This window comes from Sulfitobacter indolifex (genome assembly GCF_022788655.1).
In the GTDB taxonomy this organism is placed as follows: domain Bacteria; phylum Pseudomonadota; class Alphaproteobacteria; order Rhodobacterales; family Rhodobacteraceae; genus Sulfitobacter; species Sulfitobacter indolifex.
In genome coordinates this window covers 2,251,049-2,307,492 of the sequence record NZ_CP084951.1, presented here as the reverse complement: position 1 = coordinate 2,307,492, position 56,444 = coordinate 2,251,049, and the positions used below count along the sequence as shown (strand labels likewise).

At 59.3% G+C, this 56,444-nt stretch carries 51 protein-coding genes, 3 tRNA genes, 3 rRNA genes and 1 pseudogene (2 of these 58 running past the window's edge); 38 read left to right on the top strand and 20 right to left on the bottom strand.

Going from position 1 to position 56,444, the window contains the following annotated elements; genetic code table 11:
* The 12 genes and pseudogenes from DSM14862_RS11255 to DSM14862_RS11200 all read left to right on the top strand — a co-directional run.
* Positions 1-499, top strand: partial view of a Maf family protein gene (locus DSM14862_RS11255; RefSeq protein WP_007120530.1) — the 3' portion only. The gene continues 80 nt to the left of window position 1, outside the view; 499 of the gene's 579 nt are visible here — the last part of the coding sequence; its start codon lies off the left edge, out of view; it ends in the stop codon at positions 497-499.
* On the top strand, positions 496-1,530 hold the full coding sequence (locus tag DSM14862_RS11250; RefSeq protein WP_007120529.1) for a ribonuclease E/G: 1,035 nt from the start codon (positions 496-498) through the stop codon (positions 1,528-1,530). The genes DSM14862_RS11255 and DSM14862_RS11250 overlap by 4 nt, the downstream gene beginning before the upstream one ends.
* Positions 1,527-1,718 (top strand): DNA gyrase inhibitor YacG, encoded by a 192-nt coding sequence (locus DSM14862_RS11245; RefSeq protein ID WP_007120528.1) that lies wholly within the window; start codon positions 1,527-1,529, stop codon positions 1,716-1,718. The genes DSM14862_RS11250 and DSM14862_RS11245 overlap by 4 nt, the downstream gene beginning before the upstream one ends.
* A gap of 115 nt (positions 1,719-1,833) precedes the next feature.
* Positions 1,834-1,908: transfer RNA gene (locus tag DSM14862_RS11240), tRNA-Phe, on the top strand.
* Between the two features lie 254 nt (positions 1,909-2,162).
* A pseudogene (locus DSM14862_RS11235) lies at positions 2,163-2,642 on the top strand (transposase); the annotation flags it as partial.
* A gap of 179 nt (positions 2,643-2,821) precedes the next feature.
* Entirely contained in the window at positions 2,822-3,952 is a 1,131-nt protein-coding gene (locus tag DSM14862_RS11230) for a TRAP transporter substrate-binding protein (protein ID WP_007120526.1), read from the top strand.
* Positions 3,953-4,027: 75 nt separating this feature from the next.
* Entirely contained in the window at positions 4,028-4,612 is a 585-nt protein-coding gene (locus DSM14862_RS11225; RefSeq protein ID WP_007120525.1) for a TRAP transporter small permease subunit, read from the top strand.
* Entirely contained in the window at positions 4,609-6,027 is a 1,419-nt protein-coding gene (locus tag DSM14862_RS11220) for a TRAP transporter large permease (RefSeq protein ID WP_007120524.1), read from the top strand. The genes DSM14862_RS11225 and DSM14862_RS11220 overlap by 4 nt, the downstream gene beginning before the upstream one ends.
* Positions 6,017-7,378: an amidase gene (locus DSM14862_RS11215; RefSeq protein ID WP_007120523.1), complete on the top strand. Its 1,362-nt coding sequence runs from the start codon at positions 6,017-6,019 to the stop codon at positions 7,376-7,378. Before DSM14862_RS11220 ends, DSM14862_RS11215 begins: the two co-directional genes overlap by 11 nt.
* Positions 7,379-7,390: 12 nt before the next feature.
* The gene (locus DSM14862_RS11210) at positions 7,391-7,552 is read left to right on the top strand and encodes a hypothetical protein (RefSeq protein ID WP_007120522.1); all 162 of its coding nucleotides are present in this window, start codon (positions 7,391-7,393) and stop codon (positions 7,550-7,552) included.
* A 6-nt stretch (positions 7,553-7,558) separates the two neighbouring features.
* Positions 7,559-8,518: a 2-hydroxyacid dehydrogenase gene (locus tag DSM14862_RS11205; RefSeq protein WP_007120521.1), complete on the top strand. Its 960-nt coding sequence runs from the start codon at positions 7,559-7,561 to the stop codon at positions 8,516-8,518.
* 411 nt (positions 8,519-8,929) lie between these two features.
* Positions 8,930-9,103, top strand: a complete 174-nt coding sequence (locus tag DSM14862_RS11200) for a CsbD family protein (protein WP_007120520.1) — start codon at positions 8,930-8,932, stop codon at positions 9,101-9,103.
* A 68-nt stretch (positions 9,104-9,171) separates the two neighbouring features.
* Here DSM14862_RS11200 and DSM14862_RS11195 read toward each other — a convergent pair whose 3' ends face one another.
* Entirely contained in the window at positions 9,172-9,330 is a 159-nt protein-coding gene (locus DSM14862_RS11195) for a YqaE/Pmp3 family membrane protein (protein ID WP_007120519.1), read from the bottom strand.
* A gap of 169 nt (positions 9,331-9,499) precedes the next feature.
* Here DSM14862_RS11195 and DSM14862_RS11190 point away from each other — a divergent pair, with 169 nt between their 5' ends.
* The 11 genes from DSM14862_RS11190 to DSM14862_RS11140 all read left to right on the top strand — a co-directional run bounded on the left by DSM14862_RS11190 (position 9,500) and on the right by DSM14862_RS11140 (position 21,235).
* Positions 9,500-10,378, top strand: coding sequence for a mechanosensitive ion channel family protein (locus DSM14862_RS11190; protein WP_113075738.1), 879 nt, complete (start codon positions 9,500-9,502; stop codon positions 10,376-10,378).
* Positions 10,379-11,049: 671 nt separating this feature from the next.
* Positions 11,050-12,513 (top strand): 16S ribosomal RNA (locus DSM14862_RS11185).
* Between the two features lie 136 nt (positions 12,514-12,649).
* Positions 12,650-12,726, top strand: a tRNA-Ile gene (locus tag DSM14862_RS11180).
* Between the two features lie 26 nt (positions 12,727-12,752).
* Positions 12,753-12,828 (top strand) — tRNA-Ala (locus DSM14862_RS11175).
* A 44-nt stretch (positions 12,829-12,872) separates the two neighbouring features.
* Complete coding sequence (locus DSM14862_RS11170; RefSeq protein WP_007120517.1) at positions 12,873-13,742, top strand: glycosyltransferase family 2 protein; 870 nt, start codon at positions 12,873-12,875, stop codon at positions 13,740-13,742.
* A 389-nt stretch (positions 13,743-14,131) separates the two neighbouring features.
* Positions 14,132-16,965 (top strand): 23S ribosomal RNA (locus DSM14862_RS11165).
* A gap of 121 nt (positions 16,966-17,086) precedes the next feature.
* Positions 17,087-17,201 (top strand): 5S ribosomal RNA (gene rrf / locus DSM14862_RS11160).
* Together the 16S, 23S and 5S rRNA genes with 2 tRNA genes alongside form the textbook arrangement of a ribosomal RNA operon.
* A 197-nt stretch (positions 17,202-17,398) precedes the next feature.
* Positions 17,399-18,220, top strand: a complete 822-nt coding sequence (locus DSM14862_RS11155; RefSeq protein WP_007120516.1) for an SDR family oxidoreductase — start codon at positions 17,399-17,401, stop codon at positions 18,218-18,220.
* Between the two features lie 30 nt (positions 18,221-18,250).
* Entirely contained in the window at positions 18,251-19,243 is a 993-nt protein-coding gene (locus DSM14862_RS11150) for an NAD(P)H-dependent flavin oxidoreductase (protein WP_007120515.1), read from the top strand.
* A complete protein-coding gene (locus DSM14862_RS11145; RefSeq protein ID WP_007120514.1) occupies positions 19,240-20,274 on the top strand; it encodes a phosphotransferase family protein in 1,035 nt (344 codons plus the stop codon). The genes DSM14862_RS11150 and DSM14862_RS11145 overlap by 4 nt, the downstream gene beginning before the upstream one ends.
* Before the next feature lie 85 nt (positions 20,275-20,359).
* Positions 20,360-21,235, top strand: a complete 876-nt coding sequence (locus tag DSM14862_RS11140; RefSeq protein WP_007120513.1) for an acyl-CoA thioesterase — start codon at positions 20,360-20,362, stop codon at positions 21,233-21,235.
* A 9-nt stretch (positions 21,236-21,244) separates the two neighbouring features.
* Here the strand turns inward: DSM14862_RS11140 and DSM14862_RS11135 are convergent, their stop codons facing one another.
* Positions 21,245-22,021, bottom strand: a complete 777-nt coding sequence (locus DSM14862_RS11135; RefSeq protein WP_007120512.1) for an SDR family oxidoreductase — start codon at positions 22,019-22,021, stop codon at positions 21,245-21,247.
* A 1-nt stretch (position 22,022) separates the two neighbouring features.
* Positions 22,023-23,297, bottom strand: coding sequence for an acyl-CoA dehydrogenase family protein (locus DSM14862_RS11130; RefSeq protein ID WP_007120511.1), 1,275 nt, complete (start codon positions 23,295-23,297; stop codon positions 22,023-22,025).
* Between the two features lie 179 nt (positions 23,298-23,476).
* On the opposite strand from DSM14862_RS11130, the gene DSM14862_RS11125 reads away from it, so the two are divergent.
* Positions 23,477-23,890, top strand: a complete 414-nt coding sequence (locus DSM14862_RS11125; protein ID WP_007120510.1) for a CoA-binding protein — start codon at positions 23,477-23,479, stop codon at positions 23,888-23,890.
* On the opposite strand, the gene DSM14862_RS11120 is transcribed toward DSM14862_RS11125, so the two are convergent.
* Genes DSM14862_RS11120 through hisA form a run of 3 tightly spaced genes read right to left on the bottom strand, consistent with a single transcriptional unit; the run spans position 23,891 to position 25,680 of the window.
* Positions 23,891-24,199, bottom strand: a complete 309-nt coding sequence (locus DSM14862_RS11120) for a phosphoribosyl-ATP diphosphatase (RefSeq protein WP_007120509.1) — start codon at positions 24,197-24,199, stop codon at positions 23,891-23,893.
* Positions 24,196-24,957 (bottom strand): imidazole glycerol phosphate synthase subunit HisF, encoded by a 762-nt coding sequence (hisF, locus tag DSM14862_RS11115; protein WP_007120508.1) that lies wholly within the window; start codon positions 24,955-24,957, stop codon positions 24,196-24,198. Before hisF ends, DSM14862_RS11120 begins: the two co-directional genes overlap by 4 nt.
* A 3-nt stretch (positions 24,958-24,960) precedes the next feature.
* Positions 24,961-25,680: a 1-(5-phosphoribosyl)-5-[(5-phosphoribosylamino)methylideneamino]imidazole-4-carboxamide isomerase gene (gene hisA / locus DSM14862_RS11110; RefSeq protein ID WP_007120507.1), complete on the bottom strand. Its 720-nt coding sequence runs from the start codon at positions 25,678-25,680 to the stop codon at positions 24,961-24,963.
* Positions 25,681-25,809: 129 nt separating this feature from the next.
* Between hisA and DSM14862_RS11105 the strand changes: the two genes are divergently transcribed.
* Positions 25,810-26,199: a DUF2147 domain-containing protein gene (locus DSM14862_RS11105; RefSeq protein WP_040701575.1), complete on the top strand. Its 390-nt coding sequence runs from the start codon at positions 25,810-25,812 to the stop codon at positions 26,197-26,199.
* A 174-nt stretch (positions 26,200-26,373) separates the two neighbouring features.
* Here DSM14862_RS11105 and hisH read toward each other — a convergent pair whose 3' ends face one another.
* Positions 26,374-27,012, bottom strand: a complete 639-nt coding sequence (hisH, locus tag DSM14862_RS11100; RefSeq protein ID WP_007120505.1) for an imidazole glycerol phosphate synthase subunit HisH — start codon at positions 27,010-27,012, stop codon at positions 26,374-26,376.
* Between the two features lie 4 nt (positions 27,013-27,016).
* Positions 27,017-27,604, bottom strand: a complete 588-nt coding sequence (hisB, locus tag DSM14862_RS11095; RefSeq protein WP_007120504.1) for an imidazoleglycerol-phosphate dehydratase HisB — start codon at positions 27,602-27,604, stop codon at positions 27,017-27,019.
* Positions 27,605-27,764: 160 nt separating this feature from the next.
* On the opposite strand from hisB, the gene DSM14862_RS11090 reads away from it, so the two are divergent.
* On the top strand, positions 27,765-28,004 hold the full coding sequence (locus DSM14862_RS11090; RefSeq protein ID WP_007120503.1) for an Lrp/AsnC family transcriptional regulator: 240 nt from the start codon (positions 27,765-27,767) through the stop codon (positions 28,002-28,004).
* 1 nt (position 28,005) lies between these two features.
* Complete coding sequence (locus tag DSM14862_RS11085; RefSeq protein ID WP_007120502.1) at positions 28,006-28,374, top strand: hypothetical protein; 369 nt, start codon at positions 28,006-28,008, stop codon at positions 28,372-28,374.
* Between the two features lie 73 nt (positions 28,375-28,447).
* Here DSM14862_RS11085 and DSM14862_RS11080 read toward each other — a convergent pair whose 3' ends face one another.
* A complete protein-coding gene (locus DSM14862_RS11080) occupies positions 28,448-29,425 on the bottom strand; it encodes a response regulator (protein WP_007120501.1) in 978 nt (325 codons plus the stop codon).
* Positions 29,426-29,870: 445 nt separating this feature from the next.
* On the opposite strand from DSM14862_RS11080, the gene DSM14862_RS11075 reads away from it, so the two are divergent.
* On the top strand, positions 29,871-30,962 hold the full coding sequence (locus tag DSM14862_RS11075) for a cupin domain-containing protein (protein ID WP_040701569.1): 1,092 nt from the start codon (positions 29,871-29,873) through the stop codon (positions 30,960-30,962).
* On the opposite strand, the gene DSM14862_RS11070 is transcribed toward DSM14862_RS11075, so the two are convergent.
* A complete protein-coding gene (locus DSM14862_RS11070) occupies positions 30,954-34,355 on the bottom strand; it encodes an indolepyruvate ferredoxin oxidoreductase family protein (RefSeq protein ID WP_007120499.1) in 3,402 nt (1,133 codons plus the stop codon). The genes DSM14862_RS11075 and DSM14862_RS11070 overlap by 9 nt on opposite strands.
* Positions 34,356-34,480: 125 nt before the next feature.
* Between DSM14862_RS11070 and DSM14862_RS11065 the strand changes: the two genes are divergently transcribed.
* Together DSM14862_RS11065 and DSM14862_RS11060 are read left to right on the top strand one after the other, a co-directional pair.
* Positions 34,481-34,942 carry an Lrp/AsnC family transcriptional regulator gene (locus DSM14862_RS11065; RefSeq protein ID WP_007120498.1) on the top strand — a complete coding sequence of 154 codons (462 nt, stop codon included), beginning with the start codon at positions 34,481-34,483 and terminating at the stop codon, positions 34,940-34,942.
* Between the two features lie 139 nt (positions 34,943-35,081).
* Positions 35,082-36,194 carry an S-(hydroxymethyl)glutathione dehydrogenase/class III alcohol dehydrogenase gene (locus tag DSM14862_RS11060; RefSeq protein WP_007120497.1) on the top strand — a complete coding sequence of 371 codons (1,113 nt, stop codon included), beginning with the start codon at positions 35,082-35,084 and terminating at the stop codon, positions 36,192-36,194.
* 32 nt (positions 36,195-36,226) lie between these two features.
* Here DSM14862_RS11060 and DSM14862_RS11055 read toward each other — a convergent pair whose 3' ends face one another.
* The gene (locus DSM14862_RS11055; protein ID WP_007120496.1) at positions 36,227-37,684 is read right to left on the bottom strand and encodes a cobyric acid synthase; all 1,458 of its coding nucleotides are present in this window, start codon (positions 37,682-37,684) and stop codon (positions 36,227-36,229) included.
* Positions 37,685-37,744: 60 nt separating this feature from the next.
* Here DSM14862_RS11055 and DSM14862_RS11050 point away from each other — a divergent pair, with 60 nt between their 5' ends.
* Positions 37,745-38,323 (top strand): hypothetical protein, encoded by a 579-nt coding sequence (locus DSM14862_RS11050; RefSeq protein WP_007120495.1) that lies wholly within the window; start codon positions 37,745-37,747, stop codon positions 38,321-38,323.
* A gap of 72 nt (positions 38,324-38,395) precedes the next feature.
* Here DSM14862_RS11050 and DSM14862_RS11045 read toward each other — a convergent pair whose 3' ends face one another.
* The gene (locus tag DSM14862_RS11045; protein ID WP_007120494.1) at positions 38,396-38,716 is read right to left on the bottom strand and encodes a DUF6280 family protein; all 321 of its coding nucleotides are present in this window, start codon (positions 38,714-38,716) and stop codon (positions 38,396-38,398) included.
* A gap of 222 nt (positions 38,717-38,938) precedes the next feature.
* On the opposite strand from DSM14862_RS11045, the gene efp reads away from it, so the two are divergent.
* Positions 38,939-39,502, top strand: a complete 564-nt coding sequence (efp, locus tag DSM14862_RS11040; RefSeq protein WP_007120493.1) for an elongation factor P — start codon at positions 38,939-38,941, stop codon at positions 39,500-39,502.
* A 67-nt stretch (positions 39,503-39,569) separates the two neighbouring features.
* On the opposite strand, the gene ygfZ is transcribed toward efp, so the two are convergent.
* Positions 39,570-40,316 (bottom strand): CAF17-like 4Fe-4S cluster assembly/insertion protein YgfZ, encoded by a 747-nt coding sequence (ygfZ, locus tag DSM14862_RS11035; protein ID WP_007120492.1) that lies wholly within the window; start codon positions 40,314-40,316, stop codon positions 39,570-39,572.
* A 64-nt stretch (positions 40,317-40,380) separates the two neighbouring features.
* Between ygfZ and DSM14862_RS11030 the strand changes: the two genes are divergently transcribed.
* Complete coding sequence (locus DSM14862_RS11030) at positions 40,381-41,064, top strand: TIGR04283 family arsenosugar biosynthesis glycosyltransferase (RefSeq protein ID WP_007120491.1); 684 nt, start codon at positions 40,381-40,383, stop codon at positions 41,062-41,064.
* Positions 41,065-41,102: 38 nt separating this feature from the next.
* Here DSM14862_RS11030 and DSM14862_RS11025 read toward each other — a convergent pair whose 3' ends face one another.
* On the bottom strand, positions 41,103-42,959 hold the full coding sequence (locus DSM14862_RS11025) for an ABC transporter ATP-binding protein (protein WP_007120490.1): 1,857 nt from the start codon (positions 42,957-42,959) through the stop codon (positions 41,103-41,105).
* A 233-nt stretch (positions 42,960-43,192) separates the two neighbouring features.
* On the opposite strand from DSM14862_RS11025, the gene DSM14862_RS11020 reads away from it, so the two are divergent.
* Positions 43,193-44,401, top strand: a complete 1,209-nt coding sequence (locus tag DSM14862_RS11020; RefSeq protein WP_040701567.1) for a pyridoxal-phosphate-dependent aminotransferase family protein — start codon at positions 43,193-43,195, stop codon at positions 44,399-44,401.
* On the opposite strand, the gene DSM14862_RS11015 is transcribed toward DSM14862_RS11020, so the two are convergent.
* A complete protein-coding gene (locus tag DSM14862_RS11015; protein ID WP_007120488.1) occupies positions 44,398-45,501 on the bottom strand; it encodes a pyridoxal phosphate-dependent aminotransferase in 1,104 nt (367 codons plus the stop codon). The genes DSM14862_RS11020 and DSM14862_RS11015 overlap by 4 nt on opposite strands.
* A 118-nt stretch (positions 45,502-45,619) precedes the next feature.
* Here DSM14862_RS11015 and DSM14862_RS11010 point away from each other — a divergent pair, with 118 nt between their 5' ends.
* Complete coding sequence (locus DSM14862_RS11010; protein WP_007120487.1) at positions 45,620-46,411, top strand: crotonase/enoyl-CoA hydratase family protein; 792 nt, start codon at positions 45,620-45,622, stop codon at positions 46,409-46,411.
* Between the two features lie 440 nt (positions 46,412-46,851).
* Here DSM14862_RS11010 and DSM14862_RS11005 read toward each other — a convergent pair whose 3' ends face one another.
* Both DSM14862_RS11005 and DSM14862_RS11000 read right to left on the bottom strand, forming a co-directional pair.
* On the bottom strand, positions 46,852-49,785 hold the full coding sequence (locus DSM14862_RS11005) for a valine--tRNA ligase (protein ID WP_007120486.1): 2,934 nt from the start codon (positions 49,783-49,785) through the stop codon (positions 46,852-46,854).
* Between the two features lie 92 nt (positions 49,786-49,877).
* Positions 49,878-50,318: an Lrp/AsnC family transcriptional regulator gene (locus DSM14862_RS11000; RefSeq protein WP_040701566.1), complete on the bottom strand. Its 441-nt coding sequence runs from the start codon at positions 50,316-50,318 to the stop codon at positions 49,878-49,880.
* 100 nt (positions 50,319-50,418) lie between these two features.
* On the opposite strand from DSM14862_RS11000, the gene DSM14862_RS10995 reads away from it, so the two are divergent.
* The 3 genes from DSM14862_RS10995 to DSM14862_RS10985 all read left to right on the top strand — a co-directional run bounded on the left by DSM14862_RS10995 (position 50,419) and on the right by DSM14862_RS10985 (position 55,018).
* A complete protein-coding gene (locus DSM14862_RS10995; RefSeq protein WP_007120484.1) occupies positions 50,419-51,579 on the top strand; it encodes a type III PLP-dependent enzyme domain-containing protein in 1,161 nt (386 codons plus the stop codon).
* Positions 51,580-51,651: 72 nt separating this feature from the next.
* Complete coding sequence (locus tag DSM14862_RS10990) at positions 51,652-53,949, top strand: xanthine dehydrogenase family protein molybdopterin-binding subunit (RefSeq protein WP_007120483.1); 2,298 nt, start codon at positions 51,652-51,654, stop codon at positions 53,947-53,949.
* Positions 53,950-53,965: 16 nt separating this feature from the next.
* Complete coding sequence (locus tag DSM14862_RS10985) at positions 53,966-55,018, top strand: DUF2235 domain-containing protein (protein ID WP_007120482.1); 1,053 nt, start codon at positions 53,966-53,968, stop codon at positions 55,016-55,018.
* Here DSM14862_RS10985 and DSM14862_RS10980 read toward each other — a convergent pair.
* The 3 genes from DSM14862_RS10980 to DSM14862_RS10970 all read right to left on the bottom strand — a co-directional run.
* Positions 55,015-55,401, bottom strand: coding sequence for a GFA family protein (locus tag DSM14862_RS10980; RefSeq protein WP_007120481.1), 387 nt, complete (start codon positions 55,399-55,401; stop codon positions 55,015-55,017). The two genes, DSM14862_RS10985 and DSM14862_RS10980, sit on opposite strands and share 4 nt — an antisense overlap.
* Positions 55,398-56,141 (bottom strand): rhomboid family intramembrane serine protease, encoded by a 744-nt coding sequence (locus tag DSM14862_RS10975; protein ID WP_243254248.1) that lies wholly within the window; start codon positions 56,139-56,141, stop codon positions 55,398-55,400. Before DSM14862_RS10975 ends, DSM14862_RS10980 begins: the two co-directional genes overlap by 4 nt.
* Before the next feature lie 82 nt (positions 56,142-56,223).
* A protein-coding gene (locus tag DSM14862_RS10970; protein ID WP_007120478.1) for an amidohydrolase crosses the window boundary here: on the bottom strand, positions 56,224-56,444 show its final stretch. The gene runs 931 nt beyond the window's last position; the window shows 221 of its 1,152 coding nt (coding positions 932-1,152); its start codon lies off the right edge, out of view; its stop codon occupies positions 56,224-56,226.

Here is a 56,444-nt window from a genome sequence, read left to right as displayed (position 1 = left end):
CGCTCCCGATATTGATGAGACCCCCCACAAGGCCGAGCTGCCGCGCCCCTATTGCGCCCGGATGGCGCGCGAAAAAGTGGCGGCAGTGCCTGCTGAGGCAGATGATATCGTGCTTTGCGCGGACACTACCGTTGCGATTGGCCGGCGTATCTTGGGCAAACCAACGGATGAAGCGGAGGCCGAGGCCTTTTTGCGTCTGATGTCGGGCCGTCGGCACAAAGTAATCACCGCCGTGGCGGTGAAGCGCGGCGAAAAGCTATGGCAGCGCGATGTGCAAAGCATCGTAAAGATGAAATCCCTCTCCAAGCCTGAAATCCGTCGCTACCTCGCCACCGGCGATTGGCGCGGCAAAGCGGGTGGCTATGGGATCCAAGGCCCCGCTGGCGCGCTTATCCCATGGATCAGCGGCTCATTCACTGCAATCGTCGGCCTGCCATTGGCCGAGGCTGCGAACCTGCTGCAAGCGGCAGGCTACCCATTTGACGGAGGTGCCGCATGAAGGGCCGAACGATTATTCTCGACCATCTTGGCGATAATGAAGCTGCCGCGCTCATGGTGGACGGAAAGCTGGACGATTTTCTAATCGACAGCGATGCGCCGCGTGTCGGCACCGTTTACCGCGCGATTGCGGATCGCCCTGTAAAGGGGCAGGGGGGCATGTTCCTAAAAACCCCTGACGGCGCGGCGTTCTTGCGGCAGATCAAAGGTCTAGCGCCCGGTCAGACGATCCTCGTGCAGGTCTCGGGCCATGCTGAACCGGGCAAAGCGATTCCTGTCACCAACAAACTGCTGTTCAAATCGCGCTATGCCATCGTGACGCCCGATGCGCCGGGGTTGAATATCTCGCGCTCTATTAAGGACGAGCAAGAGCGCGACCGGCTGCTCGAAATCGCCCATGAAGCAGCGGGCGGAGCAGAATTGGGTCTGATCTTACGGTCTTCTTGCGCGGGTGCTGATGCCGATGACATCGCGGAAGACATCGCCAATATGATGGCTTTGGCCGACACCGTGGCCAATGACGACGCGCAGGAGATGGACGTGCTGAGCGAAGGTGATGGCCCACATCTGCTGGCATGGCGCGACTGGGTAGCACCTGCGGAGATCGTGACCGAGGCCGGAAGTTTTGCAGAACACGGAGTTCTGGAGGAGCTCGACCGGCTGACCTCGGCTCAGGTGCCGCTCGGCAACGGCGCGTCGATCTACGTAGAGCCGACCCGCGCGCTTGTTGCCGTGGATGTGAACACAGGCAGCGACGCATCTCTCGCCGCAGGGGTTAAAGCCAACATGGCCTGCGCCCGCGTGCTGCCACGTGCGCTACGTCTGCGCGGGTTGGGCGGGCAGATCACACTTGATCTTGCCCCCATGCCCAAAAAAGATCGCCGCATCTTCGAGAGTGCCCTGCGTGCCGCGTTTCGCGCCGATGAGGTGGATACGACGCTGGTCGGTTGGACGCCACTGGGCCATTACGAGCTGCAGCGCAAACGCGCCCGCCCGGTGCTGGCGGAGGTTCTTGCGGGGGCAGATCAATGAGCTGCCCTATCTGCAAAGCCGAGACCGTCAAAGCGCACCGCCCCTTCTGCTCGCGCCGCTGTGCTGACATTGATTTGGGACGTTGGTTCAACGGCAGCTATGCCGTTCCCTCGCGCGATCCTGAAGACGTTGAAGCGGCCATTGACGCCGTCGAAGCAGCACAAGACAGCCCCGCAAGGTCCCATTAACGCGAGATAAATTGCGTTTCGGGAAAAGAAGTGAGTTTCAGGGTAAAATGGGGCTGGACACCTCGCGCCACAGGTCCTAGAACCCGCTCACCCAACCTCGAAAGAGGTAACCCGTGCCCGGGTAGCTCAGGGGTAGAGCAGTGGATTGAAAATCCTCGTGTCGGTGGTTCGATTCCGCCCCCGGGCACCACTTAAATAATTGAAAACATTATTTTATTGTCTTGTTGGATTTTCCGAGCTCGCCCTTCAATTAGTTACACACTGCTATACCCTTCTATCACGGGCTCATCTTGGCCGAAGTTCCCAAAAATCGAATACTATAGACTAAGCAGTTGCGTAGAGGCTTGGCGATCTTGTTGACCGCGTGAAGTCCTTACTGGCTAATTCGATATAGAGACCCGTAAGCAAGTCTTTGAAAAGACGTTCTCTTACCCGTCTGTAAAACGCACTACACTGGCTGATATGTCAGGACAATGGATCGACCGTTTTCACGAACGCAAGCCGCCGAAGTATATCACACTCGAGGTGGACAGTTCTGTCAGACACACGGCGCACAGGAGGGCACGGCATGGAACAGTCATTTCGGCTATATGTGTTATCACCCGCTGTTCGTCTTCAACCAACATGGCCACCTCGAACGCTGCGCTCAGCGCCGCGGTAATGTACATAGCGCGGATGGATGGAAAGGGGTTCTGAAGTCTATCATAGCGCGATATGCGAACCGCCACCCTATGCGGTTCTTCCGGGGCGATGCTACCTTCGCCCGTTCGCCTCCGTACCAATCGTGTTCTCCAGGGCGGGACCGCCCAAATGGTCAAGCGCCCGGTGGGTCGTCCGCCAAAAGATGTGAGGCGTATCTAAGAGGACTTTGAGTATCAGGCGGTGTCTTGGGACAAGCCTCGCCGTGTTGTCGCCAAGGTCGAGTAGCATCCCGGTGAGTTGCTCCCGCGCATCGGAAGGACCACCCAGGGTTGCATGCGTGTGCTATCACAAACGGCTCTGAGATATTTCTTGCGATGAAGCTCCAACCATCTAACATATGGTCAATTGGTAATTTTAATAACCAAAAAGATCGACCAACGAAGACTCTGGGAGGAGAAAAAATGAAAGAATCTAGAACCATCAACCGGCGTTCGTTTCTGACGAAATCCGCCGTTGCCGGGGGTGCTGCTGCTGGCAGCATGCTCGCCGCACCAGCCGTGCTGGCGCAAGCTCCAATCGTCGTGAAGATGCAGACGTCTTGGAATGATGCGAACATTTGGCAGGATTTCGCACGCGACTACGCTACACGGGTCGAGGAAATGTCTGGCGGCCGCATGAAGGTCGACGTGCTGCCAGCCGGTGCTGTTGTCGCCGCGTTCCAGGTGCTGGATGCTGTGAACGACGGCCTGATTGACGCGGCCCACTCCGTGCCAGTCTACTGGTACGGCAAGAACAAGGCCGCATCCCTGTTCGGCACAGGCCCCGTTTTCGGCGGTTCCGCTACAACGATGCTGTCGTGGTTCTATCAGGGTGGCGGTCAGGAGCTTTATAACGAGCTAACACAGGACATCATGGGCCTCGACGTCGTGGGATACCTTGGCTTCCCCATGTTCGCTCAGCCCTTCGGCTGGTTCAAGCAGGAGGTCAACACAGTCGCTGACCTTCAGGGGTTCAAATACCGCACAGTAGGCCTTGCTGCCGACTTGTTGCAGAAGATGGGCATGTCTGTTGCTCAGCTTCCCGGCGGCGAAATCGTCCCCGCGATGGAACGTGGCGTGATCGACGCTTTTGAATTCAACAACCCATCGTCGGACAAGGACTTTGGCGCGCATGACGTTGCCAAGAACTACTACCTCTCTTCGTACCATCAGGCATCGGAAAGCTTTGAGTTCCTGTTCTCCAAGCAGTTCCTCGAAGACCTTGATCCCGATCTGCAGGCGATTCTGAAATATGGCGTTGAGGCTGTTTCCACGGCCAACACCGCCAAGGCGATGGACCGCTATTCTGCCGACCTGCAATTCCTGCAGAACGAAGCGGGTGTAACCGTACACCGGACGTCCAAGGAAATTCTGGACGCACAGTTAAAAGCATGGGACGAGCTGATCCCCGAGCTCGAATCCGATCCGTTTATGAAAAAGACACTCGACAGCCAGCGCGACTGGGTCAGCCGCGTGTCTTATTATGAGCTTATGAACGCGCCCGACTACGGCCTCGCGTACGAGCATTACTTCCCCGGCAAGATCAAGATGTGATCCGTTAAGGCAGTAGATTGGAACGAGCCCCGGCACCTGTTGTGCCGGGGTTTCCACACGAGGTATCCCAGCATCATGGTCTCTTTCATTCGGTTCGCCGACAATCTTTCTGCATGGTTCGGCAAGTCTTTTGCCTGGCTGATCCTGTTGATGTCTTTGGGCACAGGTTACGAGGTGTTCGTGCGCTATGTGCTGAACGACCCCACTGCCTGGGCGCTGGACGTGTCGTTTATCATGTACGGCACTCTGTTCATGATGGGCGGAGCCTATACCCTGTCGCGGGGCGGTCACGTACGGGGCGATTTCCTGTACCGGCTATTGCAGCCCAAGACGCAGGCCAAGATCGACATCGTGCTTTACATATTCTTCTTTTTTCCCGGTGTAACCGCGCTCATCCTGTCTGGCTGGAAATATGCCGCGCGGTCCTGGCAATACGGCGAAGTGTCGGTCAACAGTCCGGCGGGCGTGCCGATTTATCAGTTCAAGGCGGTGATCGTCGCTGCTGGAATTCTTCTTTTTATTCAGGGGATGGCACAAGTTTGCCGCTGCATCCTTGCTATGCGCAATAACTACTGGCTGGAAGCCTATGAGGACGTATTCGAGACCGAAGACCTTCTGATGCGCGCTGCCAACAAGGCCGAGAAAGACCATATCACATGACCGATCCGCAAATTGCCCTGATGATGCTGGGGCTGTTCATTATCTTTGTTTTCCTCGGCTTTCCCATTGCGTTCACGCTAATGGCAATGGGTATCGGCTTTGGCTACTACGCCTATTACGACGCGGGCCGCATGTGGCGCAGCTTTGACCGGCTGGATGAAACCGCAAGCAGTTGGGACAGTTGGTCTTTATGGTTCGAAGGGTTCTATAATAACCGAATATTCGACTTATTCGTGAACCAGACCTTCACGGTCATGTCGAACGAGGTTCTGACCGCTGTCCCGTTGTTCCTGTTCATGGGGTATATCGTTGAACGGTCCAACATCGTGGACCGTCTGTTTACCACGCTGAACATCGCGTCCAAGAACATACCGGGCTCCATGGGTGTGGCGGCGCTGATCACCTGTGCGCTTTTCGCCACGGCCACAGGTATTGTTGGCGCGGTGGTGACGCTGATGGGCCTGTTGGCTCTGCCCGCGATGCTGAAAGCGCGTTATGATCCGTCCTTTGCGGCTGGTATTATCTGTGCCGGTGGCACCTTGGGGATCCTGATCCCGCCCTCTATCATGCTCATTGTCTATGCGGCGGCGACCAACGTCTCCATCGTGCGGCTTTACGCAGCGGCGCTGCTTCCCGGCTTGACGCTGGTAGGTCTCTATCTTGTCTACATTGTTGGTCGCTCACTCCTCCAGCCCTCTGCGGCCCCAAAGCCCACGGACGACGAAGTGCCGGATGTGCCCATGGGCAAACTGATTTGGTTGATCATCACGTCATTCGTGCCGCTTGCCTTCCTGATTTTCGCCGTTCTGGGCTCAATCCTGTTCGGCCTGGCCACCCCCTCGGAGGCGGCGTCGATCGGTGCCCTTGGCGGTATCTTCCTTGCCTTCATCTACCGGGCGATGACGTGGCAGCGGATGCGCGAAAGCGTTTATTTAACCGTTCGCACAACCGCGATGGTCTGCTGGCTGTTCGTGGGGTCCTACACCTTCTCGGCCGTGTTCTCGTACCTTGGCGGAGAGCATGTGATTTCCGAGTTCGTGCAATCCATGAACCTGACTCCAATCCAGTTCCTGATCCTTGCGCAGCTGATCATCTTCCTGCTGGGTTGGCCACTGGAATGGTCCGAGATCATCATCATCTTCGTGCCAATTTTTCTGCCGCTGCTTGAGGTGTTTGGAATTGACCCGCTGTTCTTCGGCATCCTTGTTGCCCTGAACCTGCAGACCAGCTTTCTAACCCCGCCGATGGCGATGTCGGCCTATTACCTTAAGGGGATTGCGCCGCCCGAACTGCGACTGACCCAGATCTTCAGCGGCGTCATGCCGTTCCTGTTCTGCGTCATCCTATCGATGGTTCTGATGTATGCTTTCCCACAGATCGTATTCTATCTGCCGGAGTTGTTCTATGGCCGCTGATAGGTCCCAATCCGCAGGCATTGCAGCGTCACCCAGTGTGACCCTGCTGCGCGACCGTCTGGCATCCGGTGCGCTGGATGCGCTGACGCTGGTAGACAGCTACATCGCGCGGATCGAGGCCCGCGAGGCTGAAGTCGGCGCGTGGGCATGGTTCGATCCCGAGTTTGCCCGTGCGCAGGCACGCAACCTCGATGCATACCGCCGAAGCGGTCGCCCGCTTGGACGTTTGCACGGGCTGCCTGTCGCATTGAAGGACGTGATCGATACGGCGAAAATCCCGACAGAGAACGGCTGCGTTCGTGATGCGGACCGGATTCCTCTGCGGGATGCGTTCGTCGTGGAGCGGCTCAAGAAGGAAGGCGCTATTATCATGGGCAAGACGGTCACGACCGAGCTTGCCTTCATGCATCCCGGCAAGACGGCAAATCCACATAATCTGGCACATACCCCTGGCGGGTCCTCCCAAGGCTCTGCCGCTGCTGTCGCTGACGGTATGGTACCGCTTGCCATTGGCACCCAAACCGGCGGGTCCATTATCAGGCCAGCGTCCTTTTGCGGCGTCACGGGTTATAAGCCCACATTCGGCGCAATCCCCCGGCGCGGTATTCTTGCGCAATCTCCGACACTAGACACTGTTGGCGTATTTGCCTCCGACCCCGCCGGTGCCGCGTTGCTGGCCGAGATACTGTTCGGTGACGATCCCGAGGACAGTGCGACGGCCCTGCAGCCCACCCCGGCGCTGCACACGGCGGCGCTGTCCAAGCCACCCATTGCCCCAGTCTTTGGTTTCGTAAAACCGCCCGGTTGGGACACGGCAGATCAGCAGATGCGTAGTGCCTTCGATGAATTGGTCGACGCTCTTGGCGATCAGGCGTTCGAGATGCCTTTGCCTGCGATTTTCAACGACGCGGCAGAACAACGCAAAAAGATCAACTTTGCCGAAATGGCCTATCACTATTACCCCTATGCCCGCGACATGGGCGATAGCTTGGGTCAAGTAACACGCGACGCAATCGCAGAAGGCAACGCCGTCCCGGCGCGTGATTATCTTTCGGCCTGCGACATGCCGAAACTGTTGAACGCGGCCCTGGACGAGATGCTGACGCGCTGCGATGCGATCCTTTGCCCTGCTGCCACCGGGCCCGCCCCCAATGGGTTGGAAACAACCGGCGATCCGATCTTTAACGGGTTATGGACGCTTTGTGGGACCCCTTGCATCACGTTGCCGATGCTCACCTCGGAAGAAGGGCTACCAATGGGCGTTCAACTAGTCGCCGCCCGCGATAATGACGCGCGCCTGATGCTGACTGCCCAATGGCTCTTCAACTGGGCCGATGGCGCGGAACAATAAGGAAGATATGATATGAACCGTTTGCTCGCTCTTCTGGCCTTCTTAACCATCACAGCGTTCCTGCTGATCCTCGCCGTCAACGTGCCAAGCCCCGATCTGGTGACTATCATCCTCATCACGCTTGGCTTCGTCGCCTATGATTTCGCCACATCCAGCCGTAACAAGCGGGACTGAAATAGCATGACGAAACCCACGCTTTGGATCACGCGCACCCTCTCTGACGCCACGCTGCAACGTGCGCAGCGTGACTACTCGGTCATATGGGACCCTGCGGACCGCCCTGGAACTGCTGAGGATATCATCGAGATGAGCGCAAAGGTCGACGCGATCATCCCCTGCCATTCCGAATATTTTAGCGCTCATGTCGTTGGGCAGTTGGACCCGCGGCTCAAAATCGTGGCGAACCATTCTGTCGGCGTCGATCATTGCGATCTGGACGCGCTGAGGGCCAAGGGCATTGCGGTCACCAACACCCCTGGCGTGCTGTCGGATGCGACTGCTGAGCTTGCGATGATGTTGATGCTGGCGGCGGCCAGGCATGCGGTTGAAGGCGACCGGATCGTGCGTTCCGGTGCTTGGGATTTCTGGTCCCCCGCATTCTTGGTCGGAAAGCAAGTGACGGGCGCACGGCTGGGAATCATCGGGATGGGCGGTGTCGGCCGCTCCTTTGCCCGAAAGGCCCGAGGCTTTGATATGCAGATCCACTATCACAACCGAAGCCGCCTTGATGCGGATGAAGAGGCCGGCGCGACCTACCATGCCGACCTCGACAGCTTGCTGGCAGCTTCTGATTTCCTGTCGCTGCACTGCCCCGCCACTCCACAAACCGTTAACCTGATGAATGCAGAGCGGCTTGCTCGCCTGCCCAAGGGCGCGGTCATCGTAAACACCGCACGTGGCAACCTGATTAATGAAAGCGCGCTTATCGCTGCAATAGAAAGCGGCCACATCGGTGCCGCCGGGCTCGATTGCTTTGTAGCTGAACCAGGCGGCAACCCAGCTTTCGCGGTGCATGAGAACATCGTGATGATGCCCCATGTTGGCAGCGCCACTGTTAAAACCCGTGACGCGATGGGGTTCAAGGCGCTCGATAACCTCGACGCCTTCTTCCGAGGCGAAACGCCCCCTGACAGGCTTTAGAACTGCAAAAGGCTCTGTTGTACAAATCTTTTAAGGGAATCATGTCGTGATTCCAGCGTGGTAGCTGGATTGCATGAGAAACCGACACCTCCGATCTACAAAATCACGACTTAGATGGAAGTAGGCTGCGCCTCAAGCGGCCTGACCGGTTCAGCAACTGCAACTCTGGTGTCATAGAGCGCATATTTGGAGAGATGTACGACTGAGAGAAGCTTCGAGTAGCTTGCCACCCCTTTGATAGGTGTTTGAGGCACTTCGGCATCAGCCATCTCTACATAACCTGCAAGAGTCTCATCTCGAATACATCGCCTGCGCTATCTTAACATTTTTTCATGTGCACTCAGCCCGACATTGCGGAACCCCATCCTGCTTTCCGACGTTGCTCTTCTACATTGATAGAGGAGAACAACCATGGCGAATGAAGACCAAGCTAAAGGCAAAGCAAAAGACATCGGCGGCAAGCTGAAAGAAGAAGCTGGCGATGCCGCGAACAACGAAGACCTCAAGCGCGAAGGCCAGGCCGATCAGGTCGAGGGTAAAGTGCAAAAAGGTGCTGGCGATGCGAAGGACAAACTGTCCGATTGATCACAAAAGCGCGTCTCTGATTTTCAGAGACGCGCTTTTTGCTCGCTTAGGTGGGTGTAGACCCGCTGCTATCTCTTTATAATGATATAGAGCGCATGAACGATACCGGGCAGATAGCCTAGAAGCGTCAGTAGAATGTTGATCCAGAAATGTTTCCCCAGGCCTTCCTGCAGGAACACCCCAAGCGGGGGCAATAGGATCGCGACGATGATGCGGATGATATCCATAGCGTTACCCCAGCTCGGCCGGGGTCCTTTCCTCAAAAATTAATCTCTACTGGGAGCTAGCCCGCGCCCCGGCTCTGGCCAGTCGGGCGTTATTGGGCGGGTGGCATAAAACATTCGCCGCAGCGCGGGAATTGTTGCAGGCTGTATAAAAAGCCGGAGGAGGGACGAGATGGAGCCAGTTAGGATCATGTGGCGCCAAGTGACTGAGATGGCGCGGGACACGATTGCGCTTTTGCCGCAGATCGCCGTAGCCGTCGTGGTTCTGGTCTTAACTTGGGCCCTTGCGGCGCTTGGGCGGTCGCTGGTGAATAGGGCGCTGTCCCGGACCAAGCTGCGCCGCAGTCTGCAAGACCTGTTCATTCTTCTGACCTCGATTTTGATCTGGGTGTTCGGGATTATGATTGCAGCAGTGATCGTCTTCCCTGGTCTGACACCAGCAAGCATTCTTGCTGGGCTTGGCATCGGCTCGGTCGCCATTGGTTTCGCGTTCAAAGATGTCTTTGAGAACTTCCTTGCAGGCATCATCATTCTCTTTCGTCGCGAGATGCGTATGGGGGATCATATCGAATGTGAGGGGATCGAGGGGAAGGTGGCCCATATCGCCATCCGCGAAAGCCACATCCGTCAGACAGACGGACAGCTGGTGATCGTACCCAACGCGATGCTTTTTAAGAACCCGGTCTATGTAAGAACTGACCAAGATCACCGTCGCCAAACAATTATCTGTGGTGTGGCCTATGATGTGGATGTCGATGAGGCCCGTAGCGTTATCACCAAAGCCGTAGAAAGCTGTGAGACGGTTGAGCAAGGCGACCATCCGATCCAAATCTTCGCTCAAGAGTTCGCGGCATCATCCATAAACTTTGAAGTGACCTGGTGGACGGGTTCGACCCCCGTCGAGCAACGGCGATCAAAGGACGAAGTGGTAACGGCTGTGAAACGAGGGTTGGACGACGCCGGGCTGGAAATCCCATTCCCTTACCGTACGCTTACTTTCAAAGAGCCTTTGCCGCTGACCCGTCCACGCAAAGAGGATGGCGAAGACTAATATCTATATAGTGCAGGGCAGGGGCAGCGAAGCAATCGTGACTATCCGATCTAGTTCGCCGCGATTCAGTCAGGCATCGCCGGAATCGCGGCTGATTCACCCCCATTCGATGCCTTCTTATAGCGATACAGCGGGGGCAGGGGCCTAACGAAAGCTTCTGGAAAACGCAAATTACGTTTATAAACAGTGAGTTACGGATAAGTTCCCAGAAATATCGCCTTTTCTCAAATTTCTGCTTGCGGGTCTGTGCCACTAACCTTAGAACCCCCCATACCGGCGGCGCAGAGATGCACCAACGGGGCGCCAGACGGGGCGGACGGAAGCGGAAACGCGGAGGTTTGGTTCGGTAAAGCGGGAAAATTCGAGGTACTAGAGGCGGGGCGCGCCAAGAAGATAGGGCGCATCTCAGTTTCTTTTGTCTCAACGCTGTTTGAAAATTTGATATCTGAAGAGATATGTGGGCGGTTTGGTTCATTCGATGGATCAACGTCTGTATATCGCGCTCTTAGGGTTTAGGCCCGATGATAGAGTGTCAGCTTCACTGTTTGGACGGCTTTCGACTACTTTGTAGTCTCAAGCACAACAAACAGAGAATGGCTTGTATCTTTCAGTAAGGGATACAGGTCGATGTGCAGAGGTTCGACGTCAAGGATATGATCGCAAGATCATTTCAACTTGAGAGTTTGATCCTGGCTCAGAACGAACGCTGGCGGCAGGCCTAACACATGCAAGTCGAGCGAGACCTTCGGGTCTAGCGGCGGACGGGTTAGTAACGCGTGGGAACGTACCCTTCTCTGCGGAATAGCCACTGGAAACGGTGAGTAATACCGCATACGCCCTTCGGGGGAAAGATTTATCGGAGAAGGATCGGCCCGCGTTAGATTAGATAGTTGGTGGGGTAATGGCCTACCAAGTCTACGATCTATAGCTGGTTTTAGAGGATGATCAGCAACACTGGGACTGAGACACGGCCCAGACTCCTACGGGAGGCAGCAGTGGGGAATCTTAGACAATGGGCGCAAGCCTGATCTAGCCATGCCGCGTGTGTGATGAAGGTCTTAGGATCGTAAAGCACTTTCGCCAGGGATGATAATGACAGTACCTGGTAAAGAAACCCCGGCTAACTCCGTGCCAGCAGCCGCGGTAATACGGAGGGGGTTAGCGTTGTTCGGAATTACTGGGCGTAAAGCGTACGTAGGCGGATCAGAAAGTAAGGGGTGAAATCCCAGGGCTCAACCCTGGAACTGCCTCTTAAACTCCTGGTCTTGAGTTCGAGAGAGGTGAGTGGAATTCCAAGTGTAGAGGTGAAATTCGTAGATATTTGGAGGAACACCAGTGGCGAAGGCGGCTCACTGGCTCGATACTGACGCTGAGGTACGAAAGTGTGGGGAGCAAACAGGATTAGATACCCTGGTAGTCCACACCGTAAACGATGAATGCCAGTCGTCGGGCAGTATACTGTTCGGTGACACACCTAACGGATTAAGCATTCCGCCTGGGGAGTACGGTCGCAAGATTAAAACTCAAAGGAATTGACGGGGGCCCGCACAAGCGGTGGAGCATGTGGTTTAATTCGAAGCAACGCGCAGAACCTTACCAACCCTTGACATCCTGTGCTAACCCGAGAGATCGGGCGTTCACTTCGGTGACGCAGTGACAGGTGCTGCATGGCTGTCGTCAGCTCGTGTCGTGAGATGTTCGGTTAAGTCCGGCAACGAGCGCAACCCACATCCTTAGTTGCCAGCAGTTCGGCTGGGCACTCTAAGGAAACTGCCCGTGATAAGCGGGAGGAAGGTGTGGATGACGTCAAGTCCTCATGGCCCTTACGGGTTGGGCTACACACGTGCTACAATGGCAGTGACAATGGGTTAATCCCCAAAAGCTGTCTCAGTTCGGATTGGGGTCTGCAACTCGACCCCATGAAGTCGGAATCGCTAGTAATCGTGGAACAGCATGCCACGGTGAATACGTTCCCGGGCCTTGTACACACCGCCCGTCACACCATGGGAGTTGGTTCTACCCGACGGCCGTGCGCCAACCCTTCGGGGAGGCAGCGGACCACGGTAGGATCAGCGACTGGGGTGAAGTCGTAACAAGGTAGCCGTAGGGGAACCTGCGGCTGGATCACCTCCTTTCTAAGGATGTTCCTAGCCAGATGAGCTTGCTCATCTCATGGAACACTTAGCAGGTCGGCATACAAAGCCGGCCATATTTAGAACCGAGCCGTCCTCATATCTCTTCAGAAAATAGAACACGGGCTACCGCCCGTATGGGTCGGTAGCTCAGGTGGTTAGAGCGCACGCCTGATAAGCGTGAGGTCGGAGGTTCAAGTCCTCCTCGACCCACCATCGCATCTGCAGTGCAGAACCCTTTTGGGGCCTTAGCTCAGCTGGGAGAGCGCCTGATTTGCATTCAGGAGGTCAGGAGTTCGATCCTCCTAGGCTCCACCATAAATTATCTTGTTTCTTCTACTTCGAAAGGCTTAGAAGAAAGCATGAAGATTTGTGCGATCACAATGGTTTACCGAGACTACTGGGCGTTATCACAATGGTACGCGCATTATTCACGGCACCTTGGTTCGGAACATCTTTATATCGTCGCCCACGGTCATGATACAAAGATTGCTGAATTATGCCCTCGGGCAAATGTGATCACGGTTCCTCGGGATGATCTGTCTGGTTTTGATCGCATTCGTGGGCATTTGCTCAATGGATTGCAGGACGGACTTGGCGCTTTGTATGATTGGGTTATTCGCACAGATGCGGATGAGTTAATCTGCATTGATCCTGAACGCTTTGTGGATTTTGAAGCCTTGTTCACAGCTCAGCGTAAGGCTGACACGCTGTTCGCCCTTGGCCTGAATTTGTTTGAGGGCATTGAGGACGCAGAGCTGTCCGAGAACACAAATGTGTTTGCCCATAGGCGGCATGCAGTTTTCTCTGGACACTATAGCAAAGCTTGGGCGGTAAGACGCGGCGCACATCTTGTACGCCACGGAGTTGAAGTTGCTGCCGAACATTTGGCAGATGCTGCATTCACTTTGCCGAAAGGCGTCTACATGGTTCACCTTAAATACGCGAATACCGCGGCTTTGACTGAGGCGAACCAACACCGCACCGAAATCGCCAGCGGCACAGTCAAAGGTCTGCCTGGTAACATTTGGGCAAAAGCGACAATAGATGCAGAGCGCTTCTACGAACGGATGGCAACCTTGCCTGACCTCGAATGGAAGCGGGCGCGGACGAAAGCCTACCGCACCATCAACCGCAGTCCGATACGGGATGCAAAGTTGAATGTGCTCCGAGCAAAGTCGGTTAACTTTGAGTACCGGACACAACTGCCAGACTGGTTTAAAGACTGCTGATAGATTAGATCAGCAAGAGCGCTACGGCGCTTTTGCTCGTCCAATCTGGACGAATTGACATCGTAAAGAGAGATACTAACAACATGTTTGATCGCCCCGCGTTAGGGGATGATCTCGGTTGCTGCCCTTCGGGGCCGGTGTTTGAATGGCTGTTTCCTCGGCCTATCAGGCATATCGCGACTGAAACGAATATGTTGTCCAAGTCAAGTACACTAACCAGAGCGATGACGCGGGCCTCCTGCACGGACGGTTCGCTATCTGCATCGCTCATTTGTCCAGACGCTAGTCTGGGCGGGTAAAAGTATGCTTTTGATACAGGATAAGAGGATCAGTTTCTTACCAGCTTCTGATCTTCGCGCGAGACGCTAAGTCTTGCTTTTTCTGGATCAAATCAAGCGCGAAAAGGGCGTTTGGTGAATGCCTTGGCAGTAAGAGGCGATGAAAGACGTGATACTCTGCGATAAGCCATGGGGAGCTGAGAATAAGCTTTGATCCATGGATTTCTGAATGGGGCAACCCACCTGATACTTTGTTATTACTGATCTTCGGATCAGCTAATAACTTGGTAAACCAGGTATTTTTAGGCTGAATATATAGGCTTAAAAAGGCAAACCCGGGGAACTGAAACATCTAAGTACCCGGAGGAAAGGAAATCAATATGATACTCCCCTAGTAGCGGCGAGCGAACGGGGACCAGCCGAGCCATGAGTGTGGTTAGAATGCGTTGGAATGCGCAACCAGAGTGGGTGATAGTCCCGTATAAGAAGCATGATTGGACGTATTAAGTAGGGCGGAACACGTGAAATTCTGTCTGAAGATCGGAGGACCACCTTCGAAGGCTAAGTACTCCTTACTGACCGATAGTGAACCAGTACCGTGAGGGAAAGGTGAAAAGCACCCCGACGAGGGGAGTGAAACAGTACCTGAAACCGAACGCCTACAATCAGTTGGAGGGACCTTGCGTCCTGACAGCGTACCTTTTGTATAATGGGTCATCGACTTGGTCTCACGAGCAAGCTTAAGCCGTTAGGTGTAGGCGTAGCGAAAGCGAGTCTTAATAGGGCGTTGAGTTCGTGGGATCAGACCCGAAACCGAGTGATCTAGGCATGGCCAGGTTGAAGATAAGGTAACACTTATTGGAGGACCGAACCCACATCTGTTGAAAAAGATCGGGATGAGCTGTGCCTAGGGGTGAAAGGCCAATCAAACTCGGAGATAGCTGGTTCTCTGCGAAATCTATTTAGGTAGAGCGTCGACCGAATACCACCGGGGGTAGAGCACTGGATGGGTAATGGGGCCCCACAGGCTTACTGATCCTAACCAAACTCCGAATACCGGTGAGTACTAGTCGGCAGACACACGGCGAATGCTAACGTCCGTCGTGAAGAGGGAAACAACCCTAACCTCCAGCTAAGGCCCCTAATTCATGGCTAAGTGGGAAAGCAGGTGAGACGACCAAAACAACCAGGAGGTTGGCTTAGAAGCAGCCATCCTTTAAAGATAGCGTAACAGCTCACTGGTCTAAATAAGTTGTCTTGCGGCGAAGATGTAACGGGGCTCAAGCCATGAGCCGAAGCTGAGGATGCATTTATTGCATGGTAGCAGAGCGTAGTGTGACATAGTTCCATGTGTCCTTATCATCCTTCGGGGTGAGTTGGACACAAGGAGCTTTCTGTGAAGCTGGCGCGTGAGCGATCCGGTGGAGAGATCACTAGTGAGAATGATGACATGAGTAGCGACAAAGAGTGTGAGAGACACTCTCGCCGAAAATCCAAGGGTTCCTGCTTAAAGCTAATCTGAGCAGGGTAAGCCGACCCCTAAGGCGAGGCCGAAAGGCGTAGTCGATGGGAACCAGGTTAATATTCCTGGGCCAGATGGAAGTGACGGATCTCGAGGGTAGTTCATCCTTATCGGATTGAATGGGCTGCTTAGAGGTCCCTGGAAATAGCTCCATCGCTAGATCGTACCCTAAACCGACACAGGTGGATAGGTAGAGAATACCAAGGCGCTTGAGAGAACTATGTTGAAGGAACTCGGCAAAATACCTCCGTAAGTTCGCGAGAAGGAGGCCCGGTTTCTAGGCAACTAGAGGCTGGGGGCACAAACCAGGGGGTGGCGACTGTTTATTAAAAACACAGGGCTCTGCGAAGTCGTAAGACGACGTATAGGGTCTGACGCCTGCCCGGTGCCTGAAGGTTAAAAGGAGGGGTGAGAGCTCTGAATTGAAGCCCAGGTAAACGGCGGCCGTAACTATAACGGTCCTAAGGTAGCGAAATTCCTTGTCGGGTAAGTTCCGACCTGCACGAATGGCGTAACGACTTCCCCGCTGTCTCCAACATAGACTCAGCGAAATTGAATTACCGGTCAAGATGCCGGTTACCCGCGGTTAGACGGAAAGACCCCGTGCACCTTTACTACAGCTTCACACTGGCATTAGGCCGAACATGTGCAGGATAGGTGGTGGGCTTTGAAACCGAGACGCCAGTCTCGGTGGAGCCTCCCTTGAGATACCACCCTTGTTCTGCTTGATGTCTAACCGCGGACCGTTATCCGGTTCCGGGACCCTGTGTGGCGGGTAGTTTGACTGGGGCGGTCGCCTCCTAAATCGTAACGGAGGCGCGCGAAGGTTGGCTCAGAGCGGTCGGAAATCGCTCGTTGAGTGCAATGGCAGAAGCCAGCCTGACTGCGAGACTGACAAGTCGAGCAGAGTCGAAAGACGGCCATAGTGATCCGGTGGTCCCAAGTGGGAGGGCCATCGCTCAACGGATAAAAGGTACGCCGGGGATAACAGGCTGATACTGCCCAAGAGTCCATATCGACGGCAGTGTTTGGCACCTCGATGTCGGCTCATCTCATCCTGGGGCTGGAGCAGGTCCCAAGGGTACGGCTGTTCGCCGTTTAAAGAGGTACGTGAGCTGGGTTTAGAACGTCGTGAGACAGTTCGGTCCCTATCTTCCGTGGGTGTAGGATACTTGAGAGGAGTTGCCCCTAGTACGAGAGGACCGGGGTGAACGATCCACTGGTGGACCAGTTGTTATGCCAATAGCAGTGCTGGGTAGCTATGATCGGACAGGATAACCGCTGAAGGCATCTAAGCGGGAAGCCCCCCTCAAAACAAGGTATCCCTGAGAGCCGAGGTAGACCACCTCGTCGATAGGCCAGAGATGTAAGCGTGGTAACACGTTCAGTTGACTGGTACTAATTGCTCGATAGGCTTGATTTGATCCAGTAGAAGCAAGACTTCAACTTATCAATCAAAAGCATACACATACAATCAGTTGTACATGACTTGGAATTAACAACGCCTTGCGCTTCAGCGCAAAGCGCGTGAGGAATTTATTTGGTTTGGTGATCATAGCGCGAGCAAAACACCTGGTCCCATCCCGAACCCAGCCGTTAAGTGCCGTAGCGCCGATGGTACTGCGTCTTAAGACGTGGGAGAGTAGGTCATCGCCAAACCTAATAAGTTCCTCACATCAGTATCTCTCAACGATGACACAAATACAAAACCGCCGCTGCAATACTTGCAGCGGCGGTTTTGCGTTTGGGGGGGATCGCGATATGACGCCCGGTTACGCAGCCAGCGGCCTGCCATCCGCTTGACCCTGCCCAATGCCCTGTCACAGTGGCGCCAAGGCGTTGCTGGGAGGCAAAACATGGATATTGACACAATCTTTGGGCTGGAGGGGAAAACCGCGCTGATCACCGGCGGCGCCACGGGGATTGGGCGCATGGCGGCAGAGGCCTTGGTGCGGGCTGGCGCGCGGGTTTTGCTGGCCAGCCGGACGGGAGAGGCCTGCGAAGCGGTGGCGGCAGAGTTGAACGCACTTAGCGCGCGCGGCAGTGCCGAAGGTTTCGCCGGAGATGTCGGCAGCGAAGAGGGCGTCGATGCGCTGGTCGCGCAAGTTCAGGCGCGCTGCGATCGGCTGCATATTCTGATGAACAACGCCGGTGTGACTTGGGGCGCACCGCTGGGGCAATTCCCCTTTGCTGCATGGGACAAAGTCATGGGCGTGAATGTTGCTGGTCTCTTTGACCTGACGCAAAAGTTGCTGCCCCTTCTGCGGGCCGGGGCCACGACAGATGATCCTGCACGGGTTGTAAACGTCGGCTCGGTCATGGGTGAGCGCGAAATGGGGGACGGGGCCTATAGCTATGCCGCGTCCAAAGCGGCTGTGATCCACTTGAGTAAAATTCTCGCTAAGGAATTGGCCGGGGAGGGGATCACCGTGAACGCGCTGGCACCGGGGCCGTTTGTGTCGCGGATGACCGCCTTTGCCACGCAGGATGAGGCAACTCGCAACGCCGTGGGCCAAGACGTGCCGCTTGGCCGCGTTGGCCGAGATGAGGATATCGCGGGCTGCATGCTGTTCCTATGCGGGCGAGGCGGGGCCTATGTTACCGGGGCGGTGATCCCGGTCAGTGGTGGCATCAACGTGATGTCAGGCCCGAATATCTTTGAAAGGGCATTGTCATGACAAATACGAAAATTCAGCCGGAGAGCGCCCATGCGTGACGACAGCCATTTACCCCAAGCCCTGCGCGGTCTGCGCCTGCCGCTGGTCGCATCGCCCATGTTCATCCTGTCGGGTCCGGAACTGGTCATTGCGCAGTGTAAGGCAGGCATCGTCGGGTCGTTCCCGGCGCTGAACGCGCGGGAGGCGGAGGGCGAGCCGCCGCTGCTCGACGCATGGCTGCGCCAGATCACCGAAGCTCTGGATAAGCATAATCAAGAGAACCCCGATCGGCCTGCGGCGCCCTTTGCGGTGAACCAGATTGTGCACCGCTCCAACGCGCGGTTGGAGCGTGACCTTGAGATTTGTGTAAAACATAAAGTGCCGATTTGGATCACTTCGCTTGGTGCACGGGTGGAGGTGAATGAGGCCGCGCATTCCTGTGGCGGTGTGGTGCTGCATGACATCATCAACAACCGCTTCGCCCGCAAGGCGATTGAGAAAGGCGCGGATGGGCTGATCGCCGTGGCCGCCGGGGCCGGGGGGCACGCGGGGCCGCAGTCGCCCTTTGCGCTGATCCGTGAAATCCGTGAATGGTTCAATGGCCCGCTTCTGCTCTCGGGGGCTTTGGCCACCGGCGAGGGACTTTTGGCGGCGCGGGCCATGGGGGCGGATTTGGGCTATATGGGCTCGGCTTTCATCGCCACGCAGGAAGCCAATGCCGTGCCCGGTTACAAAGACATGATCGTTTCGGGCGGGGCGGATGACATCGTGACCTCGTCGCTCTTCACCGGGGTGTCGGGCAACTATCTGCGGCCTTCGATTGTGGCGGCGGGGCTGGACCCTGACAATCTGCCCTCTGCGGACGCCTCTTCGATGAACTTTGGCTCCGGGTCCTCCAAGCCTAAGGCATGGAAGGAAATCTGGGGCGCAGGGCAGGGCATTGGTGCGGTCAAGCAGATCGGCGGGGTGGCTGAACTGGTGGATCGGATCGAAGCGGAATACCGCGCCGCCGGTGCCCGACTGGCCGCGGAGTTTTCGCAATGAGCACGGACACGCAAACATTTGACGAGGCGGCGGTCTGCCGTTGGCTGGAAGAGAACCTGCCGGGCTTTGCCGGGCCGCTTGAGGTGACCAAATTTCAGGCGGGGCAGTCGAACCCCACCTTCCTGCTTTCGACCCCTGCACATGACTACGTTCTGCGCCGCAAGCCTCCGGGAACGCTGCTGAAATCTGCCCATGCAGTCGACAGGGAGTTTCGGGTGCAGAGGGCATTGGCCGACAGTGAGGTGCCGGTCGCGCGGATGTATCTGCTCTGCGAGGATGAAAGCGTCATCGGCTCGATGTTCTATGTGATGGACCATGTGCCGGGCCGCAATTTCAATGACCCAACCCTGCCGGAACTGACCCCGGCCGATCGCGGCGCGGTGGTGGATGAGATGAACGGCGTGCTGGCTGCGTTGCATGAGGTCGATATCGACTCAGTGGGGTTGTCAGATTACGGCCCCCCCGGCAACTATTTCGAGCGGCAGGTCGGGCGTTGGTCAAAGCAATACCGGGCGTCCGAGACGGAACCCCAGCCTGATATGGATGCGCTGATGCAGCGTCTGGTCGAAGAGTTACCCGAGGACGACGGGCAGCGCACGCTGGTGCATGGCGATTACCGCATCGACAATATGATCTTTGACACTCATGGCACCGCTTGCCGCGCGGTTTTGGATTGGGAGCTTTCGACCATAGGCCACCCCTTTGCCGATCTCGCTGCTGTTATCATGCAATGGCAGATGCCCGTGGGCGCAGAGGGGCGCGGCTTGGCCGGGGTGGACCGCAAGGCGCTTGGTCTGCCGACGGATGCGGAGTTTATCGCCGCCTATTGCCGCCGGCGCGGGCTGAAGGGGATCGATAGCTTCGGCTATTACCTCGCCTTTTGTTTCTTCCGCATGGCGGCGATCATCCAAGGCGTGTTGAAACGCGCGTTGGATGGTAACGCGTCGAACCCCGAATATGGCCTGAAATTAGGGCAATACGTCCCGGTTTTTGCACGCCACGGGCTGGAGGCGCTCGATCGCGACGCTTGAGCGGGGCAGCGGCTTATTGGTGCTTGAGCTTCGGCGCGAAAACCTGTTGCTAGGGTCGGAACACCCCGGCCCGAAAGGATGACCCATGACCACTGCTGCGCGGCAATTGCTTGACCTGCTGGACATCGAACAGCTTGAGGTCGATCTGTTTCGGGGCACGGGTGCCGGGGGTGAGACCTCAATGCGGATCTTTGGCGGCCATGTGATCGCGCAGGCGCTGATGGCGGCTTATCGCACGGTGCCGGAGCGCACATGCCACTCGCTGCACGCCTATTTCATCCGGCCCGGTGACCCGAAAATACCCGTGATCTATCAGGTCGACCGCGCCCGCGATGGGGGCAGTTTCACAACCCGACGGGTGGTGGCGATCCAGCATGGCAAACAGATCCTGAACCTTTCCGCATCTTTTCAGGTGGAGGAGGAAGGGTTCGATTGGCAGCATGAGATGCCGCAGGTCTCTGCACCTGAAAATTGGCCTGACCGGCCTGAGCTGCGCGAGGCCTTTGCCGAGAAGCTGCCAGAAAAATACCGCAGTGATTTCCTGCGTGAGCGACCCATTGAAATTCGCGAGGTTGAACCGCGCGATTTCATGACACCCGAAAAGGTCGGCGACCGCAACTACCTGTGGTTTCGCATGGCCGCGGCCGAGGGGCAGGGGCCGGTGATGCAGCACGCGCTTTTGGCCTATGCCTCTGATATGAACCTGCTGGGCTCCTCCTTGCGGCCCCATGGGCTGACGTGGTTTCAGGGCAAGGTGATGACGGCGAGCCTTGACCACGCCATGTGGTTTCATGCGCCGATCCGGTTCGATGAATGGCATCTTTACGCACTGGATGCGCCCTTTACCGGTGGCGCGCGCGGGTTTAATCGCGGGATGATTTACAATCAGAACGGGCAGTTGGTGGCAAGCGTGGCGCAAGAAGGGCTGCTGCGCCCGATACGTCCGAAAAGCGAAAGCTAAGGCCTGAGGCTACGTCGCGTCGGGTGTCCCAAACCGCCGGTTTAATTTGCGCATCCCGCCGATCCAGCGGTCATAGTCCCGCGCCTTGCCTTGTATATAGTCACGTACCTGCGGATGCGGCAGCACCAGAAACACCTCATCGCGGATCGCCTGCACGCAGGCTTCGGCCACGGGCTCCGGCTCCAGCATGCCGTCAATCGCGGCGACATGATCTTCCAGCCCGCGCATCATCTCGGTCCGTACCGCCTGAGGGCAAAGCACCGAAACCTTGATCCCATCATCGCCATAGGTCATCGCCAACCATTCAGCGAGGCCAACGGCGGCGTGTTTCGTGACCCCATAGGGCGCGGCCCCAACCTGATTAAGCAGCCCCGCTGCCGAGGCCGTATTCAACAAATACCCACCGCCCCGCGCACGCATCAGCGGCACCAGATGCCGCGCTGCGCGCACATGGCTCATCACGTTGATTTCCCAGATGCGCTGCCAGTCCGCATCCGGTACCTCGACACCGCCCTCGATTGAAATACCAGCGTTGGAGCAGAACAGATCAATCGGCCCGATATCACGCTCGACCTCTGCGATCAGCGTCGCGATCTCAGCCTCACTGGAGACATCGACGCGAAACGCCGTGCCGCCAACCTTGGCCGCCGTCGCTTCGGTCCCGGCGCCGTCGATATCTACGCAGACGATATGCGCAGGCGCCTCCTGCGCAAAGCGCAGCGCCAAGGCCCGCCCGATGCCGCTGGCAGCACCGGTGATAACAATGACGCGCCCTTGCAGCTCCACGTCAGCTGTCGCTCTTCGTGCCGCGCGTGTTCGACGCCTGAAACGCCTTCACCTCGGCCCGCGCGATCACCTGATGGTGCACCTCGTCCGGCCCATCGGCAAAGCGCAGCGCACGCTGCCATGTGTACATGCCCGACAATGGGCTCCACTGGCTCATCCCCGTGGCACCATGCACCTGCATCGAGGCGTCAATGATCTCGCAGGCCTTTTCCGGCACCAGTGCCTTGATCATGCTGACCCAGATGCGCGCCTCTTTGTTGCCCAGCACATCCATCGCTTTGGCGGCCTTCAGCACCATGAGCCGCATCGCTTCAATGTCGATCCGCGCGCGGCTGATGGTTTCCATGTTCTTGCCAAGGTCGATGATCTTCTTGCCAAAGGCCTCGCGCCCCAGCCCCCGTTCTATCATCAGGTCCAGCGCCTTTTCTGCTGACCCAATTGAGCGCATGCAGTGGTGAATCCGACCGGGCCCCAGCCGTACCTGACTGATCTCAAACCCGCGCCCTTCGCCCCAAAGCACGTTTTCACGGGGCACGCGAACGTCGGTAAAGCGGATGTGCATATGCCCATGCGGCGCGTCGTCGTGACCGAAAACATGCATCGGGCCGAGGATCTCGACGCCCGGCGTGTCCATCGGCACAAGGATCTGGCTCTGCTGCCGGAACGTCTCCGCCTCGGGCGAGGTTTTTACCATAACAATCATAATCTTACAGCGCGGATCACCCGCACCGGAGATATAGAATTTCTCGCCGTTGATGACCCAATCGTCGCCATCCAAAACCGCGCTGGTCGAAATATTCCGTGCATCAGAAGAGGCCACATCAGGCTCAGTCATCGCAAAAGCCGAACGGATTTCGCCCGCGAGCAGGGGCTTTAACCATTGCTCCTTTTGTTCAGCCGTGCCGACGCGTTCCAGAACCTCCATATTCCCAGTATCGGGGGCAGAGCAGTTCAGGGTCTCAGGCGCCAGCGGGCTTTTGCCCAGTTCAGCGGCGATATAGGCATAATCAAGGTTCGCCAGCCCTTCGCCCGTCTCGGCATTCGGCAGAAAGAAGTTCCACAACCCCGCCTCACGCGCCTTTTGCTTGGCCCCGTCGAGCAGTTCCAACTGACCGGGTGCATAGGACCAACGGTCGGCGCGGCCTTCGCCAAGCCGAAAGAATTCCTCGGTGATCGGATCGACATTCTCGCGGATGTGCTTGGTAACAGCGGCCAGAAGCGGCTTGGCCTTCTCCGACATTTCGAGATTGTTCATGTCCAAGGTCTGATCGATCATCCTGTGCTCCCGGTGATGATGGTATGAGATGCCGCCCCGCTCCTCCGCGCGACGGGTCTGTTAAGCGGGAGCCTATGCAATCACCGCAGGCTTGCCAATCGCGGGCGGGGGGATGTGCCGCGCTTTACGCGGCGTCACAACGGCATTGAAACCTAGGCGCAAACGCTTAGGTTTGCTTCATGACAGATGCATTGATCAAAGACGTCCTCACCCGCACCCGCCGCATTGCGGTGGTCGGCGTGTCCCCCAACCCGGCGCGGCCCAGCCACTATGTCGCTGAATATCTTGCGGAAAAAGGCTATGACGTGGTGCCGGTAAACCCGGTCCATGCGGGCAAAGAGGTCTTCGGCAAAACCATCGTCGCAACATTGGCCGAGATCGACCCGCCGGTGCAAATGGTCGACATCTTCCGCCGCTCCGAGGATGTGCCCCCCGTGGTCGATGAGGCACTTGCAGCTTTCCCCGATCTGGAAACGATCTGGATGCAGATGGGGATCACCAATGCCGAAGCAGCGGCCAAGGCCGAAGCGCGCGGCGTGGATGTGATCCAAGACCGCTGCCCCAAGGTCGAAATCCCGCGCCTGCTCGGGTAATTACGTGCGCGCGGCCTTCTCGGCGATGCCCGAGGTCGACTGGCGGCGTGCCAATTCATCCAGCACATCACTCAGCGGCACGTCGCGCGCCGCGAGCATGACCAACAGATGATACAGAACATCGGCAGCCTCAGAGGTGAGGCCAGCGCGGTCGTTTTTCACCGCCTCGATGATGGCCTCGACCGCTTCCTCGCCAAACTTCTCAGCACATTTTTCCGGCCCTTTAGCCAGCAACTGCGCAGTCCAACTGCTTGAAGGGTCAGCTTCTTTGCGGCTCAGGATGGTGGCGTAAAGATCATCAAGCGTCATGAAAGCCTCATTGGAATGCCCGCGGCGGCCATATGTTGCTTGGCCTCCTGTACGGTATATTCGCCGAAGTGAAAGATGGATGCCGCCAGCACCGCAGAAGCGCCGCCCTCAATCACCCCGTCAACGAGGTGATCCAAGTTGCCAACCCCGCCCGAGGCGATCACCGGCACCGAAACCGCATCCGAAATCGCACGGGTCAGCGGCAGGTTGAACCCTTGTTTGGTACCGTCGCGGTCCATCGAAGTCAGCAGGATTTCCCCCGCGCCCTTCTCTGCGACCAGTTGCGCAAACTCCACCGCATCAATGCCCGTGGGCTTGCGCCCGCCATGGGTGAAAATCTCCCATTTGCCGGGGCTGACGGTTTTGGCATCAATGGCGCAGACAATGCATTGGCTGCCGAAATGATCCGCGGCTTCGGCAATCACATCCGGGTTGGCCACAGCGGCAGAGTTGAAGCTGACCTTATCCGCCCCGGCAAGCAGCAAGGCGCGCACATCCGCAACGGTGCGAACACCGCCACCCACGGTCAGAGGGATATAACAATGCTCTGCCGTGCGCGTGACCAAATCAAACATCGTCCCACGGTTCTCATGGGTGGCGTGAATATCAAGGAAACACAGCTCATCCGCCCCTGCCGCATCATAGGCAATCGCAGCATCAACCGGATCACCCGCATCCCGCAGGCCAACAAAATTCACGCCTTTCACCACGCGCCCATCGGCCACGTCAAGACAGGGGATAATGCGGGTCTTCAGCATGGCTCAGCCCTTCAACATTTGCATGGCAGCCGCCAGATCAATCGCCCCATCATAAAGCGCCCGGCCCGAGATCGCGCCCTCGATCACGCCTGTATCACGCAGTGCTGCCAGATCATCGAGCGAGGACACCCCACCGGAGGCAATCACCGGGATCGACACGGCCCGCGCCAGATCGGCGGTGGCGCTGACATTCGGCCCGCCCATCGCGCCATCACGATTGATGTCGGTATAGATGATCGCCGCCACGCCTGCGTCTTCAAAGGATTTGGCAAGGTCAGTGGCCATAACATCGGTCTCTGTCGCCCAACCTTTGGTCGCAACACGCCCGTTTCGCGCGTCAATCCCAACGGCCACATGACCGGGGAAAGCGGCGGCAGCCTCACGCACCAGATCGGGGTTTTCCACGGCCACGGTGCCAAGGATCACCCGCGCCAGACCTTTATCGAGCCAGCTCTCAATGGTCGCCATATCGCGAATGCCGCCGCCCAATTGTGCCGGCACCTTGCAGGCCTTCAGGATCGCCTCAACCGGGGCTGCATTCACCGGTGTCCCGGCAAAGGCGCCATTGAGATCAACCAAATGCAGCCACTCGCAGCCCGCGTCTACGAAGCTAAGTGCCTGTGCTGCGGGATCGTCGTTAAAGACGGTGGCACGGTCCATGTCACCATGCACAAGGCGCACAGCCTGACCGTCTTTGAGATCGATGGCGGGGTAGAGGATCATGGCCGGGCCCTTGTTTTGAACATTGGTTTCCTTTTGCACGTCATTACGGATTTTGCAACGCGACCCAAGGTCAATCTTGCCCGAAACAAAGTGATGGATAACAGTAAAGCCAGATCGGGAGGAGAGATCATGAAACAGTTTATTGCAGCGGGCCTTTTGGGCCTTGGCCTAACCGGTGCCGCCTATGCGGCAGGCCCCGCAGTCGGGACTTGGCAGACCCAAGTAGATGACGGCGCCTATGCCCATGTAAAAATGGCCCCCTGTGGCGGCGCGGTCTGCGGTACCATCGCACGTACCTTCAACGACAGCGGCGAATACAAGTCGCCCAACATCGGCAAAACGCTGGTGATCGACATGAAGCCTGAAGGCGGCGGCAAATATGCAGGCAAAGTTTGGCGCCCGTCGAATGGCAAAATCTACATCGGCAAGATGGACGTTGCAGGCGATTCCCTTAAGCTTTCAGGCTGCATTGCAGGCGGGCTGATCTGTTCCAAGCAGACTTGGGCGCGCATCAAGTAACTCTTGCTAAAAGTAAAAGAGATAAAATGGCGCGGAGAGAGATCATCGCGCCATTTTTGCGTTGCCTATGGATGAAGCGCGACGCAGCGGTATTTGTAAAAGGATGAAGATGGGGGGCTTTTCCCTTCATCCTTTCTTAAATACCGTCCGACGGCGCAGCAGGCGCGGCGGTTGTTAGGGGGCCCAAGTCAGAAAGTTCGAGATCAGCCGCAGGCCGGTAGTCTGGCTTTTCTCTGGATGAAACTGCATTCCCAACATCGTATCACGGCCGATGATCGCTGTGACATCACCGCCATAGTTGACGTGCGCAAGCCGTTCGGCCGGATCTGCCACGGCCATATGATAGCTGTGAACGAAATAAGTATGATCGCCGGTCTTTAGCCCGTCAAAAACGGCGTGGTCATGGTCGATCACCAGGTCGTTCCAGCCCATATGTGGCACTTTAAGCTTGGAGTCAGCAGGGGTGATTTTAGTCACCTCTCCTCCGATCCAGCCCAAGCCGGGTGTGTCTTTGTACTCGCGGCCCAAGCTTGCCATCAGCTGCATGCCCACGCAGATGCCAAGGAAGGGGCGGCCTTTTTCTTCGACCGCTTCGACCATCGCATCATAGAGGCCGCCAGCGCCCTTAAGGGCTGCCATACAGGCAGGGAACGCGCCATCGCCGGGCAGCACCAAACGGTCGGCGCGGGCCACAACATCGGCATCTGCCGTAACCGTGACCTCACCTGCGTTATTTTCACGCGCCATGCGTTCAAAGGCTTTGTGCGCCGAGTGCAGGTTGCCGGACTCGTAGTCGATAATTGCTGTCAGCATCTGATCACAATGCGCCTTTGGTGGAGGGGATGGCGTCTGCTTTGCGGGGGTCGGTCTCGACCGCTTCGCGCAGGGCGCGGGCGACGGATTTAAAGGCCGCCTCGGCGATGTGGTGGCTGTTGAAACCGTGGAGTGCATCGACGTGCAGCGTAATGCCGCCGTGGGTGCTGAGCGCTTGGAAGAACTCGCGTACCAGTTCGGTGTCGAAGGTGCCTATGCTGCTGGTTGGGAAATCAACATTCCAGATCAGGAAGGGGCGCGCCGATAGGTCGAGCGCGCAGCGGATCTGCGCGTCGTCCATGGCCAGCAGGCAAGACCCATAGCGGCGGATGCCGCGTTTGTCGCCGAGCGCTTGGGTCAGCGCTTGGCCCAACGTGATGCCCACATCTTCGACCGTGTGGTGATCATCGATGTGCAGATCGCCCTTGGCGCGTACCTTGATGTCAATCAGCGAGTGGCGCGACAATTGGTCAAGCATATGGTCAAAAAAGCCCACGCCGGTTTCATTGTCATAGGTACCAGTGCCGTCGAGATTGATCTCGACCGTGATGTCAGTCTCGGCGGTGGTGCGGGTCAGGGTGCTGCGACGCATGGGGCATCTCCGAAAAGCAATTGCAGCGCTCTTATAGCAGGGCATGCCGCCACGCCAAGCCCAAGCGGTGCCTTGCCTTTCCCTTGTGCCCGCGCGATCGGGGATTGCGGGGGCAGGGCCCATATGTCAGCTTGAACCAAATCCCAGAAAGAGGCGCGCCATGACCACCTGCGTATTCATCCAGATCCGCTGCCGACCGGGCACGACCTATCGGGTGGCCGAGGAGATTGCCCTGCGCGAAATCCATTCCGAGCTCTATTCGACCTCCGGCGAATATGATCTGCTGATGAAGCTTTATATCCCCAAGGGAGAGGATGTGGGCGTTTATATCAACGACAACCTGTTGGACATTGAGGGGATTGAGCGTTCCCTGACGACGATGACCTTCAAGGTATTTTAAGGTGTGGCGCGTTATCTCTTTACTGCCCGTATCGGTCTGCGCCCTTTCAACCGTTGCGCTTTTAAGCACGCCGAGTGTCGCGACGGCCGCGCCGCATATTTATGAGGGGCGTGAGGCCGCAGCGCTGCGCTGTGCTAACACCCTGGCGCTGACCGCTGTGGCATTATCGGCGGCTGAGATGATTGGAGAGGGAGAGAAAAACGTGATGTTAGGCATCACCGTTCGCATCCTTGATCGCCACGTTGATGGCACGTGGGCGCAGAAGCGCGCGGCGATGGAGATAATGCGCGACCGGCGCAGCGTGCCGGATACGCTTGAGGATTATCGCCGCATTGCTGAGCGGTGTTTGGTGCAATTCCCTATCAATTGAACTGCGTAGAATAGGCTGGAATGGGTAAACCCGCCTGACGGCGGGTTTTTTAGTATGCGATCTGTGAAAAGAGCTAGTGCGCCGCAGATACGGAGGGTTTTTGGGAGGGCGAGCTGTCTAGTTTGACCTTTTGGCGCGTCGTGACCCTGCGGATGGCACGGTCAAATGTCTTTCTTACCCGCTGGGTGCGGCTGGCGTTAGGCTGAATCGGGCCGCCCACGGAAAGCATGACCGACATTGGGCTGTTATCATCGTGGCGCAGGTCCATAGCGTCCAGCTCGCCTTGGACCAAAATCTCGATCTCGGGCCATGCGGGCAGGCTGTCGCCTGTCACGATGCAAAGAAGCGTGCCGGACCCATTATGTGTCATCAGCAATTGCGGGCAATCGACCACTCGGGCAACCGCCTCGGCGGATGCGGCAATGGCGCGGGCGAATTCGCGGGTATTGCACGTCGCGAAAAGCTCGTCGATATGTTCGATCTTGGTTGCAAAAACTTGGCACATATCAATGTGTTGTCGTGAGAGTTGCGACAGGTAATTGCCTAGTGAGAAAGGCAGCACCAACTGCTCGACCCTGCCGATATGCACCGGGTCAGTTAGTTCAAATTCATGGGTGCCGGGCTCGCCTCCCGTCGGTAATTGATGAGGGTCGAGACGCGGCGCGCGTTGCGTGTTTTCAAGCATTCGTTCAGCGATATGCACACGGGTTGCGATGTCTTTCACGTCAAAAGGCTTGGTCACATAGTCATTGGCACCCGCGGCAAAGGCACGCTCAATCGCGGTTGCATCAGAACGCGAGGTCACCATCAGGATCGGCGTGTCTTGATAGGCATCCAAGGCGCGTATGTGGCGGCACAGTGTGATGCCGTCCATCTCGGGCATCTCAATGTCCAAGAGCAGGCAGTCAAATTGCTCTTTGGTCGTTGCAAGTAATTCCAAAGCAGCAGCACCGGAATCAGCAAGCGTTAAGTGTGGATAGTCAGCCTCGCGGAATACGACGGGCAGCAACTCGCGAATAAATGGGTCATCGTCAACGGCAAGGATTTTCATTTTTGGCACCTCTTTCGTGGGGCAGACGGGCAGTCCGGATGTCTTCACACTCTGTTTACATTTAGTCGCATAAACCCGGCGAAATTGTGACGCTGCTGCACCAATAGCTTGTGGCGTGACCAAATTCATTAACCATATTTTGACGTTTTGCGAAACCACTGAATCCCTAGGAGAGAATAGACCAACAGCCCGTCTTTCCCGCATTACGAGTGCCAATTCGGCGCGTATTTGGAGAAATTGCAGGTCGAGGGGGGCGTTAATAGATGTCACAAATGGGCAAGAGAGTGCAGTTTTTATGCTCTTTTGAGACGAACGCGAGGCGAAGCGCGGATGGGCAATATGAAATCGAACCCATTTCGAAAGTGGCCGCCCACGATCTGTTGACGGACGTGGCGCTGTGCGTTCAATTGAGATGAGAAACGCCAGAATGGACCGATTGATGCCGATGCCTGACGATATTTTAGCCGAGTTTCTCTTGCCCACGCAGGAGCTTAGAGACGATCTGCCCTTCTTTACCAAAGTCTTAGGTATGCGGCTTGAAAGCATTTTTCCGGCGGATGACCCTTCGGTAGCCAGCTTCTCAGGCCACGGTGTCCGGGTGAGGATTGAGCGGGGTGCCACCGTGGCACCGGGGCATTTGCGTATTTTAACCGACGATCCTGACAGCTTTGCCCAAGGTCAGCGCCGGTTGACTGCCCCCAATGGCACAACAGTTGAAGTTTTGCCGCGCTCTCCGCAGGTGGAACAGCCAGAAACTCGGCATGAATTCGCCGTCAGACGGCTCGCGGATGAGGCGCCTTGGGTGATCGGCCGCGCGGGCATGCACTACCGCGATTTGATTCCGTCGCGCTTGGGCGGGTCAATCATCGCCAGCCATATCCGCATCCCCGATGGCGGACCGGTGCCGGATATGGTCCATTATCATACGGTCGGTTTTCAGCTGATCTTTTGTTATCGCGGCTGGGTCGATGTGCTTTACGAGGATCAAGGTGATGTGATCCGGCTGCATGCGGGCGATTGCGTGACGCAACCACCCGGGATCCGGCACCGGGTGGTCGAAGCCTCGCCTTCCATTGAGGTGATCGAGATCGGAGTTCCCGCCGAACATGTGACGACCATCGACCATGAGATGACCCTGCCGAACGGCAAAGGTAATCCGACACGCGAGTGGGACGGGCAGACCTTTGTGCATCACATTAGGGATCAAGCCACCTGGCAGCCTTTTCGCATTCCAGGATTTGCTGCGCGGGATACGGGAATAACCAAGGGGACAAAAGGCGTGGCGGGCATTCAGGTGGCGCGGTTTGACGGGGGCACACCACCCCCCAGCAAGCATGACGCGGACATCCATTTCACCTTTGTCATGGAAGGCAGCATGCTGCTGAGCGCTGAGGGGCAGGAGAGCCGTAGGCTGCATGCAGGTGACGCTTTTGTCATTCCGCCGGGCATCGTGGCGCAGTATTCGGAATGCTCGCCCGACCTCGAACTGCTCGAAGCCGGGCTGCGCGGTGATTTTATGACCACGCTTTTAGGCTAGTTGCGCCGCGACTTCGGCCTGCACCTTTTCGGCAGCGACCTCTTTCACCGGGCCGTAGCCGCGGATCTCCATCGGTGCGCTCAGCACTTCAAGCGCCGCATCATGGGGCAGGGCGGGCGCCTTTGCCATGACACCCTCAAACCAGTCGATCAGCGCCACTTCAAGCTTGCGGTCGGCGCCATAGGCGAAGGGGTCGGCCCATGTGCCGCGCAACGGTTTCATCGCTGCCAGCAGGTCAAAGGCACGCCCCATCCAAGGTCCGAACTTGCGCTTATTGGGGCGGCCACGACCGTCTTTTCCAGTCGGCCATGCCGGCGGGGCGAGGTGGTAATGCACCTTGTAATCGCCTTCAAAGCTGTCGGCGATCCGCTCTTCAAATCCGCTTTGACGGTGCAGGCGGGCGACTTCGTATTCATCCTTATAGGCCATAAGTTTGAACAGCGATTTCGCCGCTGCGCGCATCAGCTCGTCTGAGCCTTCCGGCAGTTTCGACGCCAGCGCATCAAGGTGCGATTTGTAGCGCTGGGCATAGGCGGCGTTCTGGTAGTCGGTCAAGAATTCCATCCGACGTGCGATCAGCGCTTCTGCCGTTTCATCGGGCTTGGGGGCGGGGGCAAAATGCGCCTCGATCGCCTCAGGGTTGCCCGCCATGACGCGGCCAAAACCAAAGGCCGCGCGGTTTTTGTCAGGCACGACGCCGTTCAACTCAATCGCCTGTTCAAGGGCCGTAAGCGAGACGGGAACCAGCCCCTTTTGCCACGCAAACCCCAGCATCATCACGTTGGCAAAAACCGCATCGCCCATCAACACTTCTGCCATCCGATTGGCGTCAAAGGCGCTAAGGTTTTCGACGCCCACCGCCTGCGCGATGACCGCTTCACGGTCGTCGATGCGCAGATCGGCATCGCGGTTCAGCACCAGATCTCCGGTGGGCATTTCGGCACGGTTCAGCACGATCCGCGTGCCGCGGCGATAATGGGCCGAAGCTTTGGGGGCCGAACTTACGACCATATCGCAGCCGATCACCGCATCGGCGGCGGCTTGGTCGATGCGCACCTGATGCACCTCTTCGGGCCGCTGGGCGATGCGGACATAGCCCAGCACCGTGCCGAACTTTTGCGCAAATCCGGTGAAATCGAGCACGCTGGAGCCCAAACCTTCGAGGTGGGCGGCCATGGTGATAAGCGCGCCCACGGTCACCACGCCGGTGCCGCCAACGCCGGTCACCAGCAGATTGAAAGGCTGGTCGAGTTTCGGCAGCACGGGCATCGGCAGTTGTGCGGCCAGCCCAGCCACATCCAGCCCCGCGCCTGATCGTTTGCGGCGGCTGCCACCTTCAACCGTCACGAAGGACGGGCAGAAACCGTTCAGGCAAGAGTAATCTTTGTTGCAGGTCGATTGGTTGATTTGCCGTTTCGTGCCGAATTCGGTCTTCTTGGGCTCAACGCTCAAACAGTTGGATTCTAACGAACAATCACCACACCCTTCGCAGACCAGATCGTTGATCATGACGAATTTCTTGGGGTCCTCCATCTGCCCGCGCTTACGCTTGCGGCGTTTTTCGGTGGCGCAGGTTTGCTCATAGATCAGCACGGTGACGCCCGGAATTTCGCGCAACTCGCGCTGTACGCGGTCCAGATCGCGGCGGTGGTCAAAGCTGGTCTCGGCAGGGAAATCGGACTTGGGCAACAACTCGGGCCGGTCTGACACGAGTGCGATGCGCGCGACGCCTTCGGCCCGGCAGGCCTGTGCGATGGCTGCGACCGACACCGGGCCATCAACCGGTTGCCCGCCGGTCATCGCTACGGCGTCGTTATAGAGGATTTTATAGGTGATATTGGTCTTGGCTGCGACCGCTTGGCGGATCGCGAGAGAGCCGGAGTGATACCACGTGCCTTCGCCCAAGTTCTGGAAAACATGCTTGCCCCCGTTGAACATTGAGGTCGCGATCCACGGCACGCCTTCGCCGCCCATCTGCGCGAAGCCCGCCGTGTCGCGGTCCATCCATGACGCCATGACGTGGCAGCCGATACCGGAGTTGGCTTTGGACCCTTCGGGCAGCTTGGTTGAGGAGTTATGCGGGCAGCCTGAACAGAAATAGGGGGTGCGGTTGGCACCAGGCACGTTCAGTAGAACGGGCGGCTGATCGGTCAGCGCGCGGGCCTTTTCAACGAGGTTCTCGTCCGGGAAGAAGGCATGCAGCCGGGCCGCGATGATCGGCACCAGTTTCAGCGGCGACAGCTCACCCGTCCACGGCACCAGCTCTTCGAGGTTTTCGTCATGTTTGCCCACCATCCGCGCAGGTTTGGAGCCGGGCCAGTCGTAAAACGCCTCTTTGAACTGGCTTTCGATAATGCCGCGTTTCTCTTCGATAACAAGCACTTCGCGCTTGCCCTTCACAAAGTCGAGCGCGTCGTCCAGCGCCAGTGGCCAGACCATGCCGACCTTATAGATGTCGATGCCAAGCGCACGGCATTTGACCTCATCCAAGCCCAAAAGCCGCAGCGCCTCCATCGTGTCAAGGTGGCCTTTGCCGGTGGTGACGATGCCAAAATTGGCATCCGGCGTGTCATAGATATGGCGGTCAATCGGGTTGGCGCGGAGGAAGGCTTGAACAGCCTCCAGCTTGTGATGGATGCGCGTCTCAATCTCGGCAGAGGGGAGATCACCCAAGCGCACGTGTAATCCACCCGCAGGGGCAGTGTAGTCGGGCTGGTTAAACACCCTGTCTGGGGTCAGATCGACCGACGCGCCGCTTTCAACGGTTTCCGAGATCGCCTTGAACCCGACCCATGTGCCTGAAAACCGCGACAGCGCGATGCCGTATTCACCAAAGGCCTGATATTCGGCCACCGACGCCGGGTTCAGCGTTGGCATGAACCACGACATAAAGGCCACGTCGGACTGATGCGGCATCGAGGACGACACACAGCCGTGGTCATCGCCAGCCACCACCAGCACGCCGCCCTTGGGTGCCGAGCCATAGGCGTTGCCATGTTTCAGCGCGTCGCCCGAGCGGTCGACCCCCGGTCCTTTACCGTACCACATGGAAAAGACGCCCTCGACCTCCGCATGAGGGTCAAGATGCGCCTGCTGCGCGCCGAGCACGGCGGTGGCGCCCAAATCTTCGTTGACGGCGGGCAAGAATTTAACGCCTGCATCGGCCACGCGGGACTTGATGCGCCAATATTCAAGGTCGAGCCCACCCAGCGGTGAACCGCGATATCCCGAGACGAAACCCGCTGTTTTGAGCCCTGCATCGCGGTCGCGGCGGGCTTGATCAAGCATGATCCGCACCAGTGCCTGCGTCCCGGTCAGAAAGACACGGCCTTCGGTCAGATCATAGCGGTCGTCGAGTTTATAAGTGGTAAATTCGCGCGGTTGTTCAGTCATTGGGGTGCTCCTCAAGAGGTAGTATAGCGCGGTTCTGATGGATTTTCGTGCCAGATTTACTAGCTTTCAGGCAGAATCGTGGATAAACTGACCCCGAATATCTTCCAAAGCGAAAGATTTACTCGATGAGTGAGATGGATGCGACAGACCGCCAGTTGGTGACCTTACTCCAGCAGGATTCGCGTCTGCCGAATGCGCAACTGGCCGAAAAGCTGAACATCTCTGCCTCTGCCTGCTGGCGGCGGGTCAAGGCGTTGGAGCACACGGGGGTCATCAAGCGTTATGCCGCCATCGTCGAACCAAAGGCGATGGGGCTGGGGTTTGAGGCGATGGTGCATGTGCATCTGACCCGGCACGATGCCTCAGCGCTGGCCAGTTTCATCAGTGCGATCCAGTCCCGCAAAGAAGTGACGGAATGTTTCGCCACCACCGGTCAGGCCGACTATCATCTGCGTGTTCTTTGCCGGGATATCGAGGCTTATAACGCTTTTCTCGAAAGCTTTCTGTTCCTTCACCCGGCGGTGAACTCTGCCACGACAAATGTGATCCTGCGACAGATCAAAGCCAATGCGCCGATTACTGGGTGAGGCGGCATTGGTTCCGCCCGCCGCGTATCGCCAGTCGACGCGCAGCGGATCGTGACCTGCACCGCTTTCAGAAATGGACATTTGATGCGGGCGTGCTCCATATAGCACCAAGTGCTTAACCTCGAAGGAGAGACCCATGATGAGAACCCGTGCCGCCGTCGCTGTCGAAGCTGGCAAACCGCTTGAAATCATGGAGGTGAACCTCGAAGGGCCGAAGCGCGGCGAGGTCTTGGTCGAGATCAAGGCGACCGGCCTGTGCCATACCGATGAATTCACCCGCTCTGGCGACGATCCAGAAGGCATCTTCCCCGCGATCCTCGGCCATGAAGGCGCAGGCGTTGTGCTGGAAGTCGGCGAGGGCGTCACCACGCTGGAGCCGGGCGACCATGTGATCCCGCTTTACACACCCGAGTGCCGCGAATGCGAATACTGCCTGTCAGGCAAAACCAACCTGTGCCAAAAAATCCGCGTGACCCAAGGCCAAGGTCTGCTGCCCGACGGCACAACGCGGTTTTCGATGCTCGATGGCACCCCGATCCACCACTATATGGGCTGCTCGACCTTCGCCAATCACACCGTGGTGCCCGAGATCGCGCTGGCCAAAGTGCGCAAAGACGCGCCGTTCGATAAAATTTGCTACATCGGTTGTGGCGTCACCACGGGCATCGGCGCGGTTATCAACACTGCCAAAGTCGAGATCGGCGCGCGCTGCGTGGTCTTCGGGCTGGGCGGTATCGGGTTGAACGTGATCCAAGGCCTGCGAATGGCGGGTGCAGATCAGATCGTGGGCGTGGATCTGAACGACGACAAGGAAGAGGTCGGGCGCTATTTCGGGATGACCGATTTTGTGAACCCCAAGAGCGTTGAGGGCGATCTCGTGGCGCATTTGGTCGAAGTGACCAAAGGCGGCGCGGATTATTCCTTTGACGCGACCGGCAACACCAAGGTCATGCGCGACGCGCTGGAATGTGCCCATAAGGGCTGGGGTGAGAGCATCATCATCGGCGTGGCACCTGCGGGGGCCGAGATTTCGACGCGGCCTTTCCAACTGGTGACCGGTCGCGTTTGGCGTGGGACCGCCTTTGGTGGGGCCAAGGGGCGGACGGACGTGCCAAAGATCGTTGATTGGTACATGAACGGCAAGATCGAGATCGACCCGATGATCACCCACAAGCTGACGCTGGATCAGATCAACGAAGGCTTTGAGTTGATGCACAAAGGTGAATCGATCCGGGCTGTTGTCGAATTCTAAACGATGGGCTGGAGGGCCATCCGCTCTCCAGCCTAAACTTCTGCCGCAAGGGAGAGGAACAGGTCGACATCCATATAGGCCTCGACATGATCGGCCAGCGCGTCGAGCGCATCATCTACGCCGCTCTCAAAATCCAGCGATGAGGTGACGCCGAAATTGCCGAGATAGGCCCGGCGAAAGGCGTCTGAGCTGAAAATTCCATGCATATAGCAGCCCTGCACGCGGCCAGAGGGTGAAGCCGCGCCTTCGAGTGTGCCGTCGAAGGTGAGCCAAGCGCGGGCACAATCGGGGCCGGTGGTTTCTCCGATGTGAATTTCATAGCCCGTGAGATCGGTGCCACTGGCGGGGTGCTGGCCGGACTTTTCCGACAAATGTTTCAGCGGTGCCATCGTCGTCTCGACATCCAGATGCCCCAACCCCACGACCTGCGCCGCCGGGCCTTCGATGCCGTGCGGATCGGTGATCGTCTTGCCCAGCATTTGATATCCCCCACAAAGCCCCAGCACATGGCCGCCCCGGCGAATATGCGCGGCGAGGTCGATGTCCCACCCTTCGGCGCGGAAGGCTTCGAGATCGGAGATCGTGGATTTCGACCCAACCATCAGTACCAGGTCGGCGTCGGCGGGCAGGGGGGTGCCGGGCATGATCATGCGCAGATCGACGCCCGGTTCGGCAGCCAGCGGGTCAAGATCATCGAAGTTGGCGATGCGCGGCGGGCGAGGCACGGCGATGACACAGCCCGATCCACCGGAACGGGCGCGGGCGGGCAGGTCCATCACATCTTCGGCGGGCAGACGGTGGGCGGCGTCGAACCATGGGATCACCCCAAGGCTCGGCCAGCCTGTGCGCGCGGCGATGTCATCGCGGCCTGCGTCGAAAAGGCTGCGGTCACCCCGGAACTTGTTAACGGCAAAGCCACGGATCAGCGCGTTGTCTTCCTGATCAAGCACCGCTTGTGTCCCGACGATCTGCGCGATGACACCGCCGCGGTCGATGTCGCCCATCAGCACCACCGACACACCAGCGGCGCGGGCAAAGCCCATGTTGGCAATATCGCCTGCGCGCAGGTTGGTCTCTGCCGGAGAGCCTGCGCCTTCAATAACGATCAAATCGCAATTTTCGGCCAAACGGTGAAAGGATTGCAGCACGGCGGGCATCAGGCTGGCTTTGTTACGGCCAAACTCACGCGCCTCTTGTTGGCCCGCGATCTGGCCTTGCACCACGACCTGCGCACCGGTGGCGCTTTGGGGCTTCAACAGCACCGGATTCATATCCGTATGCGGTGCCACGCCAGCGGCACGCGCCTGCAACGCCTGCGCGCGGCCAATCTCGCCCCCGTCTTCGGTGACGGCGGCATTGTTAGACATGTTCTGCGGCTTGAACGGGCGCACGCGCAGCCCGCGACGGGCGCAGGCACGGATCAATCCGGCAACGATCATCGACTTGCCGACATTGCTGCCGGTGCCCTGAATCATGATGGCTTTGGTCATGTCATTCTGCCCCTATTTCGCGCAAACTGGCGCAAAACGAGCGAAGGGGAAAGAGCCGCGATGAACACGCCTGCACATTTGCTTTTGGGCGCTGCCGTGATGGGGCGGGAAGGGGCCAAGCCGTTAATCTGGGCGGCACTTGCCGGGGCGTTGCTGCCCGATCTGTCGCTCTATCTTTTGGCGGGCTTTGCGCTCTATGTCCAAGGTCTGCCGGGGAGCGTGGTCTTTGGGGTGCTTTACTATTCCGACCTGTGGCAGACGGTCTTTTGGGTCGATAACTCCTTTCTCGTCTGGGGCGCGCTTTTGGCGCTGGCGGCGTGGCGGCAAGCGGGCTGGGCCGTGGCGCTGACCGGGGCGGCGTTGCTGCACCTTCTGTTCGACCTGCCGCTGCATCACGATGACGGGCGGGCGCATTTTTGGCCGCTCACGGGTTGGATATTTGAAAGCCCCGTCAGCTATTGGGATGTGCGCCACGGCGCGGGCTGGGTCGCCCCGATCGAGGCGCTGGTTAGCACATTCGCTGCAATCACGCTGTGGTGGCGCAGACCGGGGTGGATCCTGTCAGGCGTGACACTGGCGCTGTTGCTGGCCGAAGGGCTGGCCCGGCGCAATTGGATCTTCTTTTTCGGCGCGGGCTAGCAGCCCCCAAACAGCAGACACAAAAAAACGCAGCCCGAAGGCTGCGTCAATTGCTCCGCTTGGCGGATATTCTTAGGCGGCTTCGGCCTGAAGCGCGGCATTGCGGCGCTCAGATTCTTCGCGCGACAGAGCGACGGATGTCCGCACACCTTTGCCAACGAATTCCATCAGGCCTTCGACAACCCGCTCATTGGGGTCGATCCCGGCGCAGCTCAGCACTTCGCGGCCATCGCGCGAACGGGCCCAGCGGGCGATCTGTTCTGGGCCGTTGCCATATTTCTTGTCGTCGGCAATTGCGTCATCCAAAGCAGCAAGCACCACAGCAGCAAAGAGCTTGCGTGCGCGGTTGCCTTGCTCGTTGTTGAAAGCGGTGCCATCAACGAAATCTTTCATCTCGTCGTCCTTTCGATTATTCTTGCTCTTGTCATTCGGGCGTGGAGGTCCTTATGACGGATATCCTTTGATTCGGATACCTCTATTTAGCATACCTCCCATGCAGCATGCGCATATCTAGTTGTCGCAGCGACGCCCGGATATCGCCTGCTTGCAGGGGACCATCCCTCCCGATATAGAGCCGGACATCTTATCATCAACCTTATGTCGTGGTTTTGTCACATGCCCAAGATTAACGGAAACGAGATCCGCCCCGGAAACGTCCTTGAACATAACGGTGGCCTCTGGGCGGCTGTGAAGGTCGATCACGTGAAGCCCGGCAAGGGCGGCGCCTTTGCCCAAGTCGAGATGCGCAACCTGCGCAACGGCTCCAAATTGAACGAACGCTTCCGTTCTGCCGACAAGGTTGAGCGCGTGCGTCTGGAGCAGAAAGATCAGCAATTCCTGTTTGAAGACAGTGGCATGCTGGTTGTCATGGACACCGAGACCTATGAGCAGGTCCAGCTTGACGCCGAGCTTTTGGGTGACACGCGTCCCTTCTTGCAAGACGGTATGATGATCGTGGTCGAATACCACGATGCAGAAGCGCTGAACGCCCGTCTGCCGCAGAAAGTGGTGTGTAAGGTTGCCGAGACTGAACCGGTCGTGAAGGGCCAGACGGCGGCGAAATCATTCAAGCCGGCGGTCCTGGACAACGGCGTGAAAATCACCGTGCCCCCCTTCGTTGACCAAGACGAAGACATCGTTGTGAACACCGAAACCATGGAATATGTCGAACGCGCCTGACGCGACGTCACTTGACTGAACACAGATCAGCCCCGGTTTTGCCGGGGCTTTTTCTTTGTTTAACGCCTCAAACAGCCGGGCCGGGCCATGTGACCTGCGCCTCATCGGCCTGCATCGGGCCTTTTGCGCGGTCGAAACGCAGATGCGCCAGCGCTTGACCGTCTGCTTGGGTGTAAAGCGTGCCTGCTGGCTTGCCCTCTGCCGTGATCGCCGTGCCGGGGGCAGCGCTACCTTTGACATCAACGCGCGTGAGCCCTTTGCGCAACTCGGTCTTGTGTTTCATCCGCGCCGTGACCTCTTGGCCGACATAACAGCCCTTGCGGAAGTCCAGCCCGTTGATCCGGTCCAACCCGGCTTCGAGGATAAACGTATCCGGGGTCAGTTCCACGCCCGTCTCAGGGATCAGATGCGCCACGCGCAGGGCGTTCCAATCGGTTGTGTCATCGGTCTGCGGCGTATCGCGATACGCCCGCCAGCCCATTTCCGGATGGCGCGGGTCGGCAACTGCATCTTCGGGCGCAGGGCCGGTGCCGCGGTGCAAGTGTAACTCCGTCGGTTCAATCGTCACCTTAGCCCGCAGCTTGTACATCGACAGCCGTTGCGTGAGCATATCGCCAAGGCTTTCATCGACATCGAGCAGAACCCCATCTCCCGCAGCGATCAGGAAGAAATCGGCCATATATTTGCCCTGCGGCGTCAACAGGGCGGCATAGACCGGGCCTTGGTCCAGTTTGGCGATGTCATTGGTCACGATGCCTTGCAGGAAATCGCGGGTGTCGGGGCCGGTGAGGCGCAGAATGCGGCGCGTGGTCATGCGGTTGTCCTTTGATTGCTGGCCATGACATATAACCTGACAAACCCATCCAAAAGGGGCAACCATGCGCGCGCCGATCTCTATCGTCATTCCCAGCCTGAATGCAGCCGCCGCGCTGCCCGCCTGCCTTGCCGCCCTTGTCGAAGGGCTGCAGGCCGGGTTGATCCGCGAGGTGATCGTCAGCGATGGCGGGTCAGAGGACGGGACGCGGGCATTGGCTGAAGGTTGGGGGGCTGAGGTGCTCTCTGGCGCGCCTTCGCGGGGCGGGCAACTGCGGCGCGGGTGTGAAGTTGCACGGGGTGATTGGCTTTTGGTGCTGCATGCCGACACGGTGCTGGCGCCGGGTTGGACCGATGCGGTGCAAGATCACATGGCGCGTGGGGGCGGGGCTGCGGGGTGGTTCCGCCTGCGGTTTGATCAGCAGGGGCTGGCGCCGCGCTTGGTGGCGGGCTGGGCGAACCTGCGCAGTGGGCTTGGCTTGCCCTATGGCGATCAGGGGTTGCTACTGCCGCGTGCGCTTTATGATCAGGTTGGCGGCTATCCAGATCAGCCGCTGATGGAAGATGTCGCATTGGCCCGCGCGTTGCGGGGTCGGTTGCAGCGGCTGGAGGGGCTCGCCATCACCAGCGCCGAGAAATACCGCCGCCAAGGGTGGCTGCGCCGGGGTGGGCGTAACCTTTGGACGCTTGGACGTTACGCGATGGGGGCAAGCCCCGAAGACCTCGCGCAGAGCTATCGGCGCCCTTGATCGCAAATGGGGCGCGGGATTTCTCCCACGCCCTCATTTTAATTGAAAAACATAGCCCCGATGCGCTGTATCAGATTGGGCTGGCGCAGCCTCTCGCGGCGTTGCTTTGCGGTCAAAGCGCCCAACCCACGGGCATCAGAAACCGTCTTCCCGTCGCGGAATTGCAGACGGTAGAGGTCGGCATAGATGCCGCCGCGCTCCATCAATTCGTCATGGGTGCCCTCATCTGTCGCGCGGCCCCGGTCCATCACCACAATCTTATCGGCGCTGCGGATGGTCGATAGCCTATGCGCGATAACGATCGTGGTGCGCCCCTTGGCCAGCAGGTCAAGCGCATCTTGTACTACCTGCTCTGATTGCGCATCCAGCGCGCTGGTGGCCTCATCCAGCAGCAGGATGGGCGTGTCACGCAGCAGGGCGCGGGCGATCACCACCCGCTGACGCTGCCCACCCGACAGGGCAGAGCCACGCGGGCCGACACGGGTCTCAAGCCCCAGCTCAAGCTGCGGCAGGAAGTCGGCCACATGGGCGGCTTTCAGCACCCGGTCGAGCGCCTCATCGGTCACGTCATCGCGGCCCAGCACAATATTCTCACGCAGGGTTTCGTCGAACAGAAGCGCCTCTTGGGTCACGACAGAGAACATGCCGCGCAGGTCAGGGATCGCCATGGCAGTGGTGTCCACCCCGCCGATTTGCACGGTGCCGTTTTGCGGATCGACCAGCCGGGTCAACAGGTTAAAGATCGTCGATTTCCCCGCGCCCGACGCACCGACAAGCGCGGTCGTCTCACCCGCTTTGGCCGTGAGGCTCAGCTCGTTCAACACCTTAGATTCGCCATACGAAAGCGACACATCACGCAGTGCGATGTCGGGCGGGCCATCAGGCGCGGCCACTGGCTTGGCCGGGCTGCGCAGGTGCAAGGGCGCATCGAGCAGTTCCTTGATCCGCTCCAACGCGGCAGCTGCCATCTGCCACAAGCCGCTGATCGAGCCCAAACGGCGCAGGGGAGAGAACATAAAGCCTAGCGCGGTGAAAAAGGTCATGAATTCACCGATGGTCTTGTTGCCCGCGATGATTTCAGAACCGCCGTAGACGATCACGGCCATGAAGCCGATACCTGACATGATGTCGATCATCGCAGGGATCGCGGAGTTGCCGAAAGCGGCACGAACTTCGGTGCGGATGAAAACCCGCGTCAACTCGCGGTACTGGCGGGCCTGATACGCCTCTAGCGCGTTCAGTTTGATCTGCACGATGCCGTGAAATACTTCGTCGAGACGGGTGGAAAGGCTCGCGCCTAAATCGCGTGCCTCGCGTGAGCGGGCGCGGACGAAACGCTGAGCAAGTGCTGCAGGCAGCACCATCAGCGGCACGCCGATCATCGCCAACAGCGCCCAAATTGGATCAATTGCAATGGCGACACCCATCAGGATGACCAGCCCCACCAGATCGCGCCCTGCGCCGGTGATAACTGCGCGCCAGACATCGCTCACGGCATTCACGTCAGATTGGACGCGCTGCACAAGAAATCCGGGCGGATGGTTTTGGTGAAATGCCCCGTCCTGCTGCATCATTCGATCCAGCAGATCAATGCGCAAATCCGCCGCCGTACGCTGTGCCACACGGGTCAGCAGCACCTTTTGCACCACTGTCGCCAAGGCTCTCAACGCAAAGATGGCAACCAGCACCAGCCCGACCCAGATCAGCGCACCTTGATCGCCGCCAACGAAGACGCGGTCAAACATCGGCTCCATCAGCTTGGCCAACACGCCCAAGGTCGAGCCTTCGATGATCATGAAGATCACCGCGATAAACATCAGCCCGGTGTGTTTCTTTAGATAGTCTCGCCAGAGCCAACGCATCAATTGCGCGGAGGTGTAGCTTTCATCATTCATTCCGGTGCCTGGTCCTTTGGGGCGGTCACCTCCGGTGTACGAAAGCCGCGCAGGCAGGGCAAGCAGTCGCAGGGCCAATGCTATGGCCCGCTTGCTGCGGTTTGCGCGAGGTTGGGGGCTATTTGCGGCGCGGCTTACCTTGCGTCCGATCGCGTGTTGACCCCGGCCCCGCGGGCAGTAAGCTGCGCCCGACCGCAGCCTGGTCACGCATTTTTAAGACGGCAGCTAATATCATGACAACGCATAATAAACTCGCCCAAGGTCGCTCGTATCTCGCCATTCCCGGCCCCTCGGTTATGCCCGAAGCGGTGCTGAGCGCGATGCACCGCGCGGCCCCCAATATCTATGAGGGCGAGTTGGTCGAGATGATGCCCGCGCTGGCTGCTGACCTAAAGCTCGTGGCGCGCACAGAACATCACGTGGCGATGTATATCAGCAACGGCCACGGCGCTTGGGAAGCCGCGCTCAGCAATGTCATCGCGCCCGGCGACCGTGTGCTGGTTTTGGCCACGGGGCGTTTCGGCCATGGCTGGGCCGAGATGGCGACGGGGCTGGGGGCAGAGGTTGAGATCATCGATTTTGGCCGCAACGCGCCGATTGATCTGGCGCGGGTGGCCGAGCGTCTGAAGGCCGACAGGGGTCATCAGATCAAGGCAGTGATGGCCGTGCATGTGGATACCTCAAGCTCGGTGCGCAACGATGTCCCCGGCCTGCGGCGTCTGTTGGATGAAGAAGACCACCCGGCGCTCTTAATGGCGGATTGTATTGCCTCGCTGGGGTGTGAGACCTTTGAGATGGACGCTTGGGGCGTCGACGTCATGGTCACCGCCTCGCAAAAGGGGCTGATGGTGCCGCCGGGCATGGCGTTTGTTTTCTTCAACGATCGGGCCGAGGAAGCCCGCGCACGGCTGCCGCGGGTGAGCCGCTATTGGGATTGGTCGCCGCGCGCCCATGCCGAGGAGTTCTATCAATACCACGGCGGCACCGCCCCGACGCATCACCTTTATGGTCTGCGCACCGCCCTCGATATGATCCACGAAGAGGGGATCGAGCAGGTCTGGCAGCGCCACGCGACCTTGGCCCGCGCGGTTTGGGCGGCTGGTGAGGCATGGTCGGCCGAAGGCAGCCTGCGGTTCAACATCGAAGACCGCGCCCTGCGCAGCCATGCGGTCACAGCGCTGCGGCTGCAAGCGCCCCATGCGACTGAACTGCGCGATTGGGTGCAAAGCAATCTGGGCCTGACACTGGGTGTCGGGCTTGGCATGGCCCTGCCGGGGGAGCCTGCGTGGCATGGGTTCTTCCGCCTTGGCCATATGGGGCATGTGAACGGCCATATGATCATGGGGCTGCTCGGCGGGATCGAGGCCGGGCTTTCGGCGCTGAAGATCGACCACGGGCCGGGCGCGCTGCAGGCGGCGGCAGAGGTGATCGGCGGGGCTTAGGCCCCGCGCGCGTCTGTCAGAGCCTCGGGCAGGGCGGCGGCGAAGATGTCCAACTCCTCCGGCGTGCTGCAACTGACGCGGATGCAGCGGTTCTGCGGCGCGGCGAAGGGCATGCGCACGAAAATGCCCCGCGCCACCAGCGCGTCGAGGACTGCTTTGGCGAAGGTGCCATCGCTGCCGCAATCGATGGCGACGAAATTGGCGGCAGAGGGCAGGGTGCTTAGACCGTTCTTTTCGGCAATCTGCGTAATGCGGTCGCGGGCCTCGGCGATCTTGGTTTGAACCTCGTGAAGATAGCTCTGATCCTGCACCGCCGCCAAGGCTCCTGCTTGCGCCGCGCGGTTGAGGCCAAAGTGGTTGCGCACCTTGTGAAAGGCCGTGATCAACTCGGGCGCTGCAATCGCATAGCCAATCCGCGCCCCGGCGAGGCCATAGGCTTTGGAGAAGGTGCGCATGCGGATCACCCGTGGGTCATCGGCGGAAAGTTCGGGCGCTGTGCCTTCGGGCGCGCATTCGATATAGGCTTCGTCCAATAATAGCAGGCTGCCTTGGGGCAGATCGTCCAGCGCGCGTTTCAGTGTCGCCCCTTCGTGCCATGTGCCCATCGGGTTGTCGGGATTGGCGAGATAGACCAGCTTGGCATCAACCTCCGCCGCCTTGGCAAAGAGCGCCGCCGGATCTTCGTGGTCGTCGCGGTAGGGCACTTTGTGCAGCACGCCGCCAAAGCCCGCGACATGGTAGTTGAAGGTCGGGTACGCCCCTTCAGAGGTCACCACTGCATCGCCTTCGCCCACCAATAGGCGCACGAGATAGCCTAAGAGGCCGTCGATGCCTTCGCCGACGATGATGTTTTCGGGCGCCACGCCATGCAACTCAGCCAGTGCTGCACGCAGCTCAACACTTTCGGAATCGCCGTATTTCCACATCTCAGTCTCGGCCATGGCCGCGATGGCGCGGGGCGAGGGGCCAAAGACGTTTTCATTGGCACCAAGGCGCGCTTTGAAGAGGCGGCCAAGGCTGCGCTCCTGCGCCTCGGGGCCTACGAAAGGGACATTGGCAGGCAGGCTTTGGGCGAGCGGGGTAAGGCGTACATGTGTCATACGCTAGGTGTAAGGTTGGCCAATTGGCGAGGCAAGTGCCGCGGCACCTGCCGTGACGTTTTGCTGGCGCGGCGCGGCAATCTGCGGTGAACTGCGCCAAACATTTAGGAGAATTGCCATGCCCCGCGTCACCCTTCGGATCGAAGACCATATCGCCCATGTGACCCTCACCCGCGCCGACAAGATGAACGCGGTAGATGATGAGATGATTGAGGCGATCATCGCGGCTGGGCAGGAGGTTGCGGCCTCGGAGGCCCGCGTGGTGGTGCTGTCGGGCGAGGGCAAAGGGTTTTGTGCGGGCATTGATATTGGCGGGCTCTCGGGGATGCTGGGGCAGGACGTCGAGGCGTTGATCATGCCGCGCACCCATGGGGAGGGGACGACGAACAAGTGGCAGGAAGTCTCGATGGTGTGGCACCGGCTGGAGATCCCGGTGATCGCGGCGCTGCATGGGGTGGTCTATGGGGCCGGGATGCAATTGGCGCTGGGCGCGGATATTCGCATTGCCGCGCCGGATACCAAGCTGGCGGTGATGGAGATGAAATGGGGCATTGTGCCGGATATGGGCGGCATGGTGTTGCTGCCGCGTTTGGTGCGCTCGGACGTGCTGCGGCGGCTGACTTATACAGCGGCTCCAATTGAAGCGGCACAGGCGGAACGCTGGGGGTTGGTGACCGAGGTCGCTGATGATCCGCAGGCGACGGCGATGGAACTGGCGCGGGTGATTGCAGGCAAGGGGCCAAACGCTGTGCGCGCGGCGAAGCGGTTGATTGGCTATGCGGAGACGGGCGCGTCTGAGGCGGAGGTGCTGGAGGCGGAGTCGCGCGAGCAGGCGGCGCTGTTGGGCAAGCCAGAACAGATGGAGGTGATCGCGGCGGAGTTTGGCAAGCGGCCTGCGGTGTTTAAGTAAAGCGGCTTTCGCGCCGATTGACTGCCCCGCAACTGCCCGGAATAAGGCCGTAAGGCCGCCGGGCAGCGCCAGCCCGCCCGGACGGGCTGGCGCTTTTGCTATCGGAGCGCTGTCCTGCGAACCGTTCATATGAGCAGCAAAGATAAACTGCCTAACTGAGATCGGTAGAGCGCCACCCCGCGGTCTTGCACCGCCCGGCTTGCGCGCCATCCGCGGAATGCGCAACAGCCCGGAATCAAGGCCGCAAGGCCGCCGGGCAGCGCCAGACCGGCCCAGCGGGCTGGCGCTTTTGCAGTCGGAGTGCTGTCCTGTAGGCCGCTCATATGTGCAGCAGGCATAAACTGCCTAACTGATAACGGGTGAGCGCCATCCCCCGGTCTGGCGCTGCCCGGCTCGTGTCGCGTTGAAGGCGTGGCAGCAAGACCACCACGCCCAAATCTTCACCCCAGTTCGGCAAGGCGGTCCAACGCCGCCTGCAACTGGTCCGCCTCTTCCTGGCGCGCGTCCAGATTGGCCTGCGCCTCTGCGACAACCTCTTCCGGGGCAGAGGCTGCGAATTTGGGGTTGTTCAAACGCCCCTTCAGACCGCCGATCTCTTTGCCCAGCTTATCGAGCGACTTTTGCAGACGTGCCTTCTCGGCGTCGATGTCGATCAACCCGGCCAGTGGAAGGCCAAAGCTGGCCCCCGGTGCTGCGATCGACACGGTGCCTTTGGGGAAGCTGTCGGTCTTCTCAAGGCTCTCGACCCGCGCGAGGCGCTTAATCATCACCTCATTGCGGTCCCATGCCCCTTGGGCGGCTGCGTCCATCTCGGTGACGAGCATCGGCACCTTCAGCCCGGCGGGCACATGCATTTGCTGGCGCGCGGAGCGGATGCTTTCGATCAGGCCGATCACCCAGTTTAGCTCACGGTCGGCTTCTGAATCCAACAGATCAGCGGTGGTGTAGGTCGGCCAATCGGTCAGGGCCAAGAGCTGCTCGCGCTTGGTGGTGGTCTGCCACAGCTCTTCGGTGATGAAGGGCATGATCGGGTGCAGCAGCACCAGACATTGCTCCAGCACCCAAGCCATGGTGGCGCGGGTCTCGGCCGCCTCGGGCGCGTCGTCTTGCAACAGCGGCTTGGAGAGCTCCACATACCAGTCGCAGACCTTGCCCCAGACAAAGGCATAAAGCGCATTGGCCGCGTCGTTGAAGCGGAAGTTGCCAAGGGCGGCGTCCACTTCCTCGCGGATGCGGGCAGTCTCGCCGACGATCCATTTGTTCAGCGTGGCCTGTGGCTGCGGCATCGCGGCGGGCATGCTGTCAAAGACGTTGTTCATCTCGGCAAAGCGGTGCGCGTTCCACAGCTTGGTACCGAAATTGCGATAGCCTGCAATACGTTGCGTGCTGAGCTTCAGATCGCGCCCCATCGCTGCCATTGAGGTCAGCGTGAAGCGCACGGCATCCGCGCCGTAATCGTCGATCAACTCCAGCGGGTCGAGCACGTTGCCCAAAGACTTGGACATCTTCTTGCCCTTCTCGTCGCGCACCAGCGCGTGGACATAGACGGTGTCGAAGGGTTTTTGATCGACCACGGCATATTGCATCATCATCATCCGGGCGACCCAGAAGAAGATGATGTCAAAGCCGGTCACCAGCACGGAGGTGGGGAAGTATTTTTCAAGCTCCGCCGTCTGCTCGGGCCAGCCCAGCGTGCCGATGGGCCAGAGGCCGGAGGAGAACCATGTGTCGAGTACGTCGGGGTCGCGGCGCAGCGTCTTGCCGGGGGCCATAGCCTGCGCCTCGGCCTCGGTCGGTGCGCAGTACTCATTGCCTTCATCGTCGAACCACACCGGGATCTGATGCCCCCACCACAGTTGACGCGAGATGCACCAAGGCTCGATGTTCTCCAGCCAGTGGAAATACACCTTGCGGTCCTGCTCGGGGAGGATCGTAACTTCGCCCGAACGCACAGCATCAATAGCGGGTTGGACGATCTTGTCGGTGGCAACGAACCACTGGTCCGTCAGCATCGGCTCGATCACCACTTTGGAGCGGTCGCCGAAGGGTTGCATGATCTTCTTGGCCTCGATCAGCGGCACGAGGTTCTCTTCCTCGGTGCGCATCTCGCCGCCTTCGCCGGGCTCAACCGGGGCTTTCAGAGCGGCGCGGCCAAGACGGGGATCAGTTGCCTCGGTCATCACGGCGAGGCCTTCGGCGGTCACGTCCTCGACCACGCGCTTGCGGGCTTTGAGCCGGTCGAGACCGCGATAGGCGTCTGGCACCAGGTTGATCTCGGTCGCGTCCTCGGGGGCGGCTTCCGACCCGTCGGCAATCGCCTGGGCGCGGGCGGCGGCCTCATCGTAGGGCAGGCCATCGGCGCGCATCTGGCCTTGGGTGTCCATCAGCGCATAGAGCGGGATGCCGTTGCGCTTGGCGACGCCGTAGTCGTTGAAGTCATGCGCGCCGGTGATCTTGACCGCGCCGGAGCCGAAATTCTTGTCCGGGTATTCGTCGGTGATGATCGGGATCAAGCGGCGCTGCTCTTTCGGGCCCACGGGAATTTCGCAGAGCTTTCCAACGATTGAGGCATAACGCTCATCCGACGGATGAACCGCGACCGCGCCGTCGCCCAGCATGGTTTCGGGGCGCGTGGTGGCGATGGAAATGTAATCGCGCTCTTCTTCGAACAGCACGTTACCGTCCTCGTCCTTCTCGACGTAGGTATAGGTCGCACCGCCTGCGAGGGGGTATTTGAAGTGCCACATGTGGCCATCAACTTCGGTGCTTTCCACCTCAAGGTCGGAGATCGCGGTCTCAAAATGCGGGTCCCAGTTGACCAGCCGCTTGCCACGGTAGATCAGACCCTTGTTGTACATATCCACGAAGACCTTGATGACGGCATCGTGGAAATTGCCCTCTTCGCCCTCGGGGGCTCCGGGCGCGCCGGACATGGTGAAAGCGTTGCGCGACCAGTCGCAGGAGGCGCCCAAGCGCCGCAGCTGGTCGATGATCGTGCCACCGGATTTCTGCTTCTGCTCCCAGACCTTGGCGGTAAACGCCTCACGGCCCAACTCGCGGCGACCCGGCTGGCCCGTGGCGGCCAACTCGCGCTCCACCACCATCTGCGTGGCGATGCCCGCGTGGTCTTGGCCGGGCTGCCAGAGCGTGTCGAAGCCCTGCATGCGGTGCCAGCGCACGAGGATATCCTGCAGTGTGTTGTTAAAGGCATGGCCCATGTGCAGCGAGCCAGTGACATTCGGCGGCGGGATCATCACCGAGAAATGCTCGTCACGCTGCGCATTTGCGCCCGCTTTGAACGCGCCCTTGGTCTCCCAATCGGCGTAGATGCGGCTTTCCGCCTCGGCGGCGTTGAAGGTCTTTTCGAGTGCCATGGTCATGATCCCTTTTGTTGCGCCCCGTTTAGCGGTCTGGCGCGGTGAGGGAAAGACCCCTGACAGAGGGCTTTGGGCGAGGCGGGGTAGGGTCAGCCGCGCCTGTCGATCTTGGTGCTGAGATGAATGAGGCTTTCGCTGCCCTTCACGCCGCGTGTCTCGCCGATCCGGTCGAGGGTTTCGTCCAGTTCCTGCGTGGTTTGCGCGGCGATCTGCACCAGCAGGTCAAAACGGCCCGAGGTGGTATGGACGACCTGCACGCCGGGCAGGCTGCGCAGCCGGGCCAGCACGGCGGGACCGGCCCGCAATTCGATATTGACCAAAGCCGTGGCGTGCAGCGGGGCGCGGGCGGCTTCACCCAAGCGCAGGGTGTAGCCGACGATGGCACCGCTGCGCTCTAGCCGTTCAAGCCGGGCTTGAACGGTGGTGCGGGCAAGCCCAAGACTGCGGGCCAGATCAGCGACCGGCAGGCGGGCGTTGGATTGAAGTGCCGCGATCAAAACGCGGTCAGTGTCGTCGATTTGATGTGCCATGTCGTCACTCTGCCGAAAGTTTCCGTCAGTATAGGCGGTTTGACACGATGAATCGACCGAAATTCGCGGTTCACTGGGGGAAAGCAAACAGGAGGCCATCATGCAGCATACCGCCCCCCTTTCCGCCACGCCCGCCGCCTATCTGGCGAAACACAGCCCCGACGCGCCGGTGCTGTTCCTTGCCCCTTCGGTGCTGCAAGCCACGGCGCGGCGCTTTCAGGCGGATTTCGACGGGTTGGTGACCTATGCGGTCAAAGCCAATGACCGACCCGAGGTGCTGTCGAACCTCGTGGCGGCGGGCATCACCAGTTTCGATGTGGCTTCCCCGGCCGAGATGGCAGCGGTCCGCGCGGTCTGTCCGCAGGCGGTGCTGCACTATAATAACCCCGTCCGCTCAACGGCAGAGGTCAAAGCAGGGATCGTGGCGGGCGTCTACAGTTGGTCGATCGATGACATGTCCGAACTGGCCAAGCTCCACGACGTGCCGCGCGACAATGAAGTGGCGGTGCGCTTTGCCCTGCCGGTCAAGGGGGCGGCCTATGACTTCGGCTCGAAATTCGGCGCGGCACCGGCGCAGGCGGCAGCCTTGCTGCGTGCGGTGGTGGAGATGGGGTTCACCCCTTCGCTGTGTTTCCACCCCGGCACGCAATGCAATGACCCGCAGGCGTGGGTGCAATATGTCCATGCGGCGGCGGACATCCTGCGGATGGCGGATGTCTCGATCAAACGGATGAACATTGGTGGTGGTTTCGCCGTAGACCGCGGCTTTGATGCGCCGGATCACCGGGCGGTTTTTGCTGCGGTGAAAGCGGCGCTGGCTGAGAGTTTTGGCGCGGAGGCTCCGACGCTGCTGTGTGAACCGGGCCGGGCGATGGTGGCTGATGCGGCCGTATTGGCGACCCGTATCAAGGGGATGCGCAATGAGGGGCGGACGGTCTTCCTCAACGACGGTATCTATGGTGGCTTGCCCGATCTGCGGGATATGGGCCTGTCGGGTCTGGTGGACGTGGTCGGCCCCGACGGCGCGCTGCGCCAAGGTGCGCCTAAACCGCGCGTTGTCTTTGGCCCAACATGCGATTCGCTCGACCGTTTGCCCGATGGCCTACCGCTCCCTGAGGATGCGCAGACCGGCGATTACCTGTTGTTCGGCGGCATGGGGGCCTATTCAATTGCCATGTCCACGGCCTTCAACGGCTACGGGCTGGGCCGGGTTGAGCTGGTCTCGGGGCTTGGGGATGAGGTCAAGCGCGCGGCGGCCTGAGCCCCTCTGGACACTGACGCGCTGCCCGCTACTGTTGGCCTGAAGCACTAAGGGCAGTAGGGGCAGCGTCAGATGGAGAAGTTCGGGAAAAGCCAGCCGGTCAAACGGGTGGAAGACCACCGTTTTCTGACCGGCGATGGCCGCTATGTGGATGACATCGCACCCCGGGACGCACTGCAGGGCGTCTTTTTCCGCGCGCCCGTGGCCCATGGGGTGATCACCGAGTTGGACGTGAGCGATGCCCGCGAAGCGGAGGGCGTGCATCTGGTGCTGACCTGCGCCGATCTGGAAGCGGCGGGAATGAATATCGATTTGCCACATACGGTTGTTGATAACCGCGACGGCAGCAAAGGGGCCGCACCTTTGCGGCCAATCCTCGCGAAAGACCGGGTGCGCTATGTGGGCGAGCCGGTGGCACTGATCGTGGCCGATACCTTGCAACAGGCGCGCGACGCCGCCGAGTTGATCCTTTTCGACGCTGATGACCTACCTGCCAAGATGGACCTCACCCCCGGTGGCGAGACATTGCACACCGAGGCCCCCGACAACCGCGCCTTTGACTGGGGCATGGGTGATGAGGCCAAGGTTGAGGCGGCATTTGCCAAGGCCGCGCGCCGCGTCAAGCTGGAGGTCGGCGACAACCGCATCATCGTCAATTCGATGGAGCCGCGCGGCTGCTATGCGGAATGGGCCGATGGCCGATTGCATGTGGCGCTGGGCGGGCAGGGGGTCTGGGCGCATAAGAACTTCTTTGTCAAAGCCTTTGGTCTGAGCGAAGACGACGTGCGCGTGACAAACCCCGATGTCGGCGGCGGCTTTGGCATGAAGGCGATGACGTACCCTGAGTACTTCTGCATCGCTCAAGCCGCACGGGCGCTGGGCCGCCCGGTGCGCTGGATGTCGGAGCGGACGGAAGCGATGCTGACCGACAACGGCGGGCGCGATCTGGTGTCATGGGCCGAGTTCGCCTTTGACGAAAATCACAAGATCACTGCCTACCGCGTCGACACGCGCTGCAACCTCGGGGCCTATAACAGCCAGTTCGGCCAGCCGATCCAGTCGACGCTGTTCTCTAAGGTCTTGATGGGCGTCTATGACGTGCAAGACACCTATCTGCATGTGGAGGGCTATTACACCAACACCGTGCAGGTCGATGCCTATCGCGGCGCGGGGCGGCCCGAGGCGATCTATGTGCTGGAGCGTCTGATGGACCGCGCGGCCCGAGAGTTGGGCATCGATCCGTGGGAACTGCGGCGGATCAACTTCATCAAACCGGACCAGTTTCCCTATACCACCGCCACGGGTGAGCTTTACGACGTGGGCGATTTCGCGCGCTTGCTGACCCGCGCGGGCGAAGAGGCCGACCGCAAGGGGTTCAATGCCCGCCGTACTGCGGACGCCAAACGCGGCCTGCTGCGGGGACAGGGGCTGTGTTACTATATCGAAAGCATTCTGGGCGATCCTTCCGAAGGGGCCAAAGTGGTCTTTGAGGAGGATGGCAGCGTGGCGATCTATGTCGGCACTCAAAGTAACGGACAGGGGCATGAAACGGTCTATGCGCAGTTCCTGTCGGATCAGACTGGTATTCCGGCTGAGCAAATCCGCGTTGTGCAGGGCGATAGTGACCTGATTAAAAAGGGCGGCGGCACCGGAGGTTCGCGTTCGGTCACCACGCAGAACACGGCGACCTTGGCCACTGTGGCGAAGATTACGGAGGTGTTCACGGCGTTTTTGGCCGAAGAATTGGGCGTGAACGCCCGCGATATCTCCTTCGACGACGAACGCTTCCGCGCCGAAGGGTCAAACGTCAGCCCCACCATGCTGGAGGTGGCCGAGATGGCCCGTGCCAAGGGCCGGGAAGACTTATTAACCCATGATGAACGCGCCAGCCTGCCGGGGCGCAGCTATCCCAACGGGGCGCATGTGGCCGAGGTGGTGATTGATCCTGAAACGGGCGTTGTCACGCTTGACCGCTACACGGTGGTCGATGATTTTGGCAATCTGATCAACCCGATGCTCGCCGAAGGGCAGGTGCACGGCGGGGTCGCCCAAGGCATTGGTCAAGCGGTGCAGGAACGGGTTGTCTATGACGAAGACGGCCAGCTTCTGACCGCGACTTTCATGGATTACGCCATGCCACGCGCCGCTGATCTGCCGATGATTTCATTCACGTCTGAGCCTGTCCCCTCGACCGCCAACGCTATGGGCATGAAGGGCTGCGGTGAGGCCGGGACCGTGGGCGCGCTCGCGGCGGTGTCGAACGCAGTGCAAGACGCACTTTGGGAACGCGGTGTGCGGCAGGCGGATATGCCTTTCACCCCGCACCGGGTCTGGGAGATGCTGCAAGGTGCCGCAATCGCAGCCGAGTAAAACCCTGTTTCAACGGGTGTTCGGGCGGCTCTGGCGGCGGCCTGCGACTGACTTCGGCCCGCGCCGGGGGGCGGTGACCCATGTTATCATACTTGATGGCACCATGTCCTCGCTCGACGCCGGGAGCGAGACCAACGCGGGGCTAGCCTATGGGCTTTGCCGCGAGATGGGCAGCGCCTTGTCGATCTATTATGAGCCGGGCTTGCAGTGGCGCGACTGGCGCAGCGCACGCGATGTGATCATGGGGCGCGGTATCAACCGACAGATCCGGCGCGCCTATGGCTATCTCGCCTCGCGCTACCGACCCGGAGACCGGATTTACCTAATGGGCTATTCGCGGGGCGGCTATGCCGTACGCTCGCTCGCCGGGGTGATCGACCGGGTGGGCCTTCTGCGCGCCGAGGTCGCGACCGAGCGCAACATCCGCGATGTCTACCGCCATTACGAGGCTCAATCCTTGAGCAAAGCCGGGGCGCTGTTTGCCAAAGCCAATTGCCACCCACAAGTTGAGATTGAAGCGATTGGCGTCTGGGACACGGTGAAATCGCTTGGCGTCAATGCACCGCTCTTTTGGCGGCTCTCGCAACCGCTGCATATGTTCCACAACCATGATCTGAGCGGCATCGTGAAGAACGGGTTTCAGGCGCTGGCGCTGAACGAATCCCGCATCTCCTATGCGCCGGTGATGTGGACCACGCCCGAAGGCTACGCCGGACGGCTGGAGCAGGTCTGGTTCCCCGGCACCCACGGCGATATCGGCGGTCAGTTAGGCGGTCATGAAGCGGCGCGGCCCTTGGCCAATATCCCACTGGTCTGGCTGCTGTCGCGGATGGAAGACAGCGGTCTGCCGCTGCCGGAAGGCTGGGCTGCGCGGTTTGAACAAGACCCCACCGCGCCCTCCATCGGGCAGTGGCGTGGCTACGGAAAAATGCTGGTGACCCGCCGCCGCCGGGTGGTGGGGGCCGACCCGTCAGAGCGGCTGCACGAAAGCGTGGATCAGCGCCGCGCGCAGGTAGAGCCGCAATCGGGGCTTCTGGCGCGGATGCAGGGGGTGATCTCTAGCCTCTAGGTGCCCTTGCGGTCCGATGGGTGGTTGATGCCGTCACTATAGGGCAGCGGCTCCATCTCCCAGGGCAAAACCCCTTCGATGGCACCGAGGTTCACACCGCATTCATCGGGGTTCGAACGGCGGCGGTGGTGGGTGTAGATGCCGCAGGTCTTACAGAAATAATGCTGCGCCGTATGGGTGCCCCAAGTATAAAGCGTTAGGTTTTCGGCGCCTTTCAGTATGGTCACGCTCTCAGCCACGGCTGTCACAGTGGCTGCCGCACGACGCCGACAAAACGAACAGGTGCACCGCGAAGCCGAGGCCAGACCGCGCGGGAACAGCGCTTCGATCACCACAGCCCCACAGTGGCAAGAGGCGCGGCGGGTTTCGGAGGTTTCAGTCATTTGCGTCCTACCTTGGGAATGCGGCTTTCGTTCAGGTCATACCTTGAGGCGGCATGGGGCGGGTGGCCGTCGGTCTGTCGCCAAAAGGCGAAACCGCCGCGGCGTAGCCAAAGCGGCAGGGCCAGCACCAGCCCGGCAATGAACCCGCCCGAATGCGCCCAATAGGCCACGCCGCCGGTGCCGGGTGTGGCCCCGATGCCGCCGATGAACTGCATGCCGAACCACAGCCCCAACATGATCCACGCAGGGATCGCGAAGATGCGGAAAAAGACAATGAAAATAACCAGAATGTCGACTTTCGCCCGTGGGAAAAGCAGAAGATAGCCCCCCATCACCCCGGCAATCGCGCCCGAGGCACCGACCATAGGCACCCACGAGAGTGGCTCTGTCACGACTTGGCCCAGACCCGCCGCGATGCCACAGGCGAGGTAGAAAAGAAGATAGCGCCCGTGTCCCATTTCATCTTCGACATTGTCGCCGAAGATCCACAGAAACAGCATGTTACCGGCCAGGTGCATCCAGCCGCCATGCAGGAATTGCGAGGTGATGAGGCCGAAATACCCCTCCCCATGGCTCAGCCGCGCGGGCAACAGGGCATAGCTATAGTAAAACTCACCCAAAGCGCGCTCATCCGACATCAGCGACAGATAGGACAGGAATACCCCGATGTTCACCGCCATCAGCGCATAGGTGACATAGGGCGTGCGGCCCGAGGGGTTGTGGTCGCGGATCGGGAACATTCGGGCCAGCCTTTGCCAAATCTTGCACCGCGTCAAGCGGCGCGGGGATTACCGCAGTTAGCTGCGCCCGCCGGGGCATCTGTCAAGCCGTGCCGAGCAAATCCCGCGCAATCCGTTCGAAAATACCCGCACCGATGGGGATCAGATCATCGGGGAAATCGTAGTCAGGATTGTGCAGCGCGGCGTAATCCTCCCCCGGGCCGAGGCAGAGCATCGCCGCCTTGGCGTCGCGCCCGAACAGGCCGAAATCCTCAGAAGCGCGCATCGGCAAGTTTTTCTGCCCGTGCGACACGCCAAGCGCGT

Coding starts and splice junctions, on each gene's coding strand:
- DSM14862_RS11250 (WP_007120529.1), top strand. CDS start 496: ATGAAGGGCCGAACGATTATTCTCGACCATCTTGGCGATAATGAAGCT.
- DSM14862_RS11245 (WP_007120528.1), top strand. CDS start 1,527: ATGAGCTGCCCTATCTGCAAAGCCGAGACCGTCAAAGCGCACCGCCCC.
- DSM14862_RS11230 (WP_007120526.1), top strand. CDS start 2,822: ATGAAAGAATCTAGAACCATCAACCGGCGTTCGTTTCTGACGAAATCC.
- DSM14862_RS11225 (WP_007120525.1), top strand. CDS start 4,028: ATGGTCTCTTTCATTCGGTTCGCCGACAATCTTTCTGCATGGTTCGGC.
- DSM14862_RS11220 (WP_007120524.1), top strand. CDS start 4,609: ATGACCGATCCGCAAATTGCCCTGATGATGCTGGGGCTGTTCATTATC.
- DSM14862_RS11215 (WP_007120523.1), top strand. CDS start 6,017: ATGGCCGCTGATAGGTCCCAATCCGCAGGCATTGCAGCGTCACCCAGT.
- DSM14862_RS11210 (WP_007120522.1), top strand. CDS start 7,391: ATGAACCGTTTGCTCGCTCTTCTGGCCTTCTTAACCATCACAGCGTTC.
- DSM14862_RS11205 (WP_007120521.1), top strand. CDS start 7,559: ATGACGAAACCCACGCTTTGGATCACGCGCACCCTCTCTGACGCCACG.
- DSM14862_RS11200 (WP_007120520.1), top strand. CDS start 8,930: ATGGCGAATGAAGACCAAGCTAAAGGCAAAGCAAAAGACATCGGCGGC.
- DSM14862_RS11195 (WP_007120519.1), bottom strand. CDS start 9,330: ATGGATATCATCCGCATCATCGTCGCGATCCTATTGCCCCCGCTTGGG.
- DSM14862_RS11190 (WP_113075738.1), top strand. CDS start 9,500: ATGGAGCCAGTTAGGATCATGTGGCGCCAAGTGACTGAGATGGCGCGG.
- DSM14862_RS11170 (WP_007120517.1), top strand. CDS start 12,873: ATGAAGATTTGTGCGATCACAATGGTTTACCGAGACTACTGGGCGTTA.
- DSM14862_RS11155 (WP_007120516.1), top strand. CDS start 17,399: ATGGATATTGACACAATCTTTGGGCTGGAGGGGAAAACCGCGCTGATC.
- DSM14862_RS11150 (WP_007120515.1), top strand. CDS start 18,251: ATGCGTGACGACAGCCATTTACCCCAAGCCCTGCGCGGTCTGCGCCTG.
- DSM14862_RS11145 (WP_007120514.1), top strand. CDS start 19,240: ATGAGCACGGACACGCAAACATTTGACGAGGCGGCGGTCTGCCGTTGG.
- DSM14862_RS11140 (WP_007120513.1), top strand. CDS start 20,360: ATGACCACTGCTGCGCGGCAATTGCTTGACCTGCTGGACATCGAACAG.
- DSM14862_RS11130 (WP_007120511.1), bottom strand. CDS start 23,297: ATGATCGATCAGACCTTGGACATGAACAATCTCGAAATGTCGGAGAAG.
- DSM14862_RS11125 (WP_007120510.1), top strand. CDS start 23,477: ATGACAGATGCATTGATCAAAGACGTCCTCACCCGCACCCGCCGCATT.
- DSM14862_RS11120 (WP_007120509.1), bottom strand. CDS start 24,199: ATGACGCTTGATGATCTTTACGCCACCATCCTGAGCCGCAAAGAAGCT.
- hisF (WP_007120508.1), bottom strand. CDS start 24,957: ATGCTGAAGACCCGCATTATCCCCTGTCTTGACGTGGCCGATGGGCGC.
- hisA (WP_007120507.1), bottom strand. CDS start 25,680: ATGATCCTCTACCCCGCCATCGATCTCAAAGACGGTCAGGCTGTGCGC.
- DSM14862_RS11105 (WP_040701575.1), top strand. CDS start 25,810: ATGAAACAGTTTATTGCAGCGGGCCTTTTGGGCCTTGGCCTAACCGGT.
- hisH (WP_007120505.1), bottom strand. CDS start 27,012: ATGCTGACAGCAATTATCGACTACGAGTCCGGCAACCTGCACTCGGCG.
- hisB (WP_007120504.1), bottom strand. CDS start 27,604: ATGCGTCGCAGCACCCTGACCCGCACCACCGCCGAGACTGACATCACG.
- DSM14862_RS11090 (WP_007120503.1), top strand. CDS start 27,765: ATGACCACCTGCGTATTCATCCAGATCCGCTGCCGACCGGGCACGACC.
- DSM14862_RS11080 (WP_007120501.1), bottom strand. CDS start 29,425: ATGAAAATCCTTGCCGTTGACGATGACCCATTTATTCGCGAGTTGCTG.
- DSM14862_RS11075 (WP_040701569.1), top strand. CDS start 29,871: ATGCCTGACGATATTTTAGCCGAGTTTCTCTTGCCCACGCAGGAGCTT.
- DSM14862_RS11070 (WP_007120499.1), bottom strand. CDS start 34,355: ATGACTGAACAACCGCGCGAATTTACCACTTATAAACTCGACGACCGC.
- DSM14862_RS11065 (WP_007120498.1), top strand. CDS start 34,481: ATGAGTGAGATGGATGCGACAGACCGCCAGTTGGTGACCTTACTCCAG.
- DSM14862_RS11060 (WP_007120497.1), top strand. CDS start 35,082: ATGAGAACCCGTGCCGCCGTCGCTGTCGAAGCTGGCAAACCGCTTGAA.
- DSM14862_RS11055 (WP_007120496.1), bottom strand. CDS start 37,684: ATGACCAAAGCCATCATGATTCAGGGCACCGGCAGCAATGTCGGCAAG.
- DSM14862_RS11050 (WP_007120495.1), top strand. CDS start 37,745: ATGAACACGCCTGCACATTTGCTTTTGGGCGCTGCCGTGATGGGGCGG.
- DSM14862_RS11045 (WP_007120494.1), bottom strand. CDS start 38,716: ATGAAAGATTTCGTTGATGGCACCGCTTTCAACAACGAGCAAGGCAAC.
- efp (WP_007120493.1), top strand. CDS start 38,939: ATGCCCAAGATTAACGGAAACGAGATCCGCCCCGGAAACGTCCTTGAA.
- ygfZ (WP_007120492.1), bottom strand. CDS start 40,316: ATGACCACGCGCCGCATTCTGCGCCTCACCGGCCCCGACACCCGCGAT.
- DSM14862_RS11030 (WP_007120491.1), top strand. CDS start 40,381: ATGCGCGCGCCGATCTCTATCGTCATTCCCAGCCTGAATGCAGCCGCC.
- DSM14862_RS11025 (WP_007120490.1), bottom strand. CDS start 42,959: ATGAATGATGAAAGCTACACCTCCGCGCAATTGATGCGTTGGCTCTGG.
- DSM14862_RS11020 (WP_040701567.1), top strand. CDS start 43,193: ATGACAACGCATAATAAACTCGCCCAAGGTCGCTCGTATCTCGCCATT.
- DSM14862_RS11015 (WP_007120488.1), bottom strand. CDS start 45,501: ATGACACATGTACGCCTTACCCCGCTCGCCCAAAGCCTGCCTGCCAAT.
- DSM14862_RS11010 (WP_007120487.1), top strand. CDS start 45,620: ATGCCCCGCGTCACCCTTCGGATCGAAGACCATATCGCCCATGTGACC.
- DSM14862_RS11005 (WP_007120486.1), bottom strand. CDS start 49,785: ATGGCACTCGAAAAGACCTTCAACGCCGCCGAGGCGGAAAGCCGCATC.
- DSM14862_RS11000 (WP_040701566.1), bottom strand. CDS start 50,318: ATGGCACATCAAATCGACGACACTGACCGCGTTTTGATCGCGGCACTT.
- DSM14862_RS10995 (WP_007120484.1), top strand. CDS start 50,419: ATGCAGCATACCGCCCCCCTTTCCGCCACGCCCGCCGCCTATCTGGCG.
- DSM14862_RS10990 (WP_007120483.1), top strand. CDS start 51,652: ATGGAGAAGTTCGGGAAAAGCCAGCCGGTCAAACGGGTGGAAGACCAC.
- DSM14862_RS10980 (WP_007120481.1), bottom strand. CDS start 55,401: ATGACTGAAACCTCCGAAACCCGCCGCGCCTCTTGCCACTGTGGGGCT.
- DSM14862_RS10975 (WP_243254248.1), bottom strand. CDS start 56,141: ATGTTCCCGATCCGCGACCACAACCCCTCGGGCCGCACGCCCTATGTC.